Origin of the sequence: Aquiflexum lacus (assembly GCF_015476655.1) — a bacterium.
GTDB lineage: Bacteria > Bacteroidota > Bacteroidia > Cytophagales > Cyclobacteriaceae > Aquiflexum > Aquiflexum lacus.
In genome coordinates this window covers 173015-230685 of sequence record NZ_JABFHF010000002.1, presented here as the reverse complement: position 1 = coordinate 230685, position 57671 = coordinate 173015, and the positions used below count along the sequence as shown (strand labels likewise).

The 57671-nt window shown below is 39.5% G+C and carries 56 protein-coding genes (2 of these 56 running past the window's edge); 20 read left to right on the top strand and 36 right to left on the bottom strand.

Annotation, left to right across the window (positions count from 1 at the left end):
- Positions 1-763, bottom strand: the beginning of a protein-coding gene (locus HMJ38_RS03055; RefSeq protein ID WP_194972906.1) for a M1 family metallopeptidase. 1832 nt of this gene lie to the left of the window's left edge; the window shows 763 of its 2595 coding nt (coding positions 1-763); it begins with the start codon at positions 761-763; its stop codon lies beyond the left edge, outside the window.
- Positions 764-811: 48 nt separating this feature from the next.
- Between HMJ38_RS03055 and HMJ38_RS03050 the strand changes: the two genes are divergently transcribed.
- The 3 genes from HMJ38_RS03050 (at position 812) to frr (ending at position 2687) form a co-directional block, all read left to right on the top strand.
- Positions 812-1306 (top strand): acetyl-CoA carboxylase biotin carboxyl carrier protein subunit, encoded by a 495-nt coding sequence (locus tag HMJ38_RS03050; protein ID WP_194972905.1) that lies wholly within the window; start codon positions 812-814, stop codon positions 1304-1306.
- Positions 1307-1404: 98 nt separating this feature from the next.
- Positions 1405-2115: a UMP kinase gene (gene pyrH, locus HMJ38_RS03045; RefSeq protein ID WP_194972904.1), complete on the top strand. Its 711-nt coding sequence runs from the start codon at positions 1405-1407 to the stop codon at positions 2113-2115.
- Between the two features lie 11 nt (positions 2116-2126).
- Positions 2127-2687, top strand: coding sequence for a ribosome recycling factor (frr, locus tag HMJ38_RS03040; RefSeq protein ID WP_194972903.1), 561 nt, complete (start codon positions 2127-2129; stop codon positions 2685-2687).
- A gap of 68 nt (positions 2688-2755) precedes the next feature.
- On the opposite strand, the gene HMJ38_RS03035 is transcribed toward frr, so the two are convergent.
- Positions 2756-3577: a purine-nucleoside phosphorylase gene (locus tag HMJ38_RS03035; protein WP_194972902.1), complete on the bottom strand. Its 822-nt coding sequence runs from the start codon at positions 3575-3577 to the stop codon at positions 2756-2758.
- Between the two features lie 31 nt (positions 3578-3608).
- Positions 3609-4445, bottom strand: a complete 837-nt coding sequence (locus tag HMJ38_RS03030) for a purine-nucleoside phosphorylase (RefSeq protein WP_194972901.1) — start codon at positions 4443-4445, stop codon at positions 3609-3611.
- A gap of 223 nt (positions 4446-4668) precedes the next feature.
- On the opposite strand from HMJ38_RS03030, the gene HMJ38_RS03025 reads away from it, so the two are divergent.
- On the top strand, positions 4669-5184 hold the full coding sequence (locus HMJ38_RS03025) for a hypothetical protein (protein ID WP_194972900.1): 516 nt from the start codon (positions 4669-4671) through the stop codon (positions 5182-5184).
- A 133-nt stretch (positions 5185-5317) separates the two neighbouring features.
- Here HMJ38_RS03025 and HMJ38_RS03020 read toward each other — a convergent pair whose 3' ends face one another.
- On the bottom strand, positions 5318-5920 hold the full coding sequence (locus HMJ38_RS03020) for a TetR/AcrR family transcriptional regulator (RefSeq protein WP_194972899.1): 603 nt from the start codon (positions 5918-5920) through the stop codon (positions 5318-5320).
- 95 nt (positions 5921-6015) lie between these two features.
- Here HMJ38_RS03020 and HMJ38_RS03015 point away from each other — a divergent pair, with 95 nt between their 5' ends.
- The 3 genes from HMJ38_RS03015 (at position 6016) to gdhA (ending at position 8477) form a co-directional block, all read left to right on the top strand.
- On the top strand, positions 6016-6306 hold the full coding sequence (locus HMJ38_RS03015; protein ID WP_228779846.1) for a hypothetical protein: 291 nt from the start codon (positions 6016-6018) through the stop codon (positions 6304-6306).
- A gap of 5 nt (positions 6307-6311) precedes the next feature.
- Positions 6312-6884, top strand: coding sequence for a Crp/Fnr family transcriptional regulator (locus tag HMJ38_RS03010; RefSeq protein WP_194972897.1), 573 nt, complete (start codon positions 6312-6314; stop codon positions 6882-6884).
- A 255-nt stretch (positions 6885-7139) separates the two neighbouring features.
- On the top strand, positions 7140-8477 hold the full coding sequence (gene gdhA, locus HMJ38_RS03005) for an NADP-specific glutamate dehydrogenase (protein ID WP_228779845.1): 1338 nt from the start codon (positions 7140-7142) through the stop codon (positions 8475-8477).
- A 98-nt stretch (positions 8478-8575) separates the two neighbouring features.
- Here the strand turns inward: gdhA and HMJ38_RS03000 are convergent, their stop codons facing one another.
- Both HMJ38_RS03000 and HMJ38_RS02995 read right to left on the bottom strand, forming a co-directional pair.
- On the bottom strand, positions 8576-9064 hold the full coding sequence (locus tag HMJ38_RS03000) for a Dps family protein (protein ID WP_194973022.1): 489 nt from the start codon (positions 9062-9064) through the stop codon (positions 8576-8578).
- Positions 9065-9108: 44 nt separating this feature from the next.
- Complete coding sequence (locus tag HMJ38_RS02995; protein ID WP_194972895.1) at positions 9109-9483, bottom strand: thioredoxin domain-containing protein; 375 nt, start codon at positions 9481-9483, stop codon at positions 9109-9111.
- Positions 9484-9918: 435 nt separating this feature from the next.
- Between HMJ38_RS02995 and HMJ38_RS02990 the strand changes: the two genes are divergently transcribed.
- Positions 9919-10443: an NADPH-dependent FMN reductase gene (locus HMJ38_RS02990; protein ID WP_194972894.1), complete on the top strand. Its 525-nt coding sequence runs from the start codon at positions 9919-9921 to the stop codon at positions 10441-10443.
- Here HMJ38_RS02990 and ftsZ read toward each other — a convergent pair whose 3' ends face one another.
- The 13 genes from ftsZ to mraZ form a co-directional block, all read right to left on the bottom strand.
- Entirely contained in the window at positions 10444-12081 is a 1638-nt protein-coding gene (ftsZ, locus tag HMJ38_RS02985; protein WP_194972893.1) for a cell division protein FtsZ, read from the bottom strand.
- 109 nt (positions 12082-12190) lie between these two features.
- Positions 12191-13507, bottom strand: a complete 1317-nt coding sequence (gene ftsA / locus HMJ38_RS02980) for a cell division protein FtsA (protein WP_194972892.1) — start codon at positions 13505-13507, stop codon at positions 12191-12193.
- A gap of 11 nt (positions 13508-13518) precedes the next feature.
- Complete coding sequence (locus tag HMJ38_RS02975) at positions 13519-14274, bottom strand: cell division protein FtsQ/DivIB (RefSeq protein WP_194972891.1); 756 nt, start codon at positions 14272-14274, stop codon at positions 13519-13521.
- Positions 14264-15661, bottom strand: coding sequence for a UDP-N-acetylmuramate--L-alanine ligase (gene murC / locus HMJ38_RS02970; protein ID WP_194972890.1), 1398 nt, complete (start codon positions 15659-15661; stop codon positions 14264-14266). Before murC ends, HMJ38_RS02975 begins: the two co-directional genes overlap by 11 nt.
- Positions 15658-16770: an undecaprenyldiphospho-muramoylpentapeptide beta-N-acetylglucosaminyltransferase gene (murG, locus tag HMJ38_RS02965; RefSeq protein ID WP_394355052.1), complete on the bottom strand. Its 1113-nt coding sequence runs from the start codon at positions 16768-16770 to the stop codon at positions 15658-15660. The genes murC and murG overlap by 4 nt, the downstream gene beginning before the upstream one ends.
- A 5-nt stretch (positions 16771-16775) precedes the next feature.
- Positions 16776-17948, bottom strand: a complete 1173-nt coding sequence (locus tag HMJ38_RS02960; protein ID WP_194973020.1) for an FtsW/RodA/SpoVE family cell cycle protein — start codon at positions 17946-17948, stop codon at positions 16776-16778.
- Complete coding sequence (gene murD / locus HMJ38_RS02955; protein ID WP_194972889.1) at positions 17948-19300, bottom strand: UDP-N-acetylmuramoyl-L-alanine--D-glutamate ligase; 1353 nt, start codon at positions 19298-19300, stop codon at positions 17948-17950. Before murD ends, HMJ38_RS02960 begins: the two co-directional genes overlap by 1 nt.
- The gene (gene mraY, locus HMJ38_RS02950) at positions 19301-20512 is read right to left on the bottom strand and encodes a phospho-N-acetylmuramoyl-pentapeptide-transferase (protein WP_194972888.1); all 1212 of its coding nucleotides are present in this window, start codon (positions 20510-20512) and stop codon (positions 19301-19303) included.
- Between the two features lies 1 nt (position 20513).
- On the bottom strand, positions 20514-21977 hold the full coding sequence (locus tag HMJ38_RS02945; RefSeq protein ID WP_194973019.1) for a UDP-N-acetylmuramoyl-L-alanyl-D-glutamate--2,6-diaminopimelate ligase: 1464 nt from the start codon (positions 21975-21977) through the stop codon (positions 20514-20516).
- On the bottom strand, positions 21977-24091 hold the full coding sequence (locus HMJ38_RS02940; protein WP_194972887.1) for a penicillin-binding protein: 2115 nt from the start codon (positions 24089-24091) through the stop codon (positions 21977-21979). The genes HMJ38_RS02945 and HMJ38_RS02940 overlap by 1 nt, the downstream gene beginning before the upstream one ends.
- Positions 24088-24468: an FtsL-like putative cell division protein gene (locus HMJ38_RS02935; RefSeq protein ID WP_194972886.1), complete on the bottom strand. Its 381-nt coding sequence runs from the start codon at positions 24466-24468 to the stop codon at positions 24088-24090. Before HMJ38_RS02935 ends, HMJ38_RS02940 begins: the two co-directional genes overlap by 4 nt.
- Before the next feature lie 2 nt (positions 24469-24470).
- Positions 24471-25376 carry a 16S rRNA (cytosine(1402)-N(4))-methyltransferase RsmH gene (gene rsmH, locus HMJ38_RS02930; RefSeq protein ID WP_194972885.1) on the bottom strand — a complete coding sequence of 302 codons (906 nt, stop codon included), beginning with the start codon at positions 25374-25376 and terminating at the stop codon, positions 24471-24473.
- 2 nt (positions 25377-25378) lie between these two features.
- Entirely contained in the window at positions 25379-25819 is a 441-nt protein-coding gene (gene mraZ / locus HMJ38_RS02925; RefSeq protein WP_194972884.1) for a division/cell wall cluster transcriptional repressor MraZ, read from the bottom strand.
- A gap of 511 nt (positions 25820-26330) precedes the next feature.
- Between mraZ and HMJ38_RS02920 the strand changes: the two genes are divergently transcribed.
- The gene (locus tag HMJ38_RS02920) at positions 26331-27563 is read left to right on the top strand and encodes a peroxiredoxin family protein (RefSeq protein ID WP_194972883.1); all 1233 of its coding nucleotides are present in this window, start codon (positions 26331-26333) and stop codon (positions 27561-27563) included.
- Between the two features lie 101 nt (positions 27564-27664).
- Here HMJ38_RS02920 and HMJ38_RS02915 read toward each other — a convergent pair whose 3' ends face one another.
- On the bottom strand, positions 27665-28639 hold the full coding sequence (locus tag HMJ38_RS02915) for a polyprenyl synthetase family protein (protein ID WP_194972882.1): 975 nt from the start codon (positions 28637-28639) through the stop codon (positions 27665-27667).
- Between the two features lie 163 nt (positions 28640-28802).
- Between HMJ38_RS02915 and HMJ38_RS02910 the strand changes: the two genes are divergently transcribed.
- The 4 genes from HMJ38_RS02910 (at position 28803) to HMJ38_RS02895 (ending at position 33381) form a co-directional block, all read left to right on the top strand.
- Positions 28803-30500, top strand: a complete 1698-nt coding sequence (locus HMJ38_RS02910) for a 1-acyl-sn-glycerol-3-phosphate acyltransferase (RefSeq protein WP_194972881.1) — start codon at positions 28803-28805, stop codon at positions 30498-30500.
- Entirely contained in the window at positions 30478-31536 is a 1059-nt protein-coding gene (locus HMJ38_RS02905; protein ID WP_194972880.1) for an NAD(P)H-dependent glycerol-3-phosphate dehydrogenase, read from the top strand. Before HMJ38_RS02910 ends, HMJ38_RS02905 begins: the two co-directional genes overlap by 23 nt.
- A 54-nt stretch (positions 31537-31590) precedes the next feature.
- On the top strand, positions 31591-32886 hold the full coding sequence (locus HMJ38_RS02900) for an APC family permease (RefSeq protein ID WP_194972879.1): 1296 nt from the start codon (positions 31591-31593) through the stop codon (positions 32884-32886).
- Between the two features lie 168 nt (positions 32887-33054).
- Complete coding sequence (locus HMJ38_RS02895; protein ID WP_194972878.1) at positions 33055-33381, top strand: DUF1493 family protein; 327 nt, start codon at positions 33055-33057, stop codon at positions 33379-33381.
- Positions 33382-33747: 366 nt separating this feature from the next.
- On the opposite strand, the gene HMJ38_RS02890 is transcribed toward HMJ38_RS02895, so the two are convergent.
- The 3 genes from HMJ38_RS02890 to HMJ38_RS02880 form a co-directional block, all read right to left on the bottom strand.
- Positions 33748-34083: a type II toxin-antitoxin system RelE family toxin gene (locus tag HMJ38_RS02890; protein ID WP_194972877.1), complete on the bottom strand. Its 336-nt coding sequence runs from the start codon at positions 34081-34083 to the stop codon at positions 33748-33750.
- Complete coding sequence (locus HMJ38_RS02885; RefSeq protein WP_194972876.1) at positions 34073-34282, bottom strand: hypothetical protein; 210 nt, start codon at positions 34280-34282, stop codon at positions 34073-34075. Before HMJ38_RS02885 ends, HMJ38_RS02890 begins: the two co-directional genes overlap by 11 nt.
- 252 nt (positions 34283-34534) lie before the next feature.
- Positions 34535-35743: a hypothetical protein gene (locus HMJ38_RS02880; RefSeq protein WP_194972875.1), complete on the bottom strand. Its 1209-nt coding sequence runs from the start codon at positions 35741-35743 to the stop codon at positions 34535-34537.
- Positions 35744-35761: 18 nt separating this feature from the next.
- On the opposite strand from HMJ38_RS02880, the gene HMJ38_RS02875 reads away from it, so the two are divergent.
- The 4 genes from HMJ38_RS02875 (at position 35762) to HMJ38_RS02860 (ending at position 39922) form a co-directional block, all read left to right on the top strand.
- The gene (locus HMJ38_RS02875) at positions 35762-36841 is read left to right on the top strand and encodes a RagB/SusD family nutrient uptake outer membrane protein (RefSeq protein ID WP_228779844.1); all 1080 of its coding nucleotides are present in this window, start codon (positions 35762-35764) and stop codon (positions 36839-36841) included.
- Between the two features lie 114 nt (positions 36842-36955).
- The gene (locus tag HMJ38_RS02870; protein WP_194972874.1) at positions 36956-38611 is read left to right on the top strand and encodes a DUF5060 domain-containing protein; all 1656 of its coding nucleotides are present in this window, start codon (positions 36956-36958) and stop codon (positions 38609-38611) included.
- Positions 38612-38888: 277 nt separating this feature from the next.
- Positions 38889-39566 (top strand): hypothetical protein, encoded by a 678-nt coding sequence (locus HMJ38_RS02865; protein WP_194972873.1) that lies wholly within the window; start codon positions 38889-38891, stop codon positions 39564-39566.
- A gap of 152 nt (positions 39567-39718) precedes the next feature.
- Complete coding sequence (locus HMJ38_RS02860; protein WP_194972872.1) at positions 39719-39922, top strand: hypothetical protein; 204 nt, start codon at positions 39719-39721, stop codon at positions 39920-39922.
- Between the two features lie 59 nt (positions 39923-39981).
- On the opposite strand, the gene HMJ38_RS02855 is transcribed toward HMJ38_RS02860, so the two are convergent.
- The 9 genes from HMJ38_RS02855 to HMJ38_RS02815 form a co-directional block, all read right to left on the bottom strand.
- Positions 39982-41871: an ABC-F family ATP-binding cassette domain-containing protein gene (locus tag HMJ38_RS02855; protein ID WP_194972871.1), complete on the bottom strand. Its 1890-nt coding sequence runs from the start codon at positions 41869-41871 to the stop codon at positions 39982-39984.
- 131 nt (positions 41872-42002) lie between these two features.
- Positions 42003-42305 (bottom strand): type II toxin-antitoxin system RelE/ParE family toxin, encoded by a 303-nt coding sequence (locus tag HMJ38_RS02850; RefSeq protein WP_194972870.1) that lies wholly within the window; start codon positions 42303-42305, stop codon positions 42003-42005.
- Positions 42302-42523, bottom strand: a complete 222-nt coding sequence (locus tag HMJ38_RS02845; RefSeq protein WP_194972869.1) for an addiction module protein — start codon at positions 42521-42523, stop codon at positions 42302-42304. The genes HMJ38_RS02850 and HMJ38_RS02845 overlap by 4 nt, the downstream gene beginning before the upstream one ends.
- Before the next feature lie 39 nt (positions 42524-42562).
- Positions 42563-43534 carry a YpdA family putative bacillithiol disulfide reductase gene (locus HMJ38_RS02840; RefSeq protein ID WP_194972868.1) on the bottom strand — a complete coding sequence of 324 codons (972 nt, stop codon included), beginning with the start codon at positions 43532-43534 and terminating at the stop codon, positions 42563-42565.
- Between the two features lie 25 nt (positions 43535-43559).
- Positions 43560-44345 carry an NRDE family protein gene (locus tag HMJ38_RS02835; protein WP_194972867.1) on the bottom strand — a complete coding sequence of 262 codons (786 nt, stop codon included), beginning with the start codon at positions 44343-44345 and terminating at the stop codon, positions 43560-43562.
- Between the two features lie 85 nt (positions 44346-44430).
- On the bottom strand, positions 44431-45549 hold the full coding sequence (locus HMJ38_RS02830; RefSeq protein WP_194972866.1) for a DUF4249 domain-containing protein: 1119 nt from the start codon (positions 45547-45549) through the stop codon (positions 44431-44433).
- 158 nt (positions 45550-45707) lie between these two features.
- Positions 45708-46721 (bottom strand): DUF4249 domain-containing protein, encoded by a 1014-nt coding sequence (locus HMJ38_RS02825; RefSeq protein ID WP_317174486.1) that lies wholly within the window; start codon positions 46719-46721, stop codon positions 45708-45710.
- A 108-nt stretch (positions 46722-46829) separates the two neighbouring features.
- Positions 46830-48296: a Kelch repeat-containing protein gene (locus HMJ38_RS02820; RefSeq protein WP_194972865.1), complete on the bottom strand. Its 1467-nt coding sequence runs from the start codon at positions 48294-48296 to the stop codon at positions 46830-46832.
- 25 nt (positions 48297-48321) lie between these two features.
- Positions 48322-49398 carry a DUF4249 domain-containing protein gene (locus HMJ38_RS02815; protein WP_317174485.1) on the bottom strand — a complete coding sequence of 359 codons (1077 nt, stop codon included), beginning with the start codon at positions 49396-49398 and terminating at the stop codon, positions 48322-48324.
- A gap of 258 nt (positions 49399-49656) precedes the next feature.
- Between HMJ38_RS02815 and HMJ38_RS02810 the strand changes: the two genes are divergently transcribed.
- From HMJ38_RS02810 to HMJ38_RS02800, 3 genes are all read left to right on the top strand, one after another.
- Positions 49657-50031, top strand: a complete 375-nt coding sequence (locus tag HMJ38_RS02810; RefSeq protein ID WP_194972864.1) for a BlaI/MecI/CopY family transcriptional regulator — start codon at positions 49657-49659, stop codon at positions 50029-50031.
- Positions 50031-52046 carry a M56 family metallopeptidase gene (locus HMJ38_RS02805; protein ID WP_194972863.1) on the top strand — a complete coding sequence of 672 codons (2016 nt, stop codon included), beginning with the start codon at positions 50031-50033 and terminating at the stop codon, positions 52044-52046. Before HMJ38_RS02810 ends, HMJ38_RS02805 begins: the two co-directional genes overlap by 1 nt.
- A 105-nt stretch (positions 52047-52151) precedes the next feature.
- Positions 52152-52403: a hypothetical protein gene (locus HMJ38_RS02800; protein ID WP_194972862.1), complete on the top strand. Its 252-nt coding sequence runs from the start codon at positions 52152-52154 to the stop codon at positions 52401-52403.
- Between the two features lie 101 nt (positions 52404-52504).
- On the opposite strand, the gene HMJ38_RS02795 is transcribed toward HMJ38_RS02800, so the two are convergent.
- The 4 genes from HMJ38_RS02795 to HMJ38_RS02780 all read right to left on the bottom strand — a co-directional run.
- On the bottom strand, positions 52505-53698 hold the full coding sequence (locus HMJ38_RS02795) for an ATP-binding protein (protein WP_194972861.1): 1194 nt from the start codon (positions 53696-53698) through the stop codon (positions 52505-52507).
- Positions 53699-53878: 180 nt separating this feature from the next.
- The gene (locus tag HMJ38_RS02790; protein ID WP_194972860.1) at positions 53879-55009 is read right to left on the bottom strand and encodes a hypothetical protein; all 1131 of its coding nucleotides are present in this window, start codon (positions 55007-55009) and stop codon (positions 53879-53881) included.
- Between the two features lie 126 nt (positions 55010-55135).
- The gene (locus HMJ38_RS02785) at positions 55136-56545 is read right to left on the bottom strand and encodes a Gfo/Idh/MocA family protein (RefSeq protein ID WP_194972859.1); all 1410 of its coding nucleotides are present in this window, start codon (positions 56543-56545) and stop codon (positions 55136-55138) included.
- Between the two features lie 60 nt (positions 56546-56605).
- Positions 56606-57671 carry the 3' portion of a serine hydrolase gene (locus tag HMJ38_RS02780; protein ID WP_194972858.1) on the bottom strand. Its footprint extends 470 nt past the window's final position, so the window shows 1066 of its 1536 coding nt (coding positions 471-1536); the start codon falls outside the window, past its right edge; its stop codon occupies positions 56606-56608.

Below are 57671 nucleotides of genomic sequence, written 5' to 3'. Positions count from 1 at the left end.
AATCCATTATCCAATGGTCCGTTCTTGTCCCATCAGGATTTGGATTGCTGGATTGGAGCCTACCATTGCTGATTGTCCGATATTTATCATCAACTGTCAGTCTGATTTCCTGTGTCATTCTTTCATTCGGGGAATCGATGGTAGGAAACCACTTTGAGTTATGTTCAGTCTCACCCTGTGTCCAAATCAACGTAGGCTTGTTGGCTTCATCTCCTTTGGGATTTATAAAATAAAGACCTTTGGTATCCGTGATTGCTGCACTGCCCGGTGCAGTGCCTTCATTCGGCTTAGCAGTATATTTGATCCTAACCCTTATAGTATCATTTGCTGTGATTGCATTTGGCAAAAAAGCAGTAACCTTTTTAGAATTATACTTAAAATTCAATTTGCTTTCATCTTCAGTTCCGAGTAGGGTAAATCCATGAATATCAAAATCCTTCGCATCAAGGACCAGCTCTTTTTGGGTAAAAAAATATGGCTTCAAAGTCAATATCGCCTCACCTTTTACCCACTGGTTTTCATAGTCAAATGATAGATCAAGTTCAGTATGCAATAAATCAAAATCTCTTGTTCTTGAAGCCTTGTATTCAGTGATCTGTTGCTCAAGTGACTGGATCAACCCTGCCTTAGCAGTAGCCTCTACTTCCTCCATAAGATCAGAATCATTTATCAGATCCGTTTCGGCTAACTTTTTGGTACCTTGGCAGGACCAAATCAAAATCAACAGTAAAAAAAAGACTGCATTTGGTTTATAAAATCTCATGAAAATGCATTTAAAGATTAATTGTATATTTAGCGCAAATTAAAAGAAATGTATTCAGTTAGTATCAACAATTCAGTTTTTGAGGTAGAAAAATCCAAGGATATACTCTCTGTGAATGGGAATATTCTGGAATGGGACTTGAAAAAAACAGGCGATCGTCATTACCACTTGCTGTACCAAAACCAGTCTTACAACCTTGAATTGGTAAGTTTGGACAGTGAAACAAAAACGATAAAACTAAAGCTCAACAATAAACCCTGTGAAATAAGAATTAGGGACAAGTTTGATCTTTTGTTGGAAAAACTAGGGATGAATAATTTACAAAATAACGCTGCAAAAGAAATCAAAGCACCAATGCCAGGACTGATTTTTGATATTAAAGTCAAAGAGGGGGATGAGGTCAAAAAAGGTGACCCTGTTTTGATTCTTGAAGCTATGAAAATGGAAAACATTCTCAAATCCCCTGGTGATGGGATAGTCAAATCTGTCAAAATCAAGAAAGGACAAAGCGTTGAAAAAAATCAGGTGCTAATTCAATTTTAAACTTTGTTCTGTTTAGATTTCTTTTGGAAGGCTTTATATTTGTCGGATTTATAAATTAACCTACTGCAAAAAATAACCTCTTTTATACCAAATCAAAAATGAAATATAGCAGGATACTACTGAAATTGAGCGGAGAAGCCTTGATGGGTGAAAAAAATTACGGGATCGATTCTAACAGGCTTGAGCAATACGCCCAAGAAATCAGAAAAATCAAAGATTTGGGGGTAGAAGTGGCTATAGTTATCGGTGGAGGTAATATTTTTAGAGGTGTTCAGGCCGAGAAAACAGGTATTGACAGGGTTCAGGGAGATTACATGGGCATGCTCGCCACTTTGATCAATGCCATGGCTCTTCAAAGTGCCTTGGAACAAAACGGTATGTTTACCCGTCTCATGTCGGGAATAAAAGTAGAAAGTGTTTGTGAACCTTTTATCAGAAGGAGGGCCATAAGACACTTGGAAAAAGGCAGAATAGTTATTTTTGGAGCTGGTATAGGCAATCCTTATTTCACTACTGATTCTACAGCAAGCTTAAGGGCCATTGAAATCGAAGCAGATGTGGTATTGAAAGGGACAAGAGTGGATGGCGTTTATACCGCTGATCCCGAAAAGGATAAAACAGCAACCAAATACAGTACATTATCCTTTCAGGAGGCTTATGAAAAAAACCTCAACATCATGGATATGACTGCTTTTACACTTTGCCAGGAAAACAATTTACCGATTGTGGTATTTGATATGAACAAACCCGGCAACCTAGAGAAAATAGTCGAAGGACAAGATATCGGAACATTAATCACTTCAAATTAATCCGGAAAATCATGGAAGAAATTCAACTGCAACTGGAAGAAACTAAAGAACTGATGCAAAAAGCAGTAGACCACACTGCTGCTGAGCTATTGAAAATAAGGGCCGGAAAGGCTATGCCTAACATCCTTGATGGTATTATGGTGGCCTACTATGGCACCCCTACCCCACTTCAACAAGTAGCCTCTATAACTACGCCTGATGCCAGAACATTATCCATCAAACCTTGGGAAAGAAATCTGATCGGCGAAATCGAGAGGTCTATTATCAATTCTGATCTTGGGTTGGCACCACAGAACAACGGGGAAATTATCATCCTTACTATTCCCCCAATGACTGAGGAAAGAAGAAAAATGTTGGTCAAAAATGCTAAAAACGAATGCGAATCAGGTAAAATATCCATTCGAACAGTAAGGAAGGAAACTAATGACGCCTTAAAGAAACTTCAAAAGGAGGGTGCTTCTGAGGATGAAGTAAAAAGAGCAGAAGATACGGTGCAAAAACTTACAGATCAGTACTCTATAAAAATCGATGAGCTTTTGACCAAAAAAGAACACGAGATAATGACAGTTTAAATATCAAAAAATCTCAAAGAATACAAACCTGTGCCTTTTGGGGCAGGTTTGCTTTTTTTTCAACCATTTCAATTCAAAATCTCTTTCACCAAAGCGACCAACTTCTTGCCTGACCGTTGGGCTACATCTACTACTTCTTCATGGGTAAATTCTTTGGCAACTTTGGGAATACTTTCATTGGTGATGACAGAAATTCCCAGAACTTTCAAGCCTATGTGATTCGCAGCAATTACTTCAGGAACTGTACTCATCCCAACGGCATCACCGCCAATTAATCTAAAAAAACCGATCTCGGCCCTTGTTTCCAAAACCGGTCCAGTGACACCCAAGTAAGTTCCCCTTTTCAGAATTATTCCAAGTTCTTCTCCTTTTGAAAAGGTTTGTTCTATCCACTTCTGATCGAATGGTTCACTCATATCAGGAAACCGCGGACCAAACTCTTCCTCATTACTACCCCGTAATGGATTATCGGGAAATCGGCTGATAATATCTTCAATCAACATCAAGTCGCCAACTTCAAAATTAGGATTCAATCCTCCTGCTGCATTGGTTATGATCAGTTTTTCAACTCCCAAAAGTTTCATAACCTGAATTGGAAATACCACGGCTGCCATGTCATAACCTTCATAAAAATGAAAACGTCCTGCCATGGCCATTACGGGACTTCCTTTCAAAAAACCATAAATCAATTCACCCATATGCCCTTCCACAGTAGAAACAGGAAAATGAGGGATCTCTGAATAAGGGATAATACTTTTACCCTCAATATCATCTACCAATCCACCCAAACCGGATCCAAGGATTATCCCAATTTTAGGAGTTCCCTCGATTCTTTTGGTAATAAATTGAGCAGATTCCCTGCAGTGTTGCAGGTTAAGGTTATTTTTCATGGAAAATCGGTTTGATGAGGTGCGATCAGGATTACATGGTCTTGATCAATTCTCTGATGATCAAACTCATTCCCGGTTCTGCAATCGCTGCTGCGGCAAGTACTTCTGAAATGCTGATTTTTTTAACATTCCCGGGTGAACAAAGATCCGTAATGGCAGAAATGGCAAAAACAGACAAATCCATGTGCCTAGCCACTATCACTTCCGGAATTGTACTCATCCCGATAGTATCTGCACCGATTGTTCTCAGGTATTTATATTCGGCCTTGGTTTCCAGATTTGGTCCCTGAACGGCAGCATAGATCCCTTGATGAACTTTGAGATTGTTTCTTTTGGCAATTTCCATTCCTTTGTTTATCAATTGTAGGTCGTAGGGTTCGGACATATCAGGAAACCTTACCCCAAATCCATCCAGATTTTTTCCTCTTAAGGGATTCTCCGGAAACAAATCAATATGATCATTGATAATCATTAATTCCCCGATACCATATTCCGGATTCAATCCTCCCGCGGCATTGGAAACAAAAAGATGATGTATCCCCAATTTTTTTAACACGCGAACAGGAAAAGTCACCTCCTTCATGGAATATCCCTCATAATAGTGAAATCTCCCTTGCATGGCAATCACTGATTTACCTGATAGTCTTCCTATAATCAGTTTTCCATGGTGACTTTCTACAGTGGAAATAGGAAAGTAGGGAATCTCATCATAAGGTATTTCCCTGATGATATCAATATTTTGAATCAGCTGCCCCAGACCTGTACCTAGAATAATCCCGATTTCCAAAGGCTCAGGATATATATTTTGAATATGTTCAAAAGCAAATTGAATCTGTTCGGCGTAATCTATGCTTGGTTCCTGTCTCATGAGTTTAATTTTTCTAAAGTTAATGATTTAGGTATAATGAGTTTTAGAAACTCCGAATTCATTGTGGTCAAGAATAATAAAATATTAACTCTAGTTACAAAAGAATATCAAACCTCATTATGATACTTACCATAATATTTTTTCTTGATATAGATCAATCTCCCTACAAAAAATAGCCTCCATCTTTGTTCAAGAAATTTTATAAACAAAACAACAATTAATTATGAGACCAGTAATAATGCTTTTTATGGGAGTAGCTTGGTTAAGCTTGTTCTCATGTCAGGAAACAGAGAAACCAGTTGGAATGGATATTCTCGGGGAGTGGAAAATTGATGGCAGAAGTACGGAAGTTTTGCTCAATGGGGAAGTTAAAACCTTAGCCGAATTGAGTATAGAAGTTTTTGGCCTCGATGAGGAAACATCCACAACTTATGTGGAAGAATATCTGCAAAACCAGATTTTGGGTCCCTTGAGTCTAACGGATGCTGAAGTTTCCTTTACTCAGACCTTGATGACTGTGAAGCAGGGAGGTGACCAAAAACAAAGTGATTGGCAATTATTAAATGACAAAACAGTATTGAAATTAAATTCTTTGGAAGAAAACCAAGTTTCCTATTTTTTCAATTTCAATCACAACGCAGAGCAGCAAATAAACCTTTCTTGGGATTGGCAAGTACAGCATTTAGCCGATCCTACTAAAGTTTATGATTTAGGGCTTAAATTGAGGTTAATCAAATAATCTCATTTGGTTTCCACACTATTATTTTTTCCATGATTACAGAAGGCCTGCCAAATATGAATAATTGGCAGGCCTCTTTTATTTTTTTTGTCAAGCGGATTCTCAAGAAGTGTAGTTTATTTATTTAAAGAAATTATTGTGAGTTAAGCCAGGTATTGTATACAGCTAACCCTTTTTCACTCAAATAAGGCTGTACCATTTGGTTAACCATTTTGGTGAATTCAGTTTTTTGGTAGGCGTGACTGTCTGTCATTTGAAAATAGGCAAAATGGATACTTACGCTTAAAAACATCAAGTAATCTAAATCATCATTGCTTATATTTTGATTTAAATAATTTTCATCTCTCAAATACTTCAATAACTCCTTCCATTTCATTTTCCCGGCTTCATTCAAGGTTTTTACCTTTTCAAAAAGATTTGGAAAATTGCGCTTTAGCTCATTGTAGTCAATGGTTAAAAAAAGGTACTTCAGGTTAATATCAAAGCTAAACGAAGGTAATTCGAGCAAATAGCGCATTAAATTTGATAAATCATTTGAGGACTGAAGAGCAGCAAGCTCCATATTCATTTCTTCAAATAGACTCGTTATAACATCTTCTTTTGTGGGAAAATGATAGGTGATGTTACCGTAACTCTTATTCATAGATTTTGCGACATCTCTTAACGTTACGTTCATAACACCTTTTTCATTGAATAACAATCTACTGACCTCGAGAATATGTTTTTTTGTTTTCATGTTGCAAAATTAGTCCATTTGGCCTATTTTTACAAAATCATTTTAGACCAGGTATGAAAAGTATATATAAATCAGCAAAATCAAAATCCATCCTTATGGAGCTTTACGATGAAAAATTGGAAAGCTTGCGAATTGACTGTGAAGAAATTGATGTAAAAACGTCATTTGGTAGAACCAGGGTCATCAAAACAGGAAATGAAAATGGTAAAACTATGATAGTTGCGGATGGTGATGTTTTTTTTCCTGAAAAAGATGCCATCAAAAAAGCAAAAGCAATTTTTAAAAATTTTAGGGAAGCGCATGTCTTGAAAAACTGTAAGCACATGCCTTTTATTAACCGATATCCGGAAATACAACTTCAGGTTAAAACTTGGATTGAAAAATAGCTGTTATGACTGAGATAGAATATTACATTCACAGCACTTTTGGATTAGATAAAGCTTTTGCTGAAAAAGTATCTGGGTTATTTCAGAAGGTTAACCTTCCTAAAAGATCTTTTTTCACCAAGGGAGGAGGTTATTGTGAAAAAATGGGCTTTGTTCATCAAGGTATTTTAAGGGAATTTGCCGAATTTGGGGACAAGGAAGTTACTCGATGGGTTGCTACTAAAGGTCATCTGGTATTGGATAAGCAGAGTTTTTTCTTGCAAATGAAGGGTAAATGGAATATACAGGCATATACTGATTGTGAGATTTTTATAATCAAAAGAACTGATTATGATCGCATTGGTGAAATTGTCCCAAAATGGTATCAATTTGAAAAAGCATTAGTAACCAAGCAATTGGGGGAGATGGAAGACAGGATAAGTGAACAAATTGCCCTAAGTGCCGAGGAACGATATTTCAAACTGTTTATGAAAGACAGGAATTTATTCAATGAAGTACCGTCCAAATTCCTTGCTTCCATATTGGGCATGACTCCTGAGACTTTCAGCAGGATCAGAAATAAACAATTGAGGCAATGACTTTAAATCAGCTTATTTTCCACCATTAAATCACATCCCCTAATCTCTTTTTCAGGATTTACCAGGAATAGCATTTCTATGAATTTCACTTTTTTTTGCCTACTGAATCAAACATCTTTGTTTTCTCTCAGTTTTAAATATAGTAGTGAAGCCTGATTAGGTTATTTTTATTTTTACAAAAAGTTGATTACAGATTTTTATTTGGCAGTCTGATTTACCAATCCAAAAAAAATGAATAAGGGTAAAGATAAAATCATGGATCTAGTAAAAAAAAGAGATCCCAACGAAACAGAATTTATACAAGCAATCGAAGAGATGCTTCCTTCCATCAGCAAAGTTTTGGATAATCATCCAGAATTCAGCGAAAAGAGCATCTTAGAGCGGATGATTGAACCAGAAAGAATAATCACTTTCAGGGTTGCTTGGGTAGATGATAAGGGAGAAGTGCAAGTCAACCGTGGATTTAGGGTTCAGATGAATTCTGCTATTGGACCTTATAAAGGAGGCCTGCGTTTTCATCCCACAGTCAATCTCAGTATATTGAAATTTTTGGCATTTGAACAAATTTTCAAAAATGCACTCACCAATCTACCTTTAGGAGCAGGAAAAGGCGGGGCAGATTTTGACCCGAAAGGAAGATCAGATGATGAAATAATGCGCTTTTGTTATGCTTTTATGCAAGAGCTTTTCAGGCATATCGGAGATTTTACAGATGTTCCGGCAGGAGATATCGGCGTTGGTTCTCGGGAAATTGGATACCTCTTTGGAATGTATAAAAAACTTAAAAACAAGTTCAGCGGTATCATAACCGGCAAGGGGGAAGATTGGGGAGGCAGTGTCATCAGGCCTGAGGCGACAGGTTATGGATTGATATATTTTGCCTCTTATATGCTCAAAGCAAAAGATGACACACTAAAAGGAAAAAAATGTCTCGTTTCGGGTGCAGGTAATGTTGCCCAATTTGCAATAGAAAAAATCATAGACATGGGTGGGATTCCCATTAGCCTTTCGGATTCCTCCGGATATATTGTAGATCGCGAAGGAATTGATACTGAAAAACTTGATTTCATCAAAAAGTTGAAAAATGAAAAGCAGGGAAGAATAAAAGATTATGCCGAAAAATACCCTGGCTCAGAATATCACGAGACAAAGGATGGTCAGAAGTTCAATCCTCTTTGGAAGGTAGAAGCTGACTGTGTCTTTCCCTGTGCCACCCAAAATGAAATCAATGAGAAGGATGCCGAAAATTTAGTTTCCAATAATGTCACACTGCTGGCTGAAGGCGCAAATATGCCTTGTGGTACCAAAGCAATTAGTATCATTCAGGATTCCAGGATTTTATATGCACCCGGAAAAAGTACAAATTCGGGTGGCGTGGCCGTATCTGGATTAGAAATGTCTCAGAATCGAAGAGGTGTATATTGGGATAGAGAAGAAGTTGATAAACACCTAAAGGATATTATGAAAAATATCCACGATGTATGTTTGAAGACAGCTGAAGAGTACGGAAACCCAGGAAATTACCTAGAAGGTGCTAATATTTTCTCTTTCTTAAAAGTCGCCAAAGCGATGAAAGACCAAGGGGTGGTTTGATATAGTTAAAAAAAAAATGGACATTCAATATTATGTCCAGGCACCAAATAAATAATAAGGCTTTCGGGAGTTCCCGAAAGCCTTATTATATACCAAGTTTATTTTTGGAATGAAGTCAGCATCCAATGATGCAACTCTATACTTTTAATAAATGCTATAAGCATATCTTCAGTAGCGGAATCGCCCAGATCGGCAACTTTTGTAGCACATTCATCCATATTATCATTGAGGATTTCAAAATCTTTCAAAACCTCATCAACCATTTTACTGGAAGAAAGATCTGTTCCAACTTCCTTAATATCTGAATGTTCCAAATAATCAGTAATCAAACTGTAAGGAGTCATTCCGAATACCCGGATTCTTTCAGCAATCAAATCAATATTAATTTTGGCTTCATTATACAACTCTTCAAACTTTTCATGCAGATCAAAAAAATCACTTCCGGTTACATTCCAATGAAAGTTTCGTAACTTTTGATAATGTACATGATAATTAGCCAAAAGTTTATTCAGGGATTCAACAATTTTTTCTGATTCATTTTTTCTATACCCTAATTTCTTAAATACTCTTTTTTCAGTTTTGCTCATCATTTCGTTATTTAAATGTTACACTTTACTATTAAAATTCTTTATTAAAATGTCATATCCATGCTAATGATTTCCCTTGGATATTCTATGACTTTAACCATATTTTCGGAAACAAAAATCGGCGTTTTCAAGGCAGTTTTTTCTTTCGACAATATGCCTAAGAGATCTTCTTCATTAATATCTTTGCCTTCTATATTTTTTTTAAAATATTCAGATTTTAGATCAAATAAATCGATAATTCTCACATTCATTTTTTTGGCCAATTCTGAAAATTGCGTGGGAGTCATATCGTTTTTAGAAATATCCAATTCATTAATTTTATGGTTATGTAATGTCAATACATATCCATAAGCTTCTCTATCTTGTAGTTTATTACTGTTGTAAAGAAATTTTATTTCGTTTTTTTCTAAATCAAACATTTTAATTAGATATTAAAGCATCAGGAAAATCACTTAAAAATGGCCAAATACTATGCCACATATCATCTTTTTAACCAAAACATAGTATGATAGTTTAAATTAATTCTTTAATTCGAAACAATATTATTTTAAAAAACATGGAATTATACTATTTATGCTGTCCAATAAATCTATTATCAATTCTGCTTCAATAGGGTATTACGTTAATTTTGAGAGGACTTTTTGCCTATAACCTCTTTATAGATGATATACTCAATATATTGAAATGTCATTATTTAAAAATTATCTAAAAAAGATTAATCTTATGTATCTGTTATTCTACCTAGGATTACATCTAGGCATCCTAGCTACCTATATTTGATTTTAAACAAAAAGGAAACTAATTGACTTTCTCATTTGTAATAGAAATCGAAAAAGAAAAGAAACTCCCATTTCATGATAAAAATAATAGTCGGTACCAACCGCAAAAATTCCTTGTCATATAAAATTGCCAATATGTATCAGGAGAATCTCTCCACTTTTGGTGCTGAATCTGAAATACTAAAATTGGAGGACTTGCCTCATGACTTCACTTTTTCTGCACTTTATGAGAATAATGGAAAAAACGAAGCATACAATGCTTTTCATCAAAAAGTAAAGGAGGGAAATAAGTTTGTTTTTATTATCCCGGAATACAATGGATCATTTCCCGGAATCCTTAAATCCTTTATAGATGGCATGACCTATCCCAATTCTTTCAGGAATAAAAAATGTGCTTTGGTAGGCATTTCTTCTGGAATTGGCGGGGGTGGCATCGCTCTGAGCCACCTCACCGACATTTTCCATTACCTTGGGATGCATGTACTTGCCCTCAAACCTAAATTGGCTAAGATTGAGGAGAATATGTCAGATAACCTGCTCACCAACAGGCTGTACAAGGAATTGCTTCACACCCAGGCAGAAATGTTGATCGACTTCTGATCAATCTACATTGTCATGTAAAAACCTATTGTTTTTCAGAAACTCATTCTCGTCGGTCAGATTAAACCTCGAAAGGTTTCTTTCTGAACTGTGCTGTACATCAGCAAGTTTGACCTGCTTTCTTACAAAAGCGGGAGTTTCCAACTTGTCCTTGAATTCTTCAGGGTGTTGGTTGAAAGTCTTGATTCCTTTTAATCTTTCAAAACGTTCATGAGCCCTTTGAATGGCTTTTTGCTTTACCTGTTCGTAGTAATCATTGCTGTGCTGCGGTTTAGCTTCTTCTTTTTCCACAGCCTTAGGCATTTCAGTTTTTTTATCTTCCTCGCTATCAAGTTCGAAAACCACTTTGGTCGGTTCAGTTTTTACTGGAACAAATTCAAAAATTGGTTCTGTTTTGATCTGATCTTCTATTTCAAAAGGCTCAGGTTTTTCGTCAGTTTTTTGTACTTCTTCCAATGGCTTCTTGTCATTTGCAGGAGTAAAAGCAGGTTTATTGAAAGTAAACGTGAAAGTCTGACCCGGTTGGGGAGTATTTTCTTCTTCTACACGGGAAGTTTTACCTGATTCCAAGTCGATAACTTTTTTCACATCATCTTCCTCAGTTTCTTCTAGAATTGCGACCTCATGTTTTTCTTCTTTTTTACCGGATGGAGAAGCATTGGTCAACTTATCCATTTCAAAACCTGTAGCAATGACAGTAACTCTGATGGACTTGTTCAAGTCTGAATCAATCCCCTGACCAAAAATAACCTCAGCTTCATCACCGGCTCTTTCTTGGATATACTCTGTAATTTCGCTCAATTCATCCATGGACAACTCATCATCCTCACCACTCATGATAGAGAGAAGGATTTTTTGTGCACCTCTGATATCCACGTTATTCAACAATGGAGAAGCAATCGCTTTTTCAGCAGCACGGATGGCACGACCATCGCCTTCCTCAGTCGCAGAGCCCATCACGGCGGCACCTGCTTCTTTCATTACTGTTTTGACATCTTCAAAGTCCACGTTGACATCCTGATGAACAGTGATGATTTCAGCAATGGATTTGGCCGCAGTGGTCAAGACATTGTCCGCTTTAGCAAAAGCAGAACGAATGGCAAGGTTACCATAAATTTCTCTTAGCTTATCATTGAGAATAACCAACACGGTATCACAATTTTCCCTTAAGGATTCAATTCCTGATTGGGCAGCTTGCATTTTTTTTCTGCCTTCGAATACAAAAGGAGCTGTCACAATACCTACTGTAAGTATGTCAAGGTCCTTGGCGATTTTGGCAATAACAGGAGCTGCGCCGGTACCTGTACCGCCGCCCATACCAGCGGTGATAAACACCATCTTGGTATTGTCTGAAAGCAGGTCTCTGATTTCTTCACGGCTTTCAATGGCCGCATTCCTACCCTTTTCAGGATTGGCACCTGCGCCCAGACCTTCGGTAAGGTGGGCACCTAACTGCAATTTCAACGGAACAGGACTGCTCTGTAAAGCTTGGGCGTCTGTGTTAACGACAACAAACTCCACATCCTTGATTCCCATATTGTACATGTGGTTCACTGCATTGGAACCACCTCCTCCTACGCCAATCACTTTAATGATTGATTTGTGATTTTTAGGAAGATCAAACTTGTAATCTTTCATGTTATCTGACATTTTTTATTAATTGGTGAAATTATTTTTTCGTTGAGTATGGTTTTTGTTATGAGGGAAGCAGGGGACAAAATCCCCTGCCTCTCTAGTATGATAAGCCCTAGTAATTACTATCTTCATTCATATCATTGGTGATGATATCTTTCAGTTTCTTTCCTATACTAGAGAAAATGTTCGGGCCATATTCGGTTTTACTGGATTTGGCCTGAATTTTTGGTTGCATGACCGACTCAGTACGGATCCTGTAATTGTTCTCTCTCTCATCCAATGACCTGAATCCCGCCAATACCAATCCGACAGATGTAGCATACATCGGACTTTTGACTTCCTCTATTTTACATTTACCTAAGTGTTCATTGGGATAACCGATCCTGGTATCCAATCCTGTCATGTATTCAAACAACTGTGCTACTCCCTGTAATTGGGAACCACCTCCGGTCAGGACAATTCCACCGGTGAGTTTTTTATAATGACCACTTGCTACCAATTCATTTTGCACATATTCTACTATTTCTTCCATCCTGGCTTGTATGATGGCTGCCAGGTTTTTGATGGATATTTCTTTTGGTTGCCTGTTACGCAAACCGGGAATGGACACTATCTCATTAGGGTTTGCCTCTTCTGCTATGGCTTTCCCGAATTTGGTTTTGAGCAATTCGGCCTGATGGTGCAATACCATACAGCCTTCTTTGATATCAGAGGTAATGATATTTCCTCCTAAAGGAATGACCGCAGTATGTCTGATGATATTATCATAAAATATCGCTATATCGGTAGTTCCACCACCAATATCCACCAAACATACTCCCGCTTCCTTGTCCTGTTCACTAAGGACTGATAGTGAACTGGCGAGTGGTTCCAAAATCAGATCCTGAGAAACCAAGTTGGCACGTTTGACGCATCTGTTGATATTATTGATCGCTGTGGTTTGGGCTGTAATAATATGGAAATCAGCTTCAAGTCTGGAACCTGACATCCCAACAGGGTCTTTGATACCATCTTCGTAATCGACGGTATAATCCTGCGGCATCACATGGATAATTGTATTTCCGGGAGGCACCACAATATTCTCCATGTCATTGGAAAGTCTTCTCACATCCTCCACCGTGATTTCATCCTGATTGGGATGCCTGATAATGACTCCGTGATGGACAGTGCTGCGGATATGCTGTCCGGCAATGCCAACAATCACTTCCACAATATCTACGTCAGCCATTTCAGAAGCTTCATGTACAGCTTTTTGGATGGCATTTACGGTTTTGTCAATATTGGTAACAATGCCTCTGATGACCCCATCAGATACAGCTTTGCCCATACCGAGAACCTCAAGTTTTCCAAACTCATTTTTCCGCCCGATGATGGCGCATATTTTGGTGGTTCCGATATCCAGTCCTACAATCAATTTGTTATTTTCCATAGCGATTTCAATTATTCACAAACAATCTGGCCCTTATATTTTACATTGACCCTGCTGTAAGTATTCCAGCCTTTTTTGGGCAGGATTTCCTCATAGAATAGGTTAATTTTATTGAACTTTTCTTCAATGTCCTTTGCATCTCCAAACTCTATCACCTGTTTCCCAACCTGCTGATGCATTCTGATATCTGATTTTTTAGGAATATCCATTCCGGCAATCTGTGCCCTCCAGAATTCGTCATCATAAATGAATCTGATCAACTCCATCAGCTCGGAATGACTTTCATTGATATCCTCCATCTTCAGGAGGCTTTCAGCATGTGCTCCTCCCAAAGTCATCACTCGGGTGGTGTATTGTGGGGAAGTTGGTAAAATCCTTCCTTCAGTAGATATATAACCATCGGCAGCATTTGGCCTTACAATCCTTGCCATGGGAATATGCTGCGCAATCTCAATCACCACCTGTCCTTTCAAGTCAGCAAAAACTTCTGCTTTCCTTACAAAAGGATGTGTTTCAACTTTCTTTTCAATCTTGTTCAGGTCTACCTCCTTCATGGAAATACCTGGCTGAATCAAAGGAAACTCGGTTTTAAGCGCATTCAGAATTTCCTTTTCGTTCACGAAATAGACATCAGCAATTCCCCTTACCCTTACTTCCATCCCGCTTAAAGTTCGCTCGGAATCCTTTTTTTCTACAAAACCAATGAATACCACCAGCACAAGTACCAGGGACGAGAATATCAGCGGATTTTTGTATTTAATTTTCATGATGCTTCATCCAGTTTGCGATCGGTGATACCAATCTGTCTATATCTCCTGCCCCAATGGTCACCAAAACCTCAGGTCTATTTTTTTCCAAATAATCCAATAATCCTTCTTTAGGCTGAAGAGACTTTTTTGCAGAAGTAATTCTTTCCAAAAGCATGGATGCCGTCACACCAGCTATCGGCTGTTCCCTTGCCGGATAAATATCCAGCAATACCACTTCATCGGCCAAGGATAAACTTTCCGAAAATCCTTCGGCAAAATCCCTTGTTCTTGTATATAAATGAGGCTGGAAAATAGCTGTCAATTTGCTGTCAGGATACATTGCCTTCACAGAAGTCAGAAATGCCCTGATTTCCTCAGGATGGTGTGCATAATCATCGATAAATACCCTGTCCTCTTCCTGCACCCATATCTCAAATCTCCTTTTAACACCTTTATAAGTTTGCACACCTTCCCTTATCACAGATTCATTCAGACCATTTTCCAAAGCAATGGCAATGGCAGGAAGGATATTCTCAACGTTGTGAAAACCATGCATATGCAAGTCCAAGCCTTTGATCTCAATAGTTTTACTGAAGTAGTCAAAGCGGAATGCACTGGGCAAAGGCTGAATCTCTCTTGCCTGAATTTCACCTTTATCAATCCCGTACTCCCTTACATTCAAGGCTCGTTTTGAAGGTGAACCCAGTTTTCCGAGAGCTTTTGATTGAATAAATAGCTGACCCTCTTCTGCTATCAAATCCACGAATTGCCTGAAACCCTCCAGCATATGGTCTCCATCCCCATAAATATCCAAATGGTCTGCATCCGCACTTGTTACCACTGCCACATTGGGATGCAGGTGCAGGAAAGAACGGTCAAACTCATCCGCTTCTACTACCACTATAGCCTCACCGATTGCTTCATCATGAAGGATCAGGTTACTCTCATAGTTTTGTGTCAACCCTCCTAAAAAGGCTGCAATATTTTTTCCCCCAAACTTCAACAGATGTGCAATCATTGAAGAAGTGGTAGTTTTTCCATGAGTTCCAGCCACAGCTATGGTGGGCATATTGGCCGTAATCATACCCAGAACTGCCGCTCTCTTCTTTATAGGAAATTTATTTTCTATAAAGAATTTTAGTTGCACTGAATCCTTGGGTATGGCCGGAGTCCAAATGATCAGGGTATTATCTTTACTTTCCAAAACCTCAAGAGGAATGGTATCCTCACGATCCTCAAAACCAATTGCCATACCTTCCTTCTCCAAAGAAGCCGTAAGTGGAGATGGGGTTTTATCATAGCCGGACACTTTGACACCAATGTGGTTAAACCAACGTGCCAATGCACTCATGCCTATGCCCCCGATACCCAGGAAATGGACGGTATGTAGTTTTTTCAGATTCATGCAAGAATACTTTCCAAAGCTTCTATTATTTCTTCTGCTGCTTTAGGTTTGGCCATTGCCTTTATATTTTCTCCCAAGCTTTTGGCCTTTTTTGTATCAGCCATTACTTGGTCTACTACTATTTTAAGTTTACCAACCGCCTCGGAATCCTTGAGTAATACTGCTGCTTCGGCATTTACATAGGCCATGGCATTTTTGGTCTGATGGTCCTCTGCCACATTGGGAGAAGGAACGAAAACCACAGGCTTACCCACAAGACTCAGTTCAGAAACTGAAAGCGCTCCGGCTCTTGATACTACTATATCAGCGGCTGCATAAGCCAAGTCCATTTCTTTGATAAATTCCAACACATGGATATGCTTCACCTTTGCAGCATTTACTTGAGAGGCCATTTCGGAAAAATAAAATTTCCCGCTTTGCCAGAGCAATTGATATCCATCCTGCTCAAAAGACTCCATATCGGCAAGAACTGCCTGATTGATGGTACGGGCCCCCAAACTACCTCCCAAAACCAGTAGGACCTTTTTCTCTGGTACTAAACCAAACTGGTTTAGAGCTTTTTCTTTTTTCCCTTCCAAATCAAGGATGTCTTTTCTCACTGGATTACCGGTATACTGAATCCTATCTTTGGGGAAAAACTTCTCCATATTCGGATAGGCCACACAGATTTTTTTTGCCTTCTTTGCCAATAACTTATTTGTCAGACCTGCGTAAGAATTCTGTTCCTGAATGAGTGTAGGTATTCCTTTTCCCTGGGCCGCATATAAAAGCGGACCACTTGCGTATCCTCCCACACCGACTACTGCACTTGGGATAAAATCTGCCAATAACTTTTTGGATTTATTTATGCTCCCTAGCAGCTTGAAAGGAAAACTCAAATTGGATAAGCTCAAGCTTCGCTGTAACCCTGCTATTTTTAGTCCCTCGATTTTATATCCAGCCTCAGGTACTTTCTGCATTTCCATTTTCCCCTCCGCACCTACAAAAAGAATCTCAGCGTCCGGATGCTTTTCCTTCCAGGCATTGGCTATGGCAATAGCCGGATAGATATGGCCTCCGGTGCCTCCTCCGCTGATCATGATTCGATATGGTGTGCCGTTGTTTTTCAATTTTGTCAAGCTGTTTGGAATGACTTCCTGATTTTATTATTTCCTTCTTCAGGACTTTCGACCATGTCCTGATGGTCTCCTCTACTGACACTCAAGATGATTCCCAATGAAAATCCTGTAAATACCAATGATGTGCCTCCCATACTCAACAGCGGTAAAGGCAATCCTGTGATTGGGCCCAAGCCCACTGCAACAGCCATATTGACCATTGCCTGTAATACCAAAGCAAAACTCAACCCTGCGGAAAGTAGTCCTCCAAAAGGTTTGGTCGAAGAGGCAACGATGCGCATACCTCGAAACAGTAATGCCAGGTAAAGGAACAATACGGTAGCTCCTCCCACCAAGCCATATTCCTCGATAATGATTGCATAAATGAAATCTGAATAAGGATGGGGCAAAGTGTTTCTTTGTTCAGATTTCCCAGGTCCTTTTCCAGTAATCCCACCAGTGGAAATGGCTATAAAGGACTGTTCTGCCTGGAAGGGGATTTCATCACCTGAAACAAAATTTTCGATACGAGAAAAGAAAGTTCCTCCCCTTTGTCCGATAAATACCGAGGTAGTCAAAAAGAGACTACCCAATAAAACCACCAGCATGATATGCCGGAGAGGAACCCTCCCAATCAACAGAAGTAATAGACAGGTGACAAACAACAATACTGCTGTAGACATATTTGCCAATCCAATCAATCCACAAACCAAACCGATGACAATCATCATTGGAATAAAGGAGTTTTTGAAATCGGCGATATTTTTTTGTTTCCTTGCCAATAAACTCGCAAGGGTTGCAATCAAGGCCAACTTGGCAATATCTGAAGGCTGAAAGGCTTTGTTAATCACAGGAATAGTCAACCATCTGTTTGCCTCATTGACAGTTGATCCAAAGAGATAGGTCAAAAACAACAGCGGAATAGCAACCAACAGCAAAAACTTTCCAATAAGACCAAATGTCTTGTAGGGAATTTTATGAGCCACCCACATCACCAGCAATCCTGCCACAACCATTAAAGAATGGTCAAAAAGATATTTCTCAGTATTTCCCCCTTTGTATTTATAAGCCAAAGAACCTGTAGCTGAATATACTACCACTATACTGATGACAGAAAGGATGATCACGATACCCCAAATGATAGGGTCTCCTTTCAAATTCCGATCAAACCAAATTTTTACATCCTGCATCATAATACGGTACTTTTAAGTGCTGCTACAGCAGATTTGAACTGATTTCCCCTGTCTTCATAATTTTTGAAGAGATCAAAACTTGCACAGGCAGGGGACAGCAGGACAACGTCACCTGCTTCACCCATATCCAAACCCCATGAGACAGCTTCATCAACACTTTGCGTTTCTTTAATTACCGGGATGGCACCTTCAAATGCTTTCCTCAATTTTTCATTATTTTTTCCCAAGCAAATCAGGATTTTAACCTTATACCGCACGATGGGAAGAAGCACTTCATAATCATTGCCTTTATCCACTCCACCTGCTATCCAAATCAAAGGGTCGGAATAACTGTCCAAAGCATAAGCGGTAGCATCCACATTGGTACCTTTGCTGTCATTCACAAAAGAAACTCCGTTGATATTTGCTACATTTTCCATCCTATGGGCCACATTTTTGAAATCCAATAGTGCCTCTCTTATCATATCCTCCTTTACTCCAGCCAGTGTTGCCACCAAGGTTGCGAACATGGTGTTCAGCATGTTATGCTTTCCTTTTAAGGCTATTTCCGAAGGTTTGATTTTTATCTTTTGATCGAATATGCACAATTGGATTTCTTCTCCATTGAAGTAGCCACCTCTTTCAATTTGCTTTGTTAACATTACAGGAAATGTTGTCGCCTGAAGATTGATATTGCCCAAGCCTACTTGAATATTCAGGTCATCAGCAAAATAGATGGCAGCATCCTCTTCATTCATATTTTTGAAAAGAGAGATCTTTGAGGCTATATAATTGTCCAAATTATAAGCATACCTGTCCAAATGATCCGGCGTGATATTGGTAAGCACTGCGATTTTTGGTTTAAGAGATTTGAATCCGTCAATCTGAAAACTGCTCACCTCCAACACCCACCATGCATGGTCTTCATTCACCAATTGACCAGCCCAGCTTTCCCCTACATTACCCGCCATACCTACATCCAAACCTGCTTTTTTCATCAGGTGATAGGTCAACAAAGTGGTAGTTGTCTTTCCGTTGGTACCTGTAATGGCAATTACTTTTCCTTTGGAATACCTTGAGGCAAATTCCAGTTCATCGATGACCGGAATCCCCTTTTTCAATGCCTTCTTTACAATCGGGGCAGTCGGAGGAATTCCCGGACTTTTGATGATTTCATCCGCTGCCAAAATGAGATTCTCGGAATGAACACCTTCTTCAAATTCAATCCCCCATTCTTTGAGGGTTGTTTTCCTTGAGTCACTTATCTTTCCCGCATCCGACACCCATACTGCATAGCCTTTCTGATAGGCCAGCAATGCTGCCCCAACTCCACTTTCTCCTGCTCCCAATATGGCTATCATGTGTTTCATTTATCTCAATTTCAATGTTGCCAAAGTGATGATGGCCAATAGGATTCCAACAATCCAGAACCTTGTCACTATCTTGGCTTCATGTATATTTTTCTTTTGGTAATGATGGTGCAGTGGCGACATCAGAAATATTCTCCGCCCTTCACCATATTTTTTTCTGGTGTATTTGAAATAGCTGACCTGCATGATCACCGATACATTCTCTATAAGAAAAATCCCGCACAGTAAAGGCAAAAGCAATTCCTTTCTCAGAGTCAGTGAAAGCACCGCAATCACACCTCCCAACATCAAACTTCCTGTATCTCCCATAAACACCTGCGCAGGAAAGGCATTGTACCAAAGGAATCCCACACAAGCCCCCACAAATGCAGCACAGAATATTACTAGCTCACCGGAGTTGGGTATAAACATGACATTCAGATACTGTGAGAAAATAGCATTACCGGATATATAGGCAAAAATTGCTATAGTGAGACCAATAATAGCTGAAGTTCCTGCCGCCAAACCGTCTATACCATCTGTGATATTAGCTCCATTGGAAATTGCTGTGATGATAAATGTCACTAAAAGAATATATAAAACCGGTGTGAGGTTTTCTCCAAGAAAACCCAAAAACGTTTCATAATTCAATTCATTGTTTTTCATAAATGGGATGGTCGTTTTTGCACTTTTCACATCCCGATAGGCTGGAGTTTCCACTACCCCCTCCTCAATAGAAACAGGATTAGTGAACTCCCTGACAACGACTCCTTCGTGGAAATAAAGCGTAGCTCCAACTATCACTCCAATGACTATTTGGCCAACAATCTTAAATCTGCCGGCAAGTCCGTCTTTGTTCTTTTGGAATACTTTGATATAATCATCAATGAAACCTATGGCACCAAGCCAAATGGTAGTAATCAATAATAAAATGATATAGACATTGTTGACATTGGCAAAAAGGAGTGTAGGAATGATTATCCCTGCAATCATCATCATGCCACCCATGGTTGGAGTGCCTTTTTTCTCTGTTTGACCTTCAAGCCCCAAGTCTCTGACACTCTCACCGATTTGTTTGCCTCTGATCCAATTGATAATCTTTTTTCCGAATGTGATGGTAATGATCAAAGAAAAAAGCGCTGCCATTCCGGCCCGAAAAGAGATATAACGGAAAACCCCGGTTCCCGGAATATCCAATACACTGTCCAAATAGTCAAAAATAGGATATAACATATCAGTTTTTATTCAACAGATTGAGCATTTCACCGACCACTTCACGGTCATCAAAAGGGTACTTAACTCCTTTTATTTCTTGGTAAGTTTCATGGCCCTTACCGGCCACAAGGATGATGTCCCCCTTTTTCGCCATGACTCCAGCGGTTTTGATAGCCTCTCTTCTATCCGCTATCACCAATGTTTTTTTGAAATCAACAGGATTCACACCTGCCTCCATTTCTCTGAGGATGTCCATTGGTTCTTCATCTCTAGGGTTATCAGAAGTTAGGATCACCTTGTCAGAAAACTGCGTGGCTATCTTCGCCATGATGGGTCTTTTGGTTTTGTCTCTGTTTCCTCCACAGCCCACTACAGTGATCACCTGTTCACCACCCGTCCTTACACCCTGAATGGTTTTGAGTACATTTTCAAGCGCATCGGGGGTATGGGCATAATCCACAATCGCTGTAATTCCAAATAGTGATAGCTTATCAAATCTTCCTTGAGCCCCCTGAACTTTGGATAATTGCATCAGGACTTCTTCCTCCTCTTCCCCAAGGAGAACAGCGGTTCCAAAAACTCCTAAAAGGTTGTAAGCATTAAACTGACCTATCATTCGGAACCATACCTGTCTGTTGTTGATTTCAAGCTCTAAGCCCTCAAGGGTATTGGAAAGTATTTTCCCTTTGAATTCTGCAGGAAATTTCAGCCCGAAAGTCTGATGAGAAGCTTTACAGTTTTGAAGCATCACTTGCCCTCTTTTATCATCGGCATTGATCAGCGCAAATGCTTCTTTGGACAAGCCATCAAACAACAATTTTTTGGCTTTGATATATTCATCAAATGAGCCATGATAATCCAAATGATCATGGCTGATATTGGTGAACAAGGCTCCTGTAAAATTCAGCCCTGAAGTCCTTTGCTGTACAATAGCATGAGAACTCGCCTCCATAAAGCAATGGGTACATCCTGATGCTACCATTTGCTGCAGCAATTGCTGTATTTGCAGAGAATCAGGTGTGGTATGAGTCGAAGGAATGGTCTTCTCATGTATTTTATTTTCCACAGTGGATAATAATCCCACATGGTATCCCATTTCCATAAACAACTGATAAAGAAGGGTGACAGTGGTGGTTTTACCATTGGTTCCAGTCACTGCCACCAACTTCAACTTTTCAGATGGATGTTCATAATAATTTGCCGCCATGATGCCCAAAGCTTTGGAAGAATCCAAAACCTGTACATAAGTGACACCTGCTTGTGTCTTTTCTGGCATTTGCTCGCAGACAATAGCTACTGCTCCTTTTTCAATTGCTTTTTCAATGAAAACATGCCCATCGGATTTTGTTCCTTTTACCGCGACAAAGACTACTCCTTCCTCCACCTTCCTACTGTCAAAGGCTATGGCCTCGATACCAATACCCATGTCTCCGATAGTGGAGGTTAAGGATACTTTGTACAATATGTCCTGAAGTGCTTTCATCATCCCAAAACCAGATTAATTACATTACCAGTGCCAACTGTAGAACCGGGAGAAATTGATTGTCCTTTCACCCTCCCTTTACCTTGATAGACCACTCTCAATCCTTTGTTTTCCAATACATACAAGGCATCTCTCAGAGACATCCCTGCTACATCCGGAACTGTGGGTGCATCAGTTTTATTGGCTCTCCATAATATGGCTTTATGCTGTGCAGAAGACTTTACAAAACTGTCTGTAAACTCTCCGTTCACATGATTAGAAATCCCAAATCGGTTGCAGATCATTTGTAGTTCATCTACTTTTCCCGCCTGAATGTATGGAAAACCCTCACTGGAAGTAGAAGCAACAAAGGTGTCTTCATTCGCCTTATTATTTAGTTCCAAATCCTGAGAATAGATTTTATCAGCAATTTCCTTGAATACAGGAGCTGAAATATCTCCTCCATAAGCTGCAAATCCCTTAGGACTATCGATCACTACAATGGCAGAATATTTGGGGTTGTCCGCAGGAAAGTACCCTGCAAATGAGGTGTAATACCTTTGGGAGTATCTCCCGTCAATTAACTTCTGTGCAGTGCCGGTTTTGCCTGCTATTTTATATTCCTTGTTGTAGACATTTTTGGCCGTACCGTTTTTGACCACTCCTTCCAAAAGTTCCTGCATCTGTTGGATTGTTTTGTTGGATGCAATGCTTTTGCGTAAAACCTCAGTTTGGTATCTTTTTTCGATTTGGTTGCCCCTGACTACTGCCTGAACTATCATTGGTTTAACCATTTTACCATTGTTGGCAACAGCATTATACAAAGTCAAAGTGTGTAAAGGGGTCAGTTTTGCCTCATACCCGATGGACATCCAAGGAAGGGTGGTACCGTACCAGTTTTTTTCTCCCGGCTTTTTAAAATAGGGAACTCCCTCGCCTCTCAATTGAAAATCCATTGGTTTATCCAATCCGGCTTTTTCGATATAGGAGACGAATTTCGTAGGATTCTTTCCAAACTGTTCCTCAACCAGTTTAGAAATTCCCACATTGGAGGACTTCTCAAAGGCTTCCTGAATAGTGATTTTACCATAACCACCTATCTTGACATCATTCATGTTCCTGTCATAAAATCTATATGTCCCATTTCCAGTGTCGACAGTATCCTTTAGATTGATTTTACCTTCTTCCAATAAAGCCATTATAGAAAGGAGCTTGAATGTAGACCCCGGCTCAGTAAGCCCCTGATCACCAATGGCAAAATTGTAGTTTTCTCCATATCCATATCCGCCACTGTTTTTTTGAAGATTGGCAATTGCTTTGATGTGACCCGTAGCTACCTCCATGACAATGACCGACCCAAATGCCGCATCCTTCTCTTTCAATTGTCTGAGCAAGGCAGATTCGGCTACATCCTGAATGTTGACATCTAATGTGGTCAGGATATCAAATCCATCATCCGGTTTGATATCTTCCGCATCAAAAACTGGTTTCCATGACCCTCCTGCAATTCTTTGAAACAAAGCCTTTCCGTTTTTACCCTCCAAATATTCATTGAAACTGTATTCTATGCCGGCACCATATTTATCTTCATTGACAAATCCCACTGTTCTGCTGGCCAAGTTGTTGAAGGGACGGTATCTTTTTTCCACTTTTTCGAAAATGACTCCGCCACCCATCCGACCTTTTCTAAAAATCGGCCACCTGGACATTTTTTGCATATCCTGGTAGCCAATCTGTCCACGGTTTAGAATGACATATCTTTTTCCACTAGAGCGAGCATCTTTGATCAATCTTTTATAGGAGTCAGCAGACTTATCTTTGTAATAGGATGAAAGTAAAAAAGACAAGGAATCAATACCCGATGCAAAAACATCCTGTTTCGCTACTAAGGGGTCAAGAACTACCCTATAAAAAGGAAGGCTTGTAGCCAAAAGACTTCCGTCCGCAGCATAAATATTCCCCCTCGTAGCGCTGACCTGACGGAACTGAAAATTCAAGGTTTCTGATTTTGCTTGCCATTTATCGCCCTCCACAAACTGCAAATGGACAATCCTATAAAAGATTGCCCCGGCAAATAAGGCCACCAAAATGAAGGCAATCCTCACACGCAGTACTATGGAACGTTTTATATTCACTTTTTCATTTTGATTTTCATGGGTGGCTCATTGATTTCGACAATTCCCAAAGGAGCAATCTTTTTGGCCACTTCCGATTGTTTGCTACTCAGCATGTACTCTGCTTCCAAAGTGGTGACATCCGCCCTGATATCTTCCACTTCCTGTTGGGTAATCTCGATCTTACGGATCATATTTTCCGCACGGTGATTACTCCATATATATATCAATGCCAACATCGCCGCATAGAAAAACGGAGGTGCGAAATGAACCGGCACTCCCTCTCCCAATATCCCGGTCACATTCAGCTTTTCTTCAATCAGACTAAATATGTTTTTACCACTCCCCTTTGAAGAAGATCCTTTCTTGATTTTTTTCTTAAAAGTGTTCTGGCTCATATTTATAATTTTTTTGCAATTCTCAACTTTGCACTTCTAGCTCGGTTATTCTGCTGGATTTCTTCCGGGCTTGCTATCAATGCCTTTCTCGTTACCGGTTCCAATGGTCTTATCAGATTTCCGTAAAAATCCTTTTCCACATCACCTTGGAATTTCCCTTTGGCCAGAAAATTCTTAACCAATCGGTCTTCCAAAGAATGATAGCTCATGATTACCAATCTTCCTTCTGGCTTCAAAGCGTCTACGGTCTGTTTGAGCATATCTTCCAAAGCACCCATTTCATCATTCACTTCAATTCTTAAGGCCTGAAATACCTGTGCGAAATATTTATATTCTTTCCCTCTTGGCGCAAAGCGCTTCAAAAGTTCCTTGAAGCCCTCCGTTGTAGAAAAAGGTTTCATGGTCCTTTCGGATACCACTGCCTGAGCTAGTGTTTTGGCATTTTTGATCTCTCCATAAATACCAAAAATCTTATGAAGCTTTGATTCCTCACAAGTGTTCAAAACCTCTTTCGCACTAATATCCATCCCTGAACTCATCCGCATATCCAAGTCCCCTTCAAATCGTGTTGAAAACCCTCTTGTAGGCTCATCTATCTGATGGGAAGAAATCCCCAAATCAGCCAGAATACCATCCACCTGCTGAACCCCATACAACCTCAGGTATTTCCTGAAATCTCTAAAATTGGCCTGAATAAATGTGAACTTATCATCATCAGGTATATTGGCCTCAGCATCGGAATCCTGATCAAATCCATACAAATGACCTTTATCCAATTGCTTCAATATCTCTCTCGAATGTCCCCCTCCACCGAATGTCAGGTCCACGTATATTCCATTAGGATCAATGGCCAAGCCTTCAATGCAAGGTCCAAGCATCACCGGTATATGATATTGTTGCGCTGTCATAATCAGGATAAATATTGATCCATCAAGCTTGACAACTCATCCTGATCATTGATTGAATTGGCTTCGAATTTCTCAGGACTCCATATTTCTATAAAAGAACCTACACCCAAAATAATGGCATCTTTGTCTATGCCTGCCCGCTGTAGAAATACTTTCGGGATCAAAAAACGGCCTGCATTGTCCAGCTCCACATCAGTCATACTTTCAAAAAAACCTCTCTTGATCCTCCTTTGAATGGGGTCACGGTCCGAAAGTGAGTTGATCTGATGCAATAGTTTTTTAAATTCTACTTGGGTGTACAACGCAAGACATCCATCGTCTCCAAACCGCAGAATGAGCTGATCACCATTGGAATCGGGTATTGCCGCCTTAATTTTGGCAGGCAATGCCAGACGTCCTTTGGCGTCGACTTTGCATTCATACCGGCTGTTGAACATTCCCATGGGCTTATCTTGAGTTTACGTCAAACACAAAAGTAAGAAAAGCAATTACACAATCCACCACTTTTCCCCACTTTTCTCCACTTTTTGTTAAATCTATCCAAAAGTTTGAATTATCACAAAGAATTATCAAAAAATTCAATTTAATTTATTTGAAGGTCAACCTATTGAGATATGGAAATGGGTATGGAAAAAGCTATTCAAATCAACTAAAAATTGGGATTTTGAGCCAAAATATCTGTATTCAGAGAATCTTTTGTTTGGATTTTTACAAGGCTCGGGAAAAGGTGGGGGATTTTCCCAAAATTATTCACTCATGGGTCATTACTGACAATTTTGGCCATTGCAATGTTCATTAATCATTCTGAATTGTTGTTAATATTTCTTTTTAATCTAAAACTGTTCTGAAAACCCAGATTTGAACCATTCAAATCAAATTTTGAATTTACCACACAAAACCTGTAGGTTTTATTCCAAACTAGAACCAACTTTGACTTCTTATAAACCATAATTAATGAAAATTTGTCAACATCTTTTATGGCCGACTATATTGGCTTTAGTGATCGGCTGCACTGGGAAATCAGAAGGACTTATCAAACTTTCAGGAAAATGGGATGTCCAACTTGATATCGGTCAGGACCAATTGCCATTTGGATTCGGCTTTACCCGATCCGCTGAAAAATGGGTGATGGAAGTTTACAATGCTGAGGAGGTTTTGACTTACGATGAAGTGGAAATCTTAGGAGATTCCCTAAAAGTCACCATGGGGATATTTGACTCCGAAATAAAGGCAAAATTCATCAGCGCTGATGAATTGGAAGGAGTTTTTGTAAAAAACACGTCCACAGATTACCGCATCCCTTTTCAAGCCAATCGGTCAAAAGGCACTACAAGGTTTGAAGTTACCAATCAACCTGAAACAGTTTTTTCGGGAAAATGGAAAACAGTATTTGAGAAAGAAAACGGTGAAAAATATGATGCCGTAGCGCTTTTTACCCAACAAGGCAATAAACTGACAGGGACATTTCTGACCGAATTGGGGGATTACCGATATCTCGAAGGAAATGTCAGCGGCAATACCTTTCAGTTAAGTGCATTTGACGGCAGTCACCTGTTTTTATTCAAAGGAGAAATCGAGGAAGACGGATCCATTTCAGGCACATTTAGAAGTGGTCCTAGGGTAAGAGAATCATTTCAATCCGTCAGAAATGAAGATTTCGAACTTTCAAATTCCTACGCTCTGAATTATTTGAAGGAAGGATATGACAAACTATCATTCTCTTTCCCCGATGTGAATGGCAATCTGATTTCTATAGATGATGAAAAATTCCAAGGCAAAGTGGTTTTGGTACAGATCTTTGGAACCTGGTGCCCAAATTGTATGGATGAGACAAAGTTCCTGGCACCATGGTACGATAAGAACAAGGAAAGCGGTATCGAAATCATAGGATTGGCATTTGAAAGCAAACCTGAATTTGAGTATGCAAGTAACCGAGTAAAAAAGTCCATTGACAAATTAGGTGCTGAATACACATTTCTCATTGCGGGTGTCAGCAACAAAGAAAAAGCCTCTGAATCCATCCCCGCCCTCAACAAAGTAATCGCCTTCCCAACCTTGATTTACATAGACAAAAAAGGTAATGTCAGGCACATTCACACAGGATTCAATGGGCCTGGTACAGGGGAATATTATACCAAATGGGTAGACGAACATGAGGAGTTGGTGAGGAGATTGTTGGAGGAGTGAGGTGTAAATGCCAATTTTCTCCACCACTAATGACAAACCTTCCGATTACATCAACCCAACATCGGTCATCCGTCATCGGACAATTCATTCTCTTCCTAACTTCACTTCTTCCGCTCAATCGTATACCTCACCAATCCTTCCAAAGAAGTCTTGTATTCAGATTCCTGGAAGGTGTTTAGTATTTTGAGGGCTTCGTCGAAATATTGGGTCATAACTTTGTTGGCATAATCAAGCCCTCCGGATTTCTTGACAAAATCGATGACTTCATTTACCGATTTCTTATCCTCGTTGCGGTTTCGGACAAGATAAATTATTTTCTTTTTGTCCAGCCATGAAGCATTGTTCAGGGCATAAATCAAGGGTAAAGTCATCTTTTTTTCTTTGATATCTATACCAACAGGCTTGCCGATTTCATCTTCCCCGTAATCAAAAAGGTCATCTTTGATCTGAAAAGCCATACCCACCTTCTCACCAAAAGTCCTCATCTTCTCAATCAATTCAGCATTTGCCCCTGAAGTAGCAGCGCCAACTGCACAACAAGAAGCGATCAAGCTTGCAGTCTTTTGCCTGATGATGGTGTAATAGACTTCTTCGGTGATATCGAGTTTCCGGGCTTTGGCTATCTGAAGCAATTCACCCTCAGACATTTCCCTTACAGCATTGGAAACTATCTTTAGTAAATCAAAATCACCATTGTCTACACTCAATAGCAAGCCTCTTGAAAGTAAGTAATCCCCTACCAAAACGGCAATCTTATTTTTCCACAAGGCATTTACAGAAAAGAACCCTCTCCTGTAGTTTGAATCATCCACTACGTCATCATGAACCAAAGTCGCAGTATGTAATAATTCAATCAGTGCAGCACCTCGGTAAGATGACTCTTGGATTCCTCCACTGACCCCTGCAGTCAAAAAAACAAACATTGGACGCATCTGCTTACCTTTCCTTCTGACAATGTAATTGGTAATATGGTCGAGCAACTTGACCTTACTTTTCATAAAGTCACGGAATTTCTTCTCGAATTCCTCCATCTCCGTGGCTATGGGTGCTTGTATCTGTTTGAGGTCAGGCTTCATAAAACAATTGTGGTGCAATAATACGATGGATTCACAGTAGGACAAAACCTAGTCTATATAAATAACACAAGAATAGCGTAATTTGATTTTTATCCTACGTCAAAAAAATCAACCTCAAACCCAATTTTTTCTATCTTTGTTTTTTACGTAACCCTGAAGGACCTTGTCAGAAAACTATATCAAGCATAAATATGATCCTATTCTTCCAAAAAAGGATGAATGGCCTGTTGTAAAACTCAGCAAAAGCCGAAAGGATTTTATTAAAAGGGTAGCTGAAGCCAGTAAAAGATCCGTTCTTCAAATCACAGGCGACAATATGGCCCTGCTGAAAGAAGAGTTGGAAACGACGCTTTATCGTGAAAAACTGAGAATAAAGCAAAACCCATGGGATGTAGACCCTGATGACGAAAAGGATTTTTGGAGAAAAGTGAAATCCAGCCTAGTTCAGATAAGTGCTGACATCAATACCACCAAAACCCAAAAAAAGAAAAAATACCTGGAGATCTTGGATGATATCACCATGCGTTATTCTGAAGAGATAGCCAGTAATTTTATTCATTCTCATTACAAGGTCACCAGAAGAATTGTCACTTTCGGTTTTGCACGTCTCCTGAATGCAGCTCGGGTAAAAGGCTTCAAGTCAGTATTCAGCAATCAATATACTTTACAGGACAAAATCCAAGTAGTAGGTGAAACTGATCAAATCAGGGAATTGGCTTCAAAAGGCACTATTGTTATGGTCCCTACTCATTTTTCCAACCTTGACAGTATTCTGATCGGTTGGGTCATTTCGGTTTTGGGACTGCCACCGTTCATTTATGGTGCTGGTCTCAACCTGTTCAATATCGGAATCTTCGCTTATTTCATGAATGCATTGGGTGCATACAAAGTGGATAGGCGAAAGAAAAACCTTTTGTACCTGGAAACTTTAAAAACATACTCCTCTGAAGCCATTCAGTTTGGGGTCCACAGCCTCTTTTTCCCGGGTGGAACACGGTCAAGAAGTGGGATAATTGAGAAGAAGCTGAAATTGGGACTGCTCAGCACTGCTGTCGAAGCCCAAAGGGCCAATTACCAAAAAGGGCAAGATGATGTCAGTGGCAAAATATTTATTGTACCTGTCACAATCAATTACCACTTTGTACTTGAAGCACCAAGCTTGATTCAGGAGCACCTTTCACTGACCGGACAGGAAAGGTATTATAAGGAATCGGATGAATTTTCGACTTCTTACAAGATCTCAAAATTCTTGGTCAAGTTCTTCACCAAAGGATCTGACATCTCTGTCTCGATTGGTAAAGCCATGGATGTGTTAGGCAATTATGTAGATACTGACGGAAACAGCATGGACCGCAACGGCCGTGTTATCAATACAAGGGATTATTTTATTTCCAATGGAAAGGTGACCGTGGATATGCAGCGTGAAGAAGAGTACACCTATAGGTTAGGAAACAGAATCGTCGAGGAATTTCATATAATCAACAGGATATTCAGTTCGCATTTGGTGGCATTTACGGCATTTCAAATGATCAAAAAAGAAAATATTAAAATGGATCTTTTCAATCTATTGCGGTTACCCGAAGAAGATATTGTGATTGTTTATGATGATTTCAAAAAAGAATGTCAAAAAGTATTGGATAAAATCCTTGAACTGGAATCAGAGGGAAAAGTACAGGCTGCACCCCACCTGAAAGGTGACCTGGACGCCATCATCAGCCATGGACTAGCCAATGTGGGAATGTACCATGCCAAACGGCCCTTGGTGAAAAATGAAGGAGGAAATATAGAAACACAGGATTTGAGTTTACTTTATTATTACCACAACAGATTAGACGGATATGACCTTGAAAAACTCTTCTAAAGAAAAATCCGTGGGAGTGGTTGGAATGGGTAGCTTTGGAACTGCCATTGCCAATATCCTTGCTGAAAAAAGTAAAGTCATCGCCTACGTCCGAAGGGCTGAGGTAATGGACGAGATCAACCAACACCATAGCGTCGATGGAATTAGTATTCATAAAGACATCATTGGGACACAAGATCCTGAAATGCTCTGTAAAGCATGTGATACTATTTTTTTTATGATTCCATCAAGTGCTTTTCAGGAGGTAATCAGGTTATTCTCCCCGTATTTGTATCCCTACCATTTGGTGATACATGGCACCAAAGGCCTTTGCCTCAATCTGCCAAAAGGTAAGACCCTCTCAGATATTGGAAAAATCAGTCGGGAAAATATCCTGACCATGAGCGAGGTCATTCTGAAAGAAACTGTGGTAGTACGTGTGGGATGCTTGGCAGGACCGAATCTGGCCAAAGAACTTTATCAGGGACAGCCCGCCGCAACTGTCGTGGCCAGCAAATACAATGAAGTAATTCTCGAAGGACAAAGATTGCTCCGAACAGATAAATTTCAAGTGTATGGCAACTCAGACATCGTAGGCGTGGAATTGAGCGGGGTGCTTAAAAATATCATTGCCATTGCGGGAGGTGCTTTGGCTGGATTGGGTTTGGGAGAAAACGCAAAAGGGCTGTTGATTTCGAGAGGTATGGTCGAACTGATTTACCTAGGGAATGCACTTGGTGGGAGTTTGAAATCATTTATCGGACTGGCCGGCATCGGAGATTTGGTGGCCACCTGCAACTCAACCCTGTCCAGAAACTTTACTGTTGGCTACCGATTGGCACAAGGTGAATCTTTGGAACAGATCACCAATACCATGGAAGAAGTCGCAGAAGGTATCAACACGGTGAAGTTGATGAAGACTTTTGTAGAAGGAAAAGGCATGCGGGCGCCGATTACAGAGAATTTATATAAAGTATTGTTCGAAGACTTGAAGATAGAAGAAGCGCTTCAGTATTTGATGAAATATCCTTTTAGTGTGGATGTTGATTTTTTGTAGAATAAAATAAAAATAACTTCACAATCAGGATTATCCTTCAGTAAAAAATAAACTTTGGCAAACTCACCCACATCACTCAAACGCGGCATCCAAAGATGGGACCTGGTCTTTCTGGTCATCAACTCAGTAATAGGCGCCGGGATTTTTGCACTGCCGGCCAAGGTTTTTGCCTTATCGGGAATTTACAGTATCCTGGCATTTTTGGTCTGTGCAGTGGTCATGATGGTGCTGATTCTGGTATTTGCAGAGGTCAGTTCGAGATTTGAAAAAACAGGCGGTCCCTACCTTTATGTGCATACAGCTTTTGGGCCAATACCTGCCTTTGTCATAGGTTGGCTTTTGATGCTGACAAGACTGTTCAGCTATGCCACCTTGATCAATTTAATGGCGCTATACCTTTCTTTTTTTTCAGATGTATTCAATCAACCGGAAGTACGAGTCGGATTGATTTTGTTGATTACAGGGCTTATTGCCTATTTCAATTGGATCGGGGTCAAGAATACGGCAAAAGTGAGTAACATATTGACAGTCGCCAAGCTTTTCCCCTTGGCTGTATTTATCATTGTGGGACTGTTCTATATAGATTTTGATCTGGTAGAGGCAGGGCCTTTGCCCAGTTTGGAAGATTTCTCCGCTTCTACACTCTTGTTGATTTTTGCTTTTGGAGGATTTGAAGCAGGGCTAGTCAACAGCGGGGAAATCGTCGATCCCAAAAAAAACCTGCCATTTGGCCTTATCACCGCCGCTGCCGTCATAGCTGGTTTTTACATTTTAATCCAAGTGGTTTCTATAGGAACACTTCCCGATTTGGCCACTTCGGACAAGCCTTTGGCTGATGCAGCTACTGGTTTTATGGGCTGGTGGGGAGGAATGTTTATTACTTTAGGTGCGGTGGTGTCTATCATGGGAACACTTAATGTACAGATCTTAAGTGGTTCAAGGCTTCCTTACGCCTTAAGCATGGAAGACCAATTGCCCAAACTATTTAGTAAAGTGCATCCCAAGTTTGCCACACCATGGGTTTCTATTCTCTTTTTTTCGGGCTTGGTTGCTTTTGTGGCCATTGTCTGGGGCTTTATGAGTTCTTTGGCAGTATCGGTGATTTCAAGGCTGATTCTGTATGCATTGGTCTGTGCCTCCTTGATCAAATTGAGGAAAACCCAACCGGAAGGCAATTACTTCAAAATACCCTATGGAAACCATTTTGCACTTGCAGGTATTTTGGCCACCATTTGGTTGCTTTCGGGAAGTCAGGCAGAAGAGATTTGGGATACACTTTTATGGACTGGATTGGGATTGGTGATCTTTGTGGTTCATCATATTTTTAAAAAAAGAAATAAAACCAATTGATCTCTTAATTGCATGGAAATTATCCTGAGAATACCTTTCTAATAAATACCACAGTCCAGTGATTCCAAATGTATCCACGATGGCTATCGGGATGATTTGAAAAATAGGGTGTAGTTATAAACTTCACCCAGTCAAAACTGAAGGTTTATAATATACCCTAAGAGGGAAATGACACAAGATAAAGAAATTGTTTTTTTTGATATAGTTTCGATGGTGTATAATCGAACAGGATATAAATTAAAAGATATTGGTTTAGGCACCAGAGTATATAAAGATATGAAAATCGATGGTGATGATGCGATGGAATTCTTATTTGAATTATCTTCCAAATACAATATTGATATGGGAGAATTCCAGTTTGAGGATTATTTTGAAAAGGAAGGTTTCAGCCCTCTTAGACTATTACCTATTCTATCAGGCATTAGAAAGCATAAAGATTTATTAGTGTCAGACTTGGTAGATGCAGCAATGGAGGGTAGATGGAAGAAGGGATAAAAGGGAATTGATAATAATGAATGACTCTTCCTTAAAATCCTCCACTGAGGAGTCTTTTCCACTTTTAAATTGGAATTGATAGAAAGGTGTTGTTGCATCCCGACAATTGTCGCGGATACACCTAGTCACCGTCGAAGGTTTATTCTACACCTAGGAGGGGGAGGTGGCTTGGCCTCGGTTGCAGGCAAAAACTTTTCTAGCACTGCTGATTAAGCAAAGAGGTTGAAAGATGCTGGTAAGAAATTATTGAAGGTGAAAATCACATACAAAAAAATGGGCAATCCAAATGTGTTATCTGTAAAAAAGATTAACAAAAAAATCCGAATCGTACAGGTATGAGACCCCGACGCAAATGTCTGGTATAATTTAAATTTCCAGTTCCAGGCTTTCAATCATTTCTTTAAGCTCGTTGGTCTTTAGATCGGCTTTTTCGCCTTTGTCATAAATGGTAAGCAGATAGACCGTTTCGGTAGCAATGTAAAGGTGGGTAACAACTCTTGCCCCACCTCTTTTGCCCTTACCTTTTGAAGCAATGGCAAGACGTATTTTATAGCAACTGTTTCCTATAAATGTTCCGGCTTCGGGATTTTCTGAGATATCCGCTATCAGTCCTGCAAACTCCTTTTTCAAAGAAGGAAATTTTTTAGCCAACCGCTTTAGCTCTTTCTCAAAACGATGGGTAGGAATAATATTATAGCTCATCCAAAAGATCTTGGGCTGTCTTTAATTTAAGTTTTCCCTGTTTGTGGAGGCGAACCTGTACAGCCGCTTCGCTGAGTTCGTCCCACAGCCCGGCAGCAGCAGCCGACATAGGTTTTGCTTTTTTTATAAAAGCAAGGCTTTTCAAAACTTTCATCCCAAAAGTTGCTTCATTGTCGGGAATTTCAACTATTACTTTCATCTTCTCAATTTTTTAAATGGCTATGTTCAATGCCTCTTTCAGGCGTTTGCTGGTTATTGGGATATTAATCATGTTGCAGACGGAGTTTTTCTGCGTATCGTCCAGTTCTTTCAATAACCGGACTTTCTATAAAAGATTACTTTTAATGATACTTCAAAGCTACAAAATATGCCATAAACCGACAATATGTAAAATTAATGTGTAGAATTGATGTGACAATATAGTTTCCCCCTCAGCTCACTAAGAGCGCTTTCATTTCCTTTCAAACAGAACTGTCCTTTTATTCCCAGCAAAATCAGAAATGACAACCTTCTCAATTCTTTTGGAAATCGGGATTTTACGACTGGATTGGGATAGGTATCCTTGGCCATAGGGAAATTCCTCCACTCTTATAAGATTTCCCTCTTGATAGTATTCAACCTTGAATTCATCTTTTTCCAAAACCAGTAATTCAACTTCTTCTTTTGAAAGTTGTTCCTTAAATACTTTGACAGCACCTTGATGTTGGCTTACAATATATACCTGAGAACCGTCTCCCATGGTAAGGCTTGCCAGTGCCCGTCCCTCACCGTCTACATTGAACCCAGAATTATGAATTGTCCCAATTGACAAATCATTATGATTCAAAGACAGTACCTCGCCCTTTCCGGTATCATACCTGCCGGTAATGGTCTCATTGCCATAGAAATTCCCTACGGTGAGCATTTGCTGGGACCGTAAACCTTGAGAAACCGCCATCCCAAACACAGGAGAAATCTGGGTTTCATTGGGCAGTTCCTTTAATTCAAAACCATTTTCGGTTTTGAACAGAAGAGATGAAGAGAAATTATGCACTTTCAACTCGATGCTATTTTCAAGATCTGACTTTGTGAAAAAAGCTTCTTTCTTTATTTGAGCAAACTCTGCGTATTTCAAAAACCTGTTTTTCCATGAAGGCACCTGCCCTACCAAGGCATCTCTCCCTGCTACAGGATACATCCCATCACCCAAATACTGGAACATGACAGGGTCAATACTTTGATTGCCGTCAAAATCTTTTGCCACCATAATTACGGGGCTTTGCTCAGAGGCCTTCCACCTGATGTTTTTTCCAAAATTTCCTAAGAGATAAGTAGGATTTCCCTTTGGCCCAGAGGTTGGCAATATACTGTTCCACCAACCCTGAGAATTTTCAAAACCATAGGAAGTGGTGACATTTTCGAAAACTGATTCTCCTAAAGGAGATTTGGTATGTTTCAAAAAAGTAATGGGCATCCACTCCCCTACTACGAGCAGGTCTATCAACCCATCCTTGTCAAAATCCGTCCAGATTGCGGTAGTGACCATGCCCAAAGCCATGCAATCCGGGCATACCGCTGCTGTAATATCGGTGAATGTTCCTCCTTCATTTTTCAATATGGCAGATCTTGGGCTAAGGGGGTAATTGCCCGGTCTGACCCTTCCTCCCACAAATAAATCCAAATACCCATCCTAAGAGCTTTGGCAAATTTTGAATTGGTTTCCCTATGGGGCGGTATTCCAATGATGACTACCTCAGCTAGCTCTCCCAACGGAATCCCTAGAGTAACCGAAGATCAGGTTTATGCCTCGATTTTCAGTGATCTTTCAGAAGCCATCAGTAGACTTCCCTTGAAAAACACCTATACGGGTACTGATGTGGGCAGAGCTAGCAAAGGCGCGGCACAGGCTTTGGCTGCTAAAGCGCATCTTTTCAGAGGAGAATTTGCACAGGCAAAACCATTTCTTCTTGAAATTGTCAGCTCAGGGCAATATAGTCTTGTTGACAGGTATCTGGACAACTTTGAGGAAGAAAATGAGAACAACGAGGAATCAGTTTGGGAAATCCAGTTCTCAGAAGCGTTTGGTGATGCTGGAGCTTGGAACGGAGATGGAAATGGTATCGCAGAGGTAACTTTCAGGGGTCAGGAATATGGGCCTACCGCATGGAGAAACGTTTTACCAAGTCTGCCATTATTCAATGAATATGAGAAAGTGGCAAATGGAGCAGCAAAAGACGACCCTCGTGTATCTTATAATTTCTTCAGGATTGGAGACACCTACAATGGTGGGCAAAATGTCCTTTCTGCAGAGAATGTCCAAGGGAATATCGAAAGACCAAGTTGGAGAAAATACCAAATGATTTATAAAAGACCATCAGAAGATGTTCGTTCAGGAATCAACTTCAGGGTCATCAGATATGCCGATGTACTTTTGATGATGGCAGAAGTTGAGAATGAAGTTAGTGGCCCATCTGCTGCACTACCTTATATCAATCAGGTAAGGGCACGCACTGATGTACAAATGCCTCCATATCCAACTGCTCAATATCCAACTTCAAACCAAGCGGAAATGAGAACAGCCATTCAGCATGAAAGAAGGGTAGAGTTGGCTGGAGAACAAATCAGAAATAGAGATATCAGAAGGTGGAGAAAATTGGGATCCCTTCCTAATGAGCCAATTCCAAATTGGAATCAGAGATATTCACTTCTTCCAATTCCTTTTGAAGAAATAGATAATAATTCTGCATTGACGAATTCGGATCAGAATCCTGGTTATTAATATCAATTTTAATTTCATTCAAAAAGCAGTCGGATCTCTACGACTGCTTTTTTTTGCTTATTTTTATATTATTGATACTTATAGAATACTCTTTATCCCATAAAAAAATAAACTATGAAGTTATATCACATAGCCACTTCACTCCTTTTGCTCTTTATTTTTAGCTTGGAATCAGCTGCACAAATCAAATCCACTGTTTATAAAAAAAACATCAACACTTCAGTTGAACAATGGCAAGTCAATGATATTGTTTTCAAAGGAAAGACTGTTGGGAATGAAAACCCATTTGATACGGAATTTGGGGCAATCTATACCGGACCAAATGGTGAAAGTATGACGGTTCCTGGATTTTATGATGGCAATAACAACTGGACCTCAAGATTTTCATCTAAAACAATCGGAATTTGGTCCTTTGAGACGTATTCATCAAAACCCGAACTAGCAGGCCTGAAAGGAAGCTTCCAAGTTATTCCCAATACCAGACCCAAACAAAAGGGTGCAGTAATCATCGACCCAAACAATCCGCAGGCTTTTGTCTATGAAGATGGCAGTCCACATTTTCTTTTGGCTTTTGAGCTTGATTGGCTCTTTGCGCTGGATTACAAAGAACCCGATGGAATGCCACGTACTGGACAGATATTGGATGATGTCAGTGCCAATGGATTCAACCATATGGTGATGAATGCCTATGCCCAAGATGTAGGTTGGAAGATCGCTGACAATGTGCCGGAAGAATATTACTTTGGCAAACTGGATTACGGTCCATTTGAAGGAGGAAACGAAAATCCGGATTTCAGCCGTCTCAACCTCAGTTTGTTCCAACATTTGGACAGGGTTTTTGAAGCAATGCAGGCACGTGGATTGGATGCCCATTTGATGATATATGTCTGGAATAAAAAAGTCAATTGGCCTGATATGTACAGCAAAGCAGACAATCTGTATTTCGACTATATTATTGACAGGTATCAGGCTTTCAGTAATGTCATTTGGGATGTGTCCAAAGAGGCTTTGGATTATGGAAGATGTGATATCCCCTACCTCCACGAACGCATTCATCGGGTCAGAAAACGTGATGCATTCAAAAGGCTCCTGACTGTACACGATTACGAGTATAATTCCAGACACCCGGACAAGGTGGATTTTGTATCCATCCAAAGTTGGCGCTCCAACTTATATTCCCTGATGTTGCAGGGCAGGGAATTCCATGCAGACAGACCTGTGGTCAATATCGAGCATGGTGGCTATGAGGAAGGTCCCTATGTTTCATTTTTGGGAAATTACACCAATGCAGAAACCTGCTTGGAGCGGACTTATGAATGTATTTTTGCGGGGGTTTATGGTTCTTACTATTGGCAAGATGCTTCTTGGAATATTGTGGTTTGGGATGCATTTGACGAAAAGCATGATTTTGATAAACCAAGGTATGATTACTACAAACATCTGGCAGGACTTTTTGAAAAATACAACCTCAATGATTTCAAACCCAGCATTCCAAAACTGACCACCAATGACAAAGGAGGAAATGATAATATGGCTACAAATGGCTATGGGTTATATGATGGAAATGGCAATTACCTGATGATGATTCCCAAAGAATCCGAAAGGGTAAATGTAATCGTTCCAAAACCGGAGAATGGTAAAGTCAACGTGACTTGGTTCAACCCATTTTCAGGAGAGTATTTAAACCAAGGACAGAAAGATTGGTCCGGTTGGATGGAGATGGTCAGCCCTTGGCAGTTTAAGGCTTCCATTTTAATTATTGAAAAATGAATGGGATTATTCTGTTATCAATATTACCCATTATCAAATATTACATCAATTTCTAAACTACCAGATACTAATTGATATTAGATATTAAATGGATATTGGTGTAGAACAATCCTTGAATGCTTTTATCCGAAGACTGTGAGCAGGAACAAAAATATCTTGAAAATCGGTTATTCGACAGAAATAATCCGTGTGAAATAATGAGTTATTTGCCAAAAAATATAGTTGCAATTTTTTATAAGATTAATGATATTTGACTCGAATTTTATAAACCTCAAAAATGAAAAAGCCCTTTCTCCTAATTTTCGCTTTGTTTTTTGTTTCAAATATCCTGATTGCACAAGATAAAAAAGTAGTCAAAGACAAAAAAATATATACTACCTCTAGCGGGGAATGGATATTTTCAACAGGTACCCTTCCCAACAACAACAATGTAATCAGATGGTCTCCTGTTTTCAATTTTCAGAATCTGATCAATGTGGATGAAAGTGAAAATTTCGGATGGTTTACAGGCTTAAATCTTAGAAACGTGGGATTTATATATGATGAATCACCCTCAGTTCGAAAAAAGGTCAGGAACTACAACCTAGGAATTCCAGTAGGACTCAAATTCGGAAACCTGGATGACAGGTTCCTTTTTGGTGGTTATGAATTGGAATTTGCCATCAATTACAGAGAAAGAACTTTTGTCGATGAAAGAAGGACTGAAAGATTCAGTGTTTGGTTCAGTGATAGGGTAAATACTGTTCAGCATGCTTTGTTTGTGGGTATATCGTTACCAAAAGGCACAAGCATCAAAGCCAAATATTATTTGACGCCATTTTTCAATTCTAATTTTACAGAGGGATCTTCCCAAGGAAATCCTGTAAGGCCCTATGAAGGATTGAATGCCAATATCTTTTACATTTCTCTGAATTTTAACCTGTTCCGAAATCTGGAATTCAATACTTTTGATTGATAACGCTTTAGTTTTATGATACGCTCTTTTTCAGACAGATAAATCCTTTTAAATAGGAAAACAAATGGACCTCAAATTTGGGGGACCAAGCCGGATTTATCAATACCAGCGTTGATGAAGGTGCCAGCTACAATAAAAGGATTTAAGAAACCATGGAATTCAAACTGGACAGAAATACCTTCAAGGCATCTAACGCCTCCGAAAAGATCCACTACGGAAAAATTTATAAGCATGGATCCACAGCCGAATTATTGGAAATTGCTGCCTATCTGAATAGTTTGGCTTATGGTTACTCCTTGGATAATCCGCCAAGGATCGATAAAACAGTTTTTCATGTAAGAGCTAGAGAAAAATGAATGGTTCAGTCTGAAGACTGATAGTTAAAAAGTCCAAGACTAAGTCTTGAACTAGCCCACTACCCTAGTCCTTCCAACTCACTCAACTCCAACCACCTTAATTCCAATTCCTCCAAATTCTCATCGATTTTCTTCAGTGCTGCCGACCATTCCATCAACGCTTCATGGTCATCAGTCCCGGCAGAGATCAAGGAAAACAGTTTCTCTTTTTCAGTATTTAAGGATCCCATCTTGGCATTGATTTCCTCAAATTCCTTCTTGTCTTTAAAAGTCGCTTTAGGTTTTCCTGGATCTGACGCAGGTTTTTCTACTTTGATCTCTTTGGAAGGCTTATCGTCTTTTTTGCTAGCTTTCTCCTCTTTTTCCCATTCCCTGAATTCAGAGTAATTACCGGGAAAATCTTTGATTTTTCCTTCTCCTTCGAACACAAACAAATGCTCCACCAACCTATCCATAAAGTATCTATCGTGAGATACAATGATCAGACAGCCAGGAAAATTGTCCAAAAACTCCTCCAAGGTATTTAAGGTGACGATATCCAAGTCATTGGTAGGTTCATCCAAAATCAAAAAGTTTGGACTTTTGATCAGGATCATCAACAATTGCAGCCTACGCCTCTCCCCCCCACTTAACTTGGCAACAGGCGTATGTTGTTGTTTTGGTGGGAACCCAAATTTAGTCAAGAACTGCGAAACTGAAATCGTAGCCCCGCCTGCGACTGTGACAACTTCGGCCACATCTTTTACAATATCCAACAGCCTTTTTTCCTCATCAAAGGCATCTTCTTCCTGACGGTAGTAGCCAATAGCGGTGGTTTGCCCCATTGAAACCTTTCCACTGTCAGGAGTCAACATCCCTGTAATCATATTCAAAAAAGTGGTCTTACCGGCACCATTGGGGCCAACAATCCCTATTTTATCCCCTTTTTTAAAAGTATAGCTGAATTCCTTGATCAGTGTTTTGTCATCAAAGGATTTGTTCAGTTTTTCTATTTCGATGATCTTATTCCCCAATCTTTGGGAAGTGACTTTCAGTTCAATCTCTCTTTCTTCTCTTTTATTGAAAGCCTTCTCTTTGGTTTCTTCAAAAGCATCCACCCGGTATTTTGCCTTGGTACTTCTGGCTTTAGGTTGACGGCGGATCCAGTCCAGTTCTTTTTTATAAAGACTTTTGGCCTTCTCCAGTTCAGTGGCTTCATTTTCCCTGCGTTCCTCTTTCTTCTCCAAAAAGTACCCATAATTCCCCATATAACGGTGAATACTGCCATTGTCCAATTCCAGTATCTGATTGGTTACTTTCTCCAGGAAATACCTATCATGCGTCACCATAAAAAGTGCCAGATTAGCCTTGGAAAGGTAATCTTCCAACCATTCGATGGTTTCCAAGTCCAGATGGTTAGTTGGTTCATCCAACAGCAAAAGATCTGGTTTTTCCAAAATGGCTTTGGCTAAGGCAACTCTTTTACGCTGTCCTCCACTGAGGTTACCTACGGACATTTCGGTATCATGCAATCCCAACTTGCCCAAAACCTCATTGATCTGATATTCAAAATCCCATGCCTGCAGCGTATCCATTTTTTCAAAAATCTTCTGCATCTCATCGCCATTGTCCTTACCGTGTTCGGAATCAAGCATGGCTTTGTGGTAATTCTCTATTACCTGAAGTGTCTCGTTAGTGCTTCCATCAAAGATGGTTTGGAACACACTCAGGTTGCCTGAAAAAACAGGATTCTGATGTACATAGGCTACTTTGACCTGTTGGTTAACGGCGACATTACCGGAATCCGGCACTTCCAGTCCCATGATGATTTTCATCAGTGTGGACTTGCCGGCACCGTTGATACCGACGAGGGCGATTTTCTGCCCCTGATCTATTCCGAAAGCAATGTTCTGAAAAAGTTTGCGCTCACCAAATGACTTGGTGAGATTTTCTACTGATAAGTAATTCATGCCGCAAAGATAAGGGAAGGGGAATTGAAAGATTGGAAGGTTTGGAAAAAAGAATTGAAAGATTGAAAAATTTTAATGACTTGTCCGCCGCGGCGGATTGGAAGATTGGTTTTTCCTTATCAATCAAAGTTTTAGCTTTTCATTTGCCAAACCTTTGGATCGCGACTTGTATGTGTCACAGCAAATACAATTATCAAATGGTTTTGTTCCTCTAATTTATAATGTACCTGATAAGGAAATTTATCTAACGAAATATTTCTAACATCACGATAAGCAATCTGACAATGTAAAGGATACTTCTTTATATAGTTTAACTTAGATTTTAAAGATTCGTAGAATCGCCTTCCCAACCCAATCTTTTGCTTATCATACCAATCAATAATATCATATATGTCCAATTGGGCTTCTGGCAAAAGTTTAATCTTATTCCTCATAGGCGTTCATCAAGCTCTTTCACCATATCATCCCAATCTATCAAACTATCAGGATTTTCTTGATAAGATGAAATTCGCTCATCTAACAAGTCTCTATGTGCTTTACTTAAACTTTCCTCCTCTTGATTTTTGAAAGTTTGCAACTTTTCTAACACTGATATATCCTCTAATTCAGTAAGCCAGTGAATCAAGTCGATTTTTATAGATTGAATGTCCATATTGCTTAATTTCTCTTACATTAAAATTAACATTTTTTTTTATACTTTCCCCTTCCCCACAATATGCCCCACTATCTGCTCGGCATGCACAATGGAGTTTTCAATAAAAAACTCCCGGGTATTCAATCCGCCACAGACTACGCCTGCAAGGTAAACGCCAGGAATATTGGACTCCTGATTGGTTTGGTCGTAGCAGGGTTGACGCTTTTCGTCCAGACTCAGTTCTACTCCCAATTGATTTAATAAGGCAAAATTTGGAACATATCCGGTCATGGCGAGGACAAAATCATTTTCTATAGTGACCTCTCCTTTAGGGGTATTGATCACTACTTCATTTTCCCGGATTTCTTTAACAAGGGAATTTGTGAAAGCTTTGATGGAACCTTCCTTGATGCGGTTTTCGATATCCGGTTTGACCCAGTATTTGACATTCTTGTCTACTCCTTCATCTTTTAAGATCATAGTGACATCCGCACCTTTGCGCCAAGTTTCCAATGCCACATCAACAGCGGAATTTGCACCGCCAACCACAATGATTTTTTGACCGATATAGGGCCAGGGTTCTTTGTAATAGTGGGTAACTTTTGGAAGATCTTCTCCGGGAACATTCATCAGATTGGGAAGGTCATAGAACCCTGTAGATATGATGATATTACGTGTTTGGTAGGTTCCTTTGGACGTCTTGATTTCAAAAAAGTCATCCTTCTTTTCAAGGGTTTTGACCTCTTCATAAAGTCTGACATTAAGCTTCCATGTCTTTGCAACCCTTCGGTAATATTCAAGTGCTTCCGTTCTTGTGGGTTTATGGGCAATGGACATAAATGGTATGCCACCCATTTCGAGTTTTTCGGAGGTAGAGAAAAAAGTCATATTCAGAGGGTAATTGAAAAGTGAATTGGTCAGAACACCTTTTTCTACAATGACATAATCCAACCCTGATTTTTCACATTCTATCCCGCAGGCCAAGCCTATGGGACCTCCACCGACTATTAATACATCCAAAATGCTCATAATTATAATTTATTGGAAAACAGTCTCAGTCAATTTTATGTTCATTCAACTCTTCCATTTGAAAAGTAACTTCATTTTCGACAGTCCTACCCTCAACTTGAAAATACCGCATTTCCTTTATCTCCACTTCTCCCGAATGTTTCCAGAGCAAAACAGTAGTATTGATGGTGCCGTAATAATTTCCAAAATTGATGAATTGAGCTGAAACAGCACGCTCCTGTTCCAAGGTTGCCCCTGTATCGGCCAACTGATCATCGGGCTCAATGGCTTTGGATAGGACCACCTCACTTAATTCCTTTTTGTCCAAGGATCCTATCTCAATTTTATCTTTGAGCTTTTCCTTTGCCATCAGCAGCTTATTCCATGGGGTATCCAAAAGGGCATTGCTCAATCCATACAGGCCATAAGGCAATTGATGGATTACCTCTTTTTTATTTGAGAAATAATAAAGTTCCTCATGGGTTCCTACCAGAAGGTTGAATCCTTCGTACAGGTCTTTTTCTTTTTGTATTTCGGTGAGGTACTCTTCAGGTCCTGATTCTCCCTGTAAAAAATTCTTGACAAGATCCCCGCGCGACTTAGCATCCTTTTTCATATTCCGCATATCGCGGTAATTTGTCAAGGCAGCAAATCTCCCATTGGGATGAATACCCAGCCAAGTCCCTCCTGCCCGAAGGTCTTTCCCCGCATAAAACCCTTCTTCCCATAAATGCAGGGATTCGGTTGGCCTTTCAAAAAACTCGTCCCTATTGGCTACGAGTATCATCTTATATTCCGGGTGATTGTTCCAGTTAAACGCTAATAAACACATGGGTGCAAATTAAGAAAAGATTTGGAAATCACTTGACCTTTCAGACCTATTCCATCCAATTCATGAACTTGAAAACCTTCTCAAATTACCGAACCGGGTCCCAATCTATTGGTGGTGTGATAGGCAATGGATCTGGGTTGGGTCTAAATGGGTTGGGATATTGTTCAAAATATTTATTTCGACAATCAATTGGCAATAAAGTGATCGGGGTAAGAAAAAATTCCAGATTTTCTTTGTGGATATAAGTTCGCAACAATTGCTCATCTGAAGCAAAAAAATAGCCCATTACTTGTTCGGTTGGGTCATTTAGATTCAAAATGTTTCCCCTGATATTGGCCGGAGGTGGGTCAAATATAGACCCCGTCAATCTCACTTGTTGGTCAACTAATTTTAAAAACCTTTGACAGGCTTCAGACACTGAAAGGTGAAGTATATCCAATCGGTATGTTTCTTTAAACTTTAACCCATCATCCCGCAAATAACCAATAGTCCTACTTTGATAAGTTCCGTTGAAATCAAAATCGCTGGCACTGTAGACATTCAATGGAGAAGGTATATCTACATCAAAACACCTCGAGCAGCAATCCAATGGCCAAGGATGCTTTGGAGGATCCCAAAAACCCGGAGTCAAGTAGTTTTCCGGTTCGGATACCACCACAAACGTCGATGGCAACTGCTTCCAGTAATAATAATTTTCCTGATCTGCGGGATCCTGGAAATGGGCCGTTATTGCAATTCCAATTTCATCATTGAACCGGTCCGCGGTGGTGGTGCGTACAGAATGGTAAGTGACAGAATCGACATTGGGTACCGGCATTACTTTTTCAGGTAAAGAAAAAAACCTCCGCCCATCTTTTAAGAAAACTTCCAGACTATAACTGCGCCCTAACTCCGCCGCAAAATCCTGAGCAGTATAGTAATTGCCTGATTCCCCTTCGGTCAAAGAAATTACACTACCCAAATCGTCCTTGATCATGACCGTGGCCAATTCTTCCGGTCTAGCACGGCCTATAAAATCGGGACCAAACTTTTCAACCCTAGATAGTCTAACTTGGTGAGCCTTTGGTACTGTACTGATAAATCCTTCAACATTCAAAATCCTCTCAGGCTCATCAGCTGTGAACTCAAATCTGTCTATGCAGGAACTGATCAGAATAGCAGAATTAAATAGAATAATTAAAACAATTGAATTCTTACTTTTCATTGAAAATCTTTAATTACTCTGAATGCTAATCAAATACCTGAAAATAAGGACCCTTGAAAATTCAGAAGATACTGACAATTAACTTATACATGATTAGGAACTGAAATTTTAAAGTAACAATTTTAATTGAAATAATAAACTTTAGTTTAAAAAAATCTTCAATTTCCTGTATCCCAATCAGCCGGAGGATCAACAGGCAGAAATGGCATTGGAAAATTTGCTTGTTGTAAAAATTCCCTACAATCATCTGGAACAGTTGTCTGAGGACTCAGGTAAAACTCCAATTGGTCTCTTATGATATAAACTCTCAAAAACCTTTCGTCAGAAACAAAAAAATGTCCTAGCGCTTGTTCATCCCTATCATTCAAACTGATTATGTTTCCCCTGATATTTGCAGGAGGTGGATCAAAAACAGATCCTGTTAAACTTAATTGCTGATCTATTAATTTCAGAAAACGATAGGTTTCGGCGGAAACAGATAAATGCTGAATATCGAGCCTATAGGTTTCTTTAAATCGTAGACCATCATCTCTCACATAAGCGATTCTCCTATTTTGGTATATGCCATCAAAGTCTACATCAGAAACTGTTATGATATTGGTGGGTTTTGGTTTGTCTTTATGAAAACACTTTGCACAACAATCTTTGGGTGCCGGCCCCCTAGGGTTGGTGGGGTGGTCAAAAGGAAGGAGGTATAATTCAGGCTCTGTTATCAGCACAAAGTCTGACTCCAATACATTCCAGAAATAATAGTTTTCTACATCAGGAGGATCTTGAAAATGCGCCATAACCCGCACTCCAATTTCATCATTCAGTCTATCTGTAGTGACAGTCCTGACAGAATGGTAGGTGACAGAATCTACCTCAGGTACAGGCATGGCCGTTTCACTTAGAGAAACATATCTGCTTCCGTCCAGCAGGTAAATTTCCAAATTATAACTTCTTCCAACTACCGCCGCAAAATCCGGTGAGGTTGCATAATATCCGGAACCTACCTCAACAAGGTTTTCTACGCTTCCTAAATCATCTTTGATCAATACAGTTGCTGAAGTGACAGGCCTGCCAAGTCCAACGAATTCAGGACCAAATTTCTCAGCCTGGGAAAGTTTGATTTGATGTGCTTTTGGAATGGTTGTAATATATCCTTCTACATTCAGAAGCCTTTGTGGCACTTCGGAGACAAAATTAAATCTATCAATACAAGATGAAATCCCAAGAATTAGAATCAACCAAATTGAGCACTTTATCCGATGCAAAGAAATAGAAGAGTCCATGACTTTTTAAAACCCATTTGGATCAAATTTCCAGAATTCCATTCTTGGATTAATGCTGAAATACCTTAAGAAATATAGAATCCCTTCATGTTCAAAAAAAGCAGCAATCCTTCCCCTGTTGGGTCCTGAAAACCTGTTTTTCCTAGACCAGATCAAGGTATTCATGTCCAATTCCCACATGTCCTCATTATTGTCATAAAGGCCGATAAACACTTTGTCCCCAACTACTACACTGAGTCCACCTGTATCTGAGAAGTTTTCTATAAATGGTCCGGGATATTCCGAAATGAGGGTCGACTGAGCGGTTTCAAGATTATAGCGCAAAAGCGCTTTGTCTTTATTGATAATATACAATAGATCATTGTGGACAAAATGGACCATACTTTTATCCACATTATAAGGAAGGTTAGGTCTTAACTGCCACATTGATGTTGCTGGGTCATAACGGTAAACTTGTGACCCTATTCCAAAAGTACCGCCTGCAATATAAAATCTGCCCTGAGCCATAAACCCTAATCCGTCCACTATAGAGATTGGGGGACTTGGAATAGCATTGAAACTATTTCCATCAAAAAACCAAAAATTGTCATTCAGGGCATCCCCTCCCAATTGTGGTTCCTGCACACCTCCACCAAAGTAACCCGTCCGGGAGTTTGTAGCTTTTCTTTGGGTGTCTCCCACAAAGGATGTTCTTTGCCAAGCGCTTTGACCCGGAGAATATTCCCAAATATGATTGGAAGGGCGGTTTGCTATATCTCTTCCCAAGCCTGCAAAAAATCTATTCCCCTGCTGGAAAAAAATATTATCGATTAATACAAAGTCCTCTATGACAACACCTAAATTTTCATAAACACCTGTGGCATAGTTGAAAGGCTCTGCCGCAATCAGTTCAATACCCCTGGTTATGATTTTGAGTTCTACAGTAGGATTCCCCAACATTGGTGGCACCCTTACTCTTATTTGAAAACCAAAAGCTACCTCAACCACCTGTGCTTTTTGCCCATCAAAAAAAACCTCGGTATCATCGCCAAAGTTAATTCCAAAAATACTGATCTCTTCTCCAGGGAATTGAGTCATGGGTGCGAATCTCTGCAAAGCGGGATTCAGGGTTTGAAAAGAAAGTGTATTTCCAAAAATCACCTCTCCGTCTTTGTTCCCAAAAGCCTTTACAAAATATCCCACACCCAGTTCCAACCCATCAACTTCTCCAAGAAAACGGCCTGGTCTGGATGTCTCTCCTAATGAAAGAATAATGGGTTGATCGAAACTTTCGTTTCTTGAAAAATAAAAGCCATGGTCTTGAAAGGGAATGTTCTCAAAAGCAATCAATCTCCCCAAAACGATGGCCCTTTCACCGCTAACATTCACAATCTCCTCAGTGAGTATACTAAAAGAAGGATCTTCTACTTCTTCACATGCGCCCATTAGGAGCATGGTAAATACTAAAAAACAACATTTAAATAAATTCTTCATTTTAAAATGGAAAGTAATCAAAGTATCATTGAGGATTCCAATCGGCAGGAGGATTGGTAGTCATTCCTGAACCTCTGAATGCCAGACAAGTTGTAGGAATCAGGGTTCGGGGTCTTAGTACATATTCCAGCTTGCTTTCATCAATATAAATCCTGATCGGTCTTTCATCAGCTACAAAGAAATATCCCAATACCTGATCTTCTTGGTCTTCCACATTCAGCATGTTTCCTCTGATATTGGCAGGAGGTAAGTCAAAAACACTACCGTTGAGACGCAAATGTTGATCAATTAACCTCAGATGTCTATAAGCATCCTGCGAAATTGACATGTGTTGCATATCAAGCCTGAAAATTCCTTTGAACCGGATTCCGTTATCGCGCAGGTAGGCAATTACCCTTCTTTGATAGATCCCGTTGAATTCATCATCTTCGGCTACAAAAATGTTGAGTGGTCTTGGCACTTCTTTGACATAACAAACTTTACAGCAGTCCAAGGGATTTGGACATTTTGGACAAGTAGGGTGGTTTGGTCCATTAAGATTGAGTTCGGGTTCACCAATCAATTGATAATCACTAGGTAGAATATTCCAGAAATAAAAATTCTGTTCATCCGCAGGGTCCTGAAAGTGGGCGATTACCTGTACACCGATTTCATCGTTCATCCTGTCAAGTGAAGGAGTCCTGACAGATTGAAAGGTAACAGAATCAATTTCCGGTACAGGAGCTGCTAATTCCGGTCTTGAAATAAATCTTTTCCCATCAAATAAAATCACTTCAAGATTGTAAGACCTTCCTACTTGTGCGGCAAAATTATCGTTGGTCAGATAAATCCCCGGAGAAACTTCATTAAGGGACTCAACATTCCCCAAATCATCTTTGATCATTACCGTAGCCAATTGCTCAGGTCTATTGAGACCGTTGAATTCCGGGCCGAATATATCTGCCCTGGAAAGGCGAATCTGATGGGCTTTGGGAGAAGTCGTAAGGTAACCCTCGATATTGAGAATTCTTGGAGGAAGATCTGAAGTGAAAGGAAATTTGTCAATACATGTGGTCAATAAAACCAAACTGAGCAGCCATCCTATCTTTAAAAATCTTTTCACTTTTTATAAACTTAAATATTAGAAACCAAGATAATATTAAAAATTGAAAAATTGAAAAATTGAAAAATTGAAAAATTGAAGCAAATATTTATATTTCTTTCAAAATATATCAGTTGAATTATTTTTTATGAATAAATGAAGCTTTTGAATTGTGAAATTTTAATCAGTAAAAATCAATTATACGAAAAAAATCGTAGAATAATTTGCAATACGACAATCTTCGTATAACTTTGTACGAAACAAATCGTATTATCCGATATGCAAGCTAAACCAACGGAATCCGAACTGGAAATCCTGTCGATTTTATGGCCGATAAAAAAGGCAACTGTCAGGGAAATCCATGAGAAACTGGCCGAATCAAAAGACACCGGCTATACTACCACATTGAAGCAGATGCAGATCATGCATGCCAAAGGTTTGCTCAAAAGAGACGAGCAAAACAGAACCCATATCTATTTCCCGGCTGTGGATGAACAGGTAACCCAGAAAAGTCTATTGAGCAATTTTGTCAGTACAGCATTTGGAGGATCAGCCAAAAATCTGGTGATGCAGGCTTTGGGACAGGGTAATCCTTCTAAGGAAGAACTAGATGAAATTCGTGCATTTCTCGACCAATTAGAAAAAGAGCAATAATGGAACTTTTAGAAACAATGATTCCGGAAAATTACCTCTTTGCCTTAGGTTGGATGATCATCCATGCCCTTTGGCAGATTGCAGGTATAGGATTGATTCTGTGGCTGGTCCTCAGGTTTTTCAATCAGAAATCAGCTGCATTAAAATACAGGTTGAGTATCGGTGCTTTGTTTTTGGTTACCAGTTTGGCCATTGGAACATTTTTCTACCATGTACAGAACGGACCATCTGCTAAAGAATTTGCTTTCAATCAAACTGAAATGGATCATTTCTTAAGCCAAGGAGTCTCTTTGAATACTTCAAATAATGACCAATATTCCGTTTGGCAATTGCTTACCAAAAGCATTGAATCTTGGATACCATACATGGTTCAATTTTGGATTTTGGGGGCAATGCTTTTTTTGATAAGATTTGGGGCCTCTTTGGCAGATTTAAGAAATATCAGTATCAAAAACCATGAAATGGTTAATCCCAAATGGATGGAAATTTTTCAAAAGCAAATGGAATTGCTCAATTTGAAAAAACCGATAAAACTACTGAAAACAGTTCATTTGGACATGCCAATAACCTATGGAATATGGAAGCCAGTAATATTGATTCCAGCAAGTCTGTTTTTTCATTTATCTCCTGCACAACTTGAGGCAATTTTGGCCCATGAACTTGCCCATATCAAACGCTATGACTATTTGATCAATTTACTACAGTCATTCCTCGAAGTTGTATTCTTCTTTCATCCTGTATTCTGGTGGATCAATAAAACAGCCAGGGAATTAAGAGAAAACTCGTGCGATGATATGGCAATCCAGAAGATGGGGATTTCGGCAAAAGACCTTGCCCATGGACTCGCAAATGTCCTAAATCACTCCAATAAACCAATTCCTGAAATGGCTTTGGCCTCAGCCAAGACAAAAAATCCAACATTAGATAGAATCAAAAGAATTATGGGAGTCAAAACCTCCCCTACTCAACCAACTACTTTAACCAGCATAACCATGATGATTACATTATTGATTGGTGCAACCTTATTGGTCGGCGCCAGTGACAAGAAAACTGTCGAATCCTGGGAAGATTTGATGACCACAAGCATTACATCCAAAACCATTGAAGGCAATTGGGAAAATGGATTCCAAATATGGAATCAGGATACCGTTCCGGTAAAAAAGGAATATATAATTGAAGTGGATACCACCATCGAAAGGCCACCTAGCCCCAAAGAAATGGAAGCATTGGATAAAATCCTGAATGAAAGTGATACCCCTTGGAAAGAAATGGGAATGGTTTTCAAAGACATGGATTTCAGTTTCTTCAGCAATATGCCCCAGATAAAAATTGGTGCACCTCTTGTTCCACTAATGGATTTTGATAGCATTCCAACTTGGGAATTTGAAGAGAAAATGTTTGAACAGATGGTACCTGATGCGGATTTTTTTAAAAATATTCCAAACGCCGACCTCCCAATGTTTGATGCGGGTTTATTCAATTTCTCCTTTGACCAAAATTTCTTCAGAAATGATACCAGTAAAATGTCCAAAGAGGAAATCAGGAAATGGAAAGAAAAATACCAAGTAGAAATGGAAAAATGGGCTGAAGCACAAAAGGAATTCCACAGCAAAATGGAGCCCAAAATGAAGGAGTTTCAGGATAAAATGAGAGAATGGGAAAAAGCCAATGAACCCAAAATGCAGGAATACCGATTGAAAATGGAGGAATGGCAGCAGGAATTTCAAAATAACTTCCAGCCCAAAATAGAGGAATACCAGATCAAAATTCAGGAATGGCAAAAAGCCAATGAACCCAAAATGCAGGAATTCCAAGAGAAAATGAAAGCTTGGCAGGATGAAAACCAACCAAAAATAGAAGAGTTCCAAAAGAAAATGGAAGTCTGGCAAAAAGAGAATGAAGTGAAAATGCAGGAATTCCAACAAAAGATGCAAGAATGGCAAATGGAGCATCAGGAAAAGATGATGGAACTCCAAAAATCAATTCAGGAAACCGTGAAGAAAGGGAACGATTAGGTTCCCTTTCTTTAATACAACAGCCCAAACATCCAAATCGGCATTTGTCCCATTATTTTTTATAAAACAACTAATTCCATCGACAATTATCTAAACATCTCTTCAATGAATAGAACATCATACTTAGTCATTTCGAGCATTATTCTATTTTTTTCAAGCTACGAACAAAATATACATAAGTACGAAATCAATGGCAGTTTCAATGGCTTTTCTGAAAATTCAAAAGTTGTTATTTCAGATGCAGGTACTGGTGAGTTTTTAGATTCGACACGGTTGATAGGCAACCAGTTTATTTCAAAGGGCTCTTTTAATGACCCACCCAAAATTGATTTATATAGCCATAAGTTCCGAAAATGAGGGAAGGTTTCAATGAAAATATGACCGAACAAATCAGAACCTTGATCAACAATAAAGCAATTTAATGTAGGGGATTTATGGATTTAACCTGACAGATTTTTTCAATAGAGAAATCCAAAAAGCCAAAGAGGGATAATATTGCCTACTCCGTATTCAATATCATCTCTTACCACAAAAGCATTCTGTATCGATTTTATTTGTTTGGTTGTTTTATTCTTCCCCCCGATTTCAAATACCAAATAATCATTTACCAAAAAATCACCTTTTTCTGCAAGATTCAGGGAAAATAATCCCTGTAATTGATTTGCAAAAAATGTCTCTCTAATTGTACCTATTTCTGTATTCTCTTCTGCGAATGCATAAAGTAAATTAGTATTATTTAAAAACACTTTGTCCGGTTTGGTAAGAACACCTATTCCTGAATTCCTTTTCTGCAACGAAAGGACAATTCTAGCCTTCTCTAAAAGATCCAATGCTTTTAAAATACTCGGTCTTGATAAACCGATTTTTTGACTTAGCTCTGAAATGTTTGGTGTAAAAGGGACAGAGGAGGCGATCATTTTAATCAGTTTTTTGATTTTGTAAAGGATTTCATAGTCCAGATTTTCAATCGCATGAAGGTCTACATCAATAATCACTTGAACTGTATTTCTCAACCTCGAATTATAACTTTCTTTATTTTCTCTGGAATACGGATAAGCTCCCCATTTAACATATTCATGAAAAATGGCAACAGGTTTAATCATTTGATTGATTCCAGTGGCAATTTCATTATTATGTTGTAAAATATCCTCAAGACTAACTATAGGTAATTTTATGCCATGCTCCAATTCAAGATACTCCCTGAGTGACATTTCTTTTAAATCATAGGAAATTGCCCTTCTACTTAAATCTGACTCTCCCCCATAAATCTCCAAAATGGATGATGAAGTAAAGACTACATTCATCTTAGGGAAATTATCATAGATTAACTTGATTTCTCTTGACCAGTTGGGATATTTATGAACTTCATCCAACAGAAGGTGACTCCCACCCAATAAAGAGAACTCCTCAGCCAATTCATACAATTTTGTGTCTGAAAAAATCAAATCATCCATTGCCACATAAATGGCTGAACCATCCTGAGGAAGGTTTTTTTTTAAATGTTGAAGCAGAATCGTGGTTTTTCCGGCACCTCTTGCTCCTTTGATAGCAATCAACCTATCATTCCAATTGATCTTACCAAGTAGATATCTTTGGAAATCCAATGATACATTCTGGACTTTTACTTGAGATTGAAGTCTGATTTTATCCATTATGTTATTTATGAATAACAAATATAACATTTATCGTTATTCACAAATAACATACTTGCTTATTTTTTCTAATTGATCATTAACAAATCATTGATTTTTATCTTAACTAATAAATAAATTGAATTTCAATCCTGATAAGGAAAAACAAAAGATAACTATAAAAAAACAACCCAATCCCGACTATTTTTCACCACTCCCATCCGTAAACATTATCCATGAATCGAACCTGTTGCCTTGCAGAAAAGACCTATCACCTGCAAAAACCAGTTCATCAGGTTGCCTATTGGCAATAGCAAAGAGTCTGTACAAGTTATCTCCTCCAAAAATCTTCTCAACACCACCACTTCCTGCCAATCCTGTAGTAAATAGCATACCCGCATCTAATTGCCCCGGAGTTGCATTGGTCAATCCGCAAAAGTGAATAGAATTGTCCGTATATAATGCATCAAAAAACCAAAATTTGTTAGTACCATCTCTATGATCTAAATCCCATAAAGTGTTTCCATCAACATCCAACTCAAAGGCCCAAGCAGCTATTTGTTTGGATCCTACGAAAAGATAGCCTCCCGTAGGACTTTTGATCACTTTGTTGACAACCGAAAAACCTTGGGGACCTGCTGCCTTATACCAAACCAACTCACCATTTATAAATCTGTAAACTTGAATATCACCTTCATCCGATTGGGAATCCGAAATTACCCGAGAGCCTTGGACCAGAAAATTTTCCTTACTTTCTATCAAGAGATTATATGTGAAAAAATCATGCTCAGCATCAAATATGATTTTTGAAGTTTCAACCGTCGACCCATCCTTAGAAAAAACCTCAATATTGATGGTTCTGTGGTTTTGATTTTCACCTTCTTTATTTTTTGAAATAAATGCCAAAATCAATTGGTCATCTATCACTCTGACAAACGGAATTTCCACATCCCCATCAGTAAAAGTTATAAACTTATCCCACAATAAATCCCCGTTGATATCATATGCAGACAGGCCAATGATATTTTCACTACTAGATCTTCCAGTCGAAAATAAATGGGAACCATCGGCAGTAAGGTTGGCAAAAATATGGTTGGTAGCGGGAATCTGCTTCAGCAGTCCACCATCTTGATCCAAAATCGAAAACCTATTGGTATTAAAAACAACAAAACCATCGTTGCTGAGCACTTCCATTCCTTTTGTCCCACCATCTCCCTCAATAAAAACCTCGTTTGAAGAATCATCAGGACTTATAGGTGCTTCTATGTTGTCACATGAAAAAACCCCAATGGTTAAAAAAAATAAAAGCCAAATTTTATTCAGATAATTCATGATTTTAATCTTTTGATAATCCAATATTTATTTGTACTAATTTAATTATAAACATTGTTTAATCAAAAAAAATAAATACAAATCCTGAATTTCAACTCACTATAAAAGGTAAAAAAATACCTTCCTTTACATCTCCCACCCCTTTCTGACAGGCTCTTGGATGTATTGATCAGCTTCAGAAATCCCTTGGGCTTTCATATTGTCATAATCCCATTCAATCAGTTTTCCGCCCAAACGCAGAGACAAAACTCCCAATAAAGTGATCTCCGTCAACCTGGATCCATATTCAAAATTGGAAGAGGCTTGGTCATTGCTTTTGATGGCATCAATCCACTCTTTGAAATGCCCCGGTGATCGTTTAAGGTATGGTTCGGGGGCTTTGATATTGTTTCTCAAAGATTCAGGAAAAACCTGTGGTTTTCTGTTTCCCCCATCATTGAAAATCACCCCTTTGGTGCCCACAAACATCGAAGCACGGCTGGGATAAACAAATCCCTTTGGAAGTGATGGATGCAGATCAGGTTTCAAACCTCCTGAGTACCAGTTGATCTTCATGGCTTTTTGCTTGCCCTTTGCAGAAAAATTGAAATAGCCGATTTCGCCATAAGGAGCAATTTTATTATCAGCATAACCTGCCGGAAATACCTGTACCGTATCCGGGCTTTCTAAGTCAAAAGCCCATGTCACAGCATCCAAATCATGACAACCAAAATCTCCCAAAGCACCGCAGCCATAATCCCAGAAATCCCGCCATGTCACCGGAACATAATCCTGATGGAAGGGGACCATTTCCCTGGGACCAATCCATTGATCCCAATCAAATCCAATCGGCATGGTACTTTCTCCTTTTGGAAGTCCCTTCAATCCGGGAAGCCACCTCCCGGCAGGCACCCAAGCATGGCATTCCTTGACTTCTCCTATAACCCCGGCCCTGAGGTATTCCACTGTTTCCCTGATGCCATCTGCTGCATGACCTGAATTTCCCATTTGAGTAATCAAACCGGTTTCCTTGGTCACTTTGGCCACTTCCCTGGCTTCCCAGATATTGTGGGTTAAGGGTTTTTCACAATACACATGTTTGCCCATTTTCAAGGCCATCAAGGTAATGTAAGCATGGGTATGGTCTGGCGTAGAACAAACAATGGCATCCAGATCTTTGGATTCCTCCATCATTTTTCTAAAATCATCGTATTGGGCAAGACGTTTTCTATCTCCTTTTCCTTCATAAAAGTCTTCAATCAGTTCTGCTGTAGGTCCTCTTCCCGCTTCTGAGCGATAGTAAAAATCAGCCAAGTTCCAATAGTATGCCGGATCGGCAATGGCAGAAATATTTACATCATCCAACTTTAAAAATGCCTGTACATTTTGTTTTCCCTTTCCTCCTGCCCCGATAATCCCAAGGTTTACTTTATCGCTTGGGGCAACAAATCCTGGTCCTCCCAAAACATGTCTCGGCACAATCATAAATCCTGCACCGCTTAGTAGTGAAGCTTTAACAAAATCTCTTCTGGAAAATGGCGTTTTTTTCTTGTTCATGATTTGGGGATTGTTTTGAGGTTATTAAAATATTCTTTGTGCCTTTGTGTCTTTGTGGGATTATCTAACCTTCTTCGGTTTCAATTCCTCAAAGAATATATCATCATTCGGCACTTCGAAATCCATGCTGATAACTTTCATGTTGTTGTCCATATTAAATTTTAGCGTACCGAAGTTGAACCAAGCATGTTTTTCATCCCAGATAATTTCAAAGGTATCATGATGCCAATGCCTTAAACTGGCATTCAGTCTAGGGGAATTTGAGAATAGCAATCGTAACTTATCTCCCTCCTGCTTTACCTCAATTTTTCCATAGATTTCAGAATCGTAAGTTCCTGCATATGCTGAAAGAGTGAGCGAAGGTTTAGTATTGGGAATTCGCCTTGCCTTAATGTCCGCAATTCTAGTATCCTTAAGTTCGTTTTCATTGACCCTTTTAAGCAAATCAGTTGACCAATTTTTTTCTCCTGTTCCCAACATCTGATCCAAAGCATAATAGGTTGCTGCCATAATGGGGCTTTTGTGTCCATTGGTCAGGACAACGACTCCCAGCTTTTGGTCAGGGATTAAAGTAACAGCCGTAATCATCCCATCATAGCCCCCTGTATGTCCTACCATAAAGTTACCGTGAAAATCCCCAATGTTCCATCCCAGTCCATAACCACTGAAATGCCTTCCCAAGTCATTTTTGGAAGTATGGTCTACGACATTGACATTGTGCATGGTCCAGACTAAATTTCGGGTCTGCCTTTTCAGCAAGGTGTCTTGCCCATGAATTCCATGGTTCAGGTTGAATATCATCCACTTGGCTACATCATTGACTGAAGAAATTATTCCTCCCGTAGCCCCGATGGTCTCCCAATCCTCAAAGGCAATCGGGAAATTCTTACCTTCCTCTCTTCCGTGGGCAGTGGTATAGTTGCTTTTCTTCATTAAGTCTTTGGCAGTGGTAATCGACCGGTCCATTCCCAAATGCTCCAAGATTCTTTCCTGAACATTCTCCCCCCAACTTTTTCCGGTCACTTTTCTGATTACTTCACCCGCTGTGATATACATCAGATTGGAGTATCCATAGCCCGACCTGAAATCATAAGCCTGCGGTACTTTACCTGCACGCTTGATCAAT

What these genes read in the sequence shown, in the direction of transcription:
- HMJ38_RS02885 (WP_194972876.1), bottom strand. Translation starts at nt 34,282, where the DNA reads ATGAAAGTAATAGTTGAAATTCCCGACAATGAAGCAACTTTTGGGATG.
- HMJ38_RS02850 (WP_194972870.1), bottom strand. Translation starts at nt 42,305, where the DNA reads ATGAGGAATAAGATTAAACTTTTGCCAGAAGCCCAATTGGACATATAT.
- HMJ38_RS03030 (WP_194972901.1), bottom strand. Translation starts at nt 4,445, where the DNA reads ATGAGACAGGAACCAAGCATAGATTACGCCGAACAGATTCAATTTGCT.
- HMJ38_RS02790 (WP_194972860.1), bottom strand. Translation starts at nt 55,009, where the DNA reads ATGAATTATCTGAATAAAATTTGGCTTTTATTTTTTTTAACCATTGGG.
- HMJ38_RS02785 (WP_194972859.1), bottom strand. Translation starts at nt 56,545, where the DNA reads ATGAACAAGAAAAAAACGCCATTTTCCAGAAGAGATTTTGTTAAAGCT.
- HMJ38_RS02990 (WP_194972894.1), top strand. Translation starts at nt 9,919, where the DNA reads ATGATAAAAATAATAGTCGGTACCAACCGCAAAAATTCCTTGTCATAT.
- HMJ38_RS03010 (WP_194972897.1), top strand. Translation starts at nt 6,312, where the DNA reads ATGACTGAGATAGAATATTACATTCACAGCACTTTTGGATTAGATAAA.
- HMJ38_RS02805 (WP_194972863.1), top strand. Translation starts at nt 50,031, where the DNA reads ATGGAACTTTTAGAAACAATGATTCCGGAAAATTACCTCTTTGCCTTA.
- HMJ38_RS02820 (WP_194972865.1), bottom strand. Translation starts at nt 48,296, where the DNA reads ATGAAGAATTTATTTAAATGTTGTTTTTTAGTATTTACCATGCTCCTA.
- HMJ38_RS02920 (WP_194972883.1), top strand. Translation starts at nt 26,331, where the DNA reads ATGAAAATTTGTCAACATCTTTTATGGCCGACTATATTGGCTTTAGTG.
- murD (WP_194972889.1), bottom strand. Translation starts at nt 19,300, where the DNA reads ATGAAACACATGATAGCCATATTGGGAGCAGGAGAAAGTGGAGTTGGG.
- murC (WP_194972890.1), bottom strand. Translation starts at nt 15,661, where the DNA reads ATGAATCTGAAAAAACTACATACCGTCCATTTCCTGGGTATCGGGGGC.
- HMJ38_RS02810 (WP_194972864.1), top strand. Translation starts at nt 49,657, where the DNA reads ATGCAAGCTAAACCAACGGAATCCGAACTGGAAATCCTGTCGATTTTA.
- HMJ38_RS03020 (WP_194972899.1), bottom strand. Translation starts at nt 5,920, where the DNA reads ATGAAAACAAAAAAACATATTCTCGAGGTCAGTAGATTGTTATTCAAT.
- ftsA (WP_194972892.1), bottom strand. Translation starts at nt 13,507, where the DNA reads ATGGAAAATAACAAATTGATTGTAGGACTGGATATCGGAACCACCAAA.
- HMJ38_RS02895 (WP_194972878.1), top strand. Translation starts at nt 33,055, where the DNA reads ATGACACAAGATAAAGAAATTGTTTTTTTTGATATAGTTTCGATGGTG.
- HMJ38_RS03000 (WP_194973022.1), bottom strand. Translation starts at nt 9,064, where the DNA reads ATGAGCAAAACTGAAAAAAGAGTATTTAAGAAATTAGGGTATAGAAAA.
- HMJ38_RS02905 (WP_194972880.1), top strand. Translation starts at nt 30,478, where the DNA reads ATGACCTTGAAAAACTCTTCTAAAGAAAAATCCGTGGGAGTGGTTGGA.
- HMJ38_RS02835 (WP_194972867.1), bottom strand. Translation starts at nt 44,345, where the DNA reads ATGTGTTTATTAGCGTTTAACTGGAACAATCACCCGGAATATAAGATG.
- frr (WP_194972903.1), top strand. Translation starts at nt 2,127, where the DNA reads ATGGAAGAAATTCAACTGCAACTGGAAGAAACTAAAGAACTGATGCAA.
- pyrH (WP_194972904.1), top strand. Translation starts at nt 1,405, where the DNA reads ATGAAATATAGCAGGATACTACTGAAATTGAGCGGAGAAGCCTTGATG.
- HMJ38_RS03025 (WP_194972900.1), top strand. Translation starts at nt 4,669, where the DNA reads ATGAGACCAGTAATAATGCTTTTTATGGGAGTAGCTTGGTTAAGCTTG.
- HMJ38_RS02915 (WP_194972882.1), bottom strand. Translation starts at nt 28,639, where the DNA reads ATGAAGCCTGACCTCAAACAGATACAAGCACCCATAGCCACGGAGATG.
- HMJ38_RS02960 (WP_194973020.1), bottom strand. Translation starts at nt 17,948, where the DNA reads ATGCAGGATGTAAAAATTTGGTTTGATCGGAATTTGAAAGGAGACCCT.
- HMJ38_RS02845 (WP_194972869.1), bottom strand. Translation starts at nt 42,523, where the DNA reads ATGGACATTCAATCTATAAAAATCGACTTGATTCACTGGCTTACTGAA.
- HMJ38_RS02890 (WP_194972877.1), bottom strand. Translation starts at nt 34,083, where the DNA reads ATGAGCTATAATATTATTCCTACCCATCGTTTTGAGAAAGAGCTAAAG.
- HMJ38_RS02830 (WP_194972866.1), bottom strand. Translation starts at nt 45,549, where the DNA reads ATGAAAAGTAAGAATTCAATTGTTTTAATTATTCTATTTAATTCTGCT.
- HMJ38_RS02870 (WP_194972874.1), top strand. Translation starts at nt 36,956, where the DNA reads ATGAAGTTATATCACATAGCCACTTCACTCCTTTTGCTCTTTATTTTT.
- HMJ38_RS02995 (WP_194972895.1), bottom strand. Translation starts at nt 9,483, where the DNA reads ATGTTTGATTTAGAAAAAAACGAAATAAAATTTCTTTACAACAGTAAT.
- HMJ38_RS02800 (WP_194972862.1), top strand. Translation starts at nt 52,152, where the DNA reads ATGAATAGAACATCATACTTAGTCATTTCGAGCATTATTCTATTTTTT.
- ftsZ (WP_194972893.1), bottom strand. Translation starts at nt 12,081, where the DNA reads ATGAAAGATTACAAGTTTGATCTTCCTAAAAATCACAAATCAATCATT.
- HMJ38_RS02945 (WP_194973019.1), bottom strand. Translation starts at nt 21,977, where the DNA reads ATGAAAGCACTTCAGGACATATTGTACAAAGTATCCTTAACCTCCACT.
- HMJ38_RS02860 (WP_194972872.1), top strand. Translation starts at nt 39,719, where the DNA reads ATGGAATTCAAACTGGACAGAAATACCTTCAAGGCATCTAACGCCTCC.
- HMJ38_RS03035 (WP_194972902.1), bottom strand. Translation starts at nt 3,577, where the DNA reads ATGAAAAATAACCTTAACCTGCAACACTGCAGGGAATCTGCTCAATTT.
- rsmH (WP_194972885.1), bottom strand. Translation starts at nt 25,376, where the DNA reads ATGACAGCGCAACAATATCATATACCGGTGATGCTTGGACCTTGCATT.
- HMJ38_RS02840 (WP_194972868.1), bottom strand. Translation starts at nt 43,534, where the DNA reads ATGAGCATTTTGGATGTATTAATAGTCGGTGGAGGTCCCATAGGCTTG.
- HMJ38_RS03050 (WP_194972905.1), top strand. Translation starts at nt 812, where the DNA reads ATGTATTCAGTTAGTATCAACAATTCAGTTTTTGAGGTAGAAAAATCC.
- HMJ38_RS03015 (WP_228779846.1), top strand. Translation starts at nt 6,016, where the DNA reads ATGGAGCTTTACGATGAAAAATTGGAAAGCTTGCGAATTGACTGTGAA.
- HMJ38_RS02935 (WP_194972886.1), bottom strand. Translation starts at nt 24,468, where the DNA reads ATGAGCCAGAACACTTTTAAGAAAAAAATCAAGAAAGGATCTTCTTCA.
- gdhA (WP_228779845.1), top strand. Translation starts at nt 7,140, where the DNA reads ATGGATCTAGTAAAAAAAAGAGATCCCAACGAAACAGAATTTATACAA.
- mraZ (WP_194972884.1), bottom strand. Translation starts at nt 25,819, where the DNA reads ATGGGAATGTTCAACAGCCGGTATGAATGCAAAGTCGACGCCAAAGGA.
- mraY (WP_194972888.1), bottom strand. Translation starts at nt 20,512, where the DNA reads ATGTTATATCCTATTTTTGACTATTTGGACAGTGTATTGGATATTCCG.
- HMJ38_RS02795 (WP_194972861.1), bottom strand. Translation starts at nt 53,698, where the DNA reads ATGGATAAAATCAGACTTCAATCTCAAGTAAAAGTCCAGAATGTATCA.
- HMJ38_RS02975 (WP_194972891.1), bottom strand. Translation starts at nt 14,274, where the DNA reads ATGAAAATTAAATACAAAAATCCGCTGATATTCTCGTCCCTGGTACTT.
- HMJ38_RS02865 (WP_194972873.1), top strand. Translation starts at nt 38,889, where the DNA reads ATGAAAAAGCCCTTTCTCCTAATTTTCGCTTTGTTTTTTGTTTCAAAT.
- HMJ38_RS02855 (WP_194972871.1), bottom strand. Translation starts at nt 41,871, where the DNA reads ATGAATTACTTATCAGTAGAAAATCTCACCAAGTCATTTGGTGAGCGC.